This is a genomic window from Pseudomonas sp. GW823-FHT06B06 (assembly GCF_058795195.1).
This window is the reverse complement of record NZ_JBXAHO010000005.1, coordinates 1-55,585: the sequence shown is the minus strand read 5'-3', so window position 1 is coordinate 55,585 and position 55,585 is coordinate 1. Positions and strand designations below refer to the sequence as shown.

General features: G+C 58.9%; 55 protein-coding genes and 1 tRNA gene (1 of these 56 cut by a window edge). 35 read left to right on the top strand and 21 right to left on the bottom strand.

The genetic code is table 11. From position 1 onward, the window contains the following. Positions 1–105: the 5' portion of a DUF721 domain-containing protein gene (locus AC1Q8Q_RS06100; RefSeq protein ID WP_020797883.1), read on the bottom strand. It extends 351 nt beyond the left edge of the window; only the first 105 of its 456 coding nucleotides appear in the window; its start codon is at positions 103–105; its stop codon lies off the left edge, out of view. Between the two features lie 307 nt (positions 106–412). Here AC1Q8Q_RS06100 and secA point away from each other — a divergent pair, with 307 nt between their 5' ends. The 4 genes from secA to AC1Q8Q_RS06080 all read left to right on the top strand — a co-directional run bounded on the left by secA (position 413) and on the right by AC1Q8Q_RS06080 (position 6,207). After that, positions 413–3,148, top strand: a complete 2,736-nt coding sequence (gene secA / locus AC1Q8Q_RS06095; RefSeq protein ID WP_020797884.1) for a preprotein translocase subunit SecA — start codon at positions 413–415, stop codon at positions 3,146–3,148. 122 nt (positions 3,149–3,270) lie between these two features. Beyond that, the gene (argJ, locus tag AC1Q8Q_RS06090; RefSeq protein WP_020797885.1) at positions 3,271–4,488 is read left to right on the top strand and encodes a bifunctional glutamate N-acetyltransferase/amino-acid acetyltransferase ArgJ; all 1,218 of its coding nucleotides are present in this window, start codon (positions 3,271–3,273) and stop codon (positions 4,486–4,488) included. A gap of 145 nt (positions 4,489–4,633) precedes the next feature. Further along, positions 4,634–5,266 (top strand): glutathione S-transferase family protein, encoded by a 633-nt coding sequence (locus AC1Q8Q_RS06085; protein ID WP_033039752.1) that lies wholly within the window; start codon positions 4,634–4,636, stop codon positions 5,264–5,266. Next, positions 5,263–6,207, top strand: coding sequence for a Nudix family hydrolase (locus AC1Q8Q_RS06080; RefSeq protein WP_020797887.1), 945 nt, complete (start codon positions 5,263–5,265; stop codon positions 6,205–6,207). The genes AC1Q8Q_RS06085 and AC1Q8Q_RS06080 overlap by 4 nt, the downstream gene beginning before the upstream one ends. A gap of 64 nt (positions 6,208–6,271) precedes the next feature. Here the strand turns inward: AC1Q8Q_RS06080 and AC1Q8Q_RS06075 are convergent, their stop codons facing one another. The 3 genes from AC1Q8Q_RS06075 to AC1Q8Q_RS06065 are packed head-to-tail and all read right to left on the bottom strand — an operon-like array spanning position 6,272 to position 9,855. Further along, positions 6,272–6,853, bottom strand: coding sequence for a cob(I)yrinic acid a,c-diamide adenosyltransferase (locus tag AC1Q8Q_RS06075; protein WP_033039748.1), 582 nt, complete (start codon positions 6,851–6,853; stop codon positions 6,272–6,274). A gap of 2 nt (positions 6,854–6,855) precedes the next feature. Continuing rightward, positions 6,856–8,892 (bottom strand): sensor histidine kinase, encoded by a 2,037-nt coding sequence (locus AC1Q8Q_RS06070; RefSeq protein ID WP_492614888.1) that lies wholly within the window; start codon positions 8,890–8,892, stop codon positions 6,856–6,858. A gap of 45 nt (positions 8,893–8,937) precedes the next feature. Further along, a complete protein-coding gene (locus tag AC1Q8Q_RS06065; protein ID WP_492614887.1) occupies positions 8,938–9,855 on the bottom strand; it encodes a putative 2-dehydropantoate 2-reductase in 918 nt (305 codons plus the stop codon). Between the two features lie 142 nt (positions 9,856–9,997). Here AC1Q8Q_RS06065 and AC1Q8Q_RS06060 point away from each other — a divergent pair, with 142 nt between their 5' ends. Then, positions 9,998–10,483 carry a YajQ family cyclic di-GMP-binding protein gene (locus tag AC1Q8Q_RS06060; protein ID WP_007977344.1) on the top strand — a complete coding sequence of 162 codons (486 nt, stop codon included), beginning with the start codon at positions 9,998–10,000 and terminating at the stop codon, positions 10,481–10,483. Positions 10,484–10,624: 141 nt separating this feature from the next. Next, entirely contained in the window at positions 10,625–11,467 is an 843-nt protein-coding gene (locus AC1Q8Q_RS06055) for a mechanosensitive ion channel family protein (RefSeq protein WP_168758854.1), read from the top strand. 208 nt (positions 11,468–11,675) lie between these two features. Here the strand turns inward: AC1Q8Q_RS06055 and AC1Q8Q_RS06050 are convergent, their stop codons facing one another. Then, positions 11,676–13,004, bottom strand: a complete 1,329-nt coding sequence (locus tag AC1Q8Q_RS06050; RefSeq protein WP_168758853.1) for an OprD family porin — start codon at positions 13,002–13,004, stop codon at positions 11,676–11,678. 907 nt (positions 13,005–13,911) lie between these two features. Here AC1Q8Q_RS06050 and AC1Q8Q_RS06045 point away from each other — a divergent pair. Then, the gene (locus AC1Q8Q_RS06045) at positions 13,912–14,337 is read left to right on the top strand and encodes an HIT domain-containing protein (protein WP_020798466.1); all 426 of its coding nucleotides are present in this window, start codon (positions 13,912–13,914) and stop codon (positions 14,335–14,337) included. A 3-nt stretch (positions 14,338–14,340) separates the two neighbouring features. Then, positions 14,341–14,547 (top strand): SlyX family protein, encoded by a 207-nt coding sequence (locus AC1Q8Q_RS06040; protein WP_007977339.1) that lies wholly within the window; start codon positions 14,341–14,343, stop codon positions 14,545–14,547. 71 nt (positions 14,548–14,618) lie between these two features. Here the strand turns inward: AC1Q8Q_RS06040 and AC1Q8Q_RS06035 are convergent, their stop codons facing one another. Beyond that, entirely contained in the window at positions 14,619–15,221 is a 603-nt protein-coding gene (locus AC1Q8Q_RS06035) for a cold-shock protein (protein ID WP_020798465.1), read from the bottom strand. Between the two features lie 306 nt (positions 15,222–15,527). On the opposite strand from AC1Q8Q_RS06035, the gene AC1Q8Q_RS06030 reads away from it, so the two are divergent. The 19 genes from AC1Q8Q_RS06030 to nadA all read left to right on the top strand — a co-directional run bounded on the left by AC1Q8Q_RS06030 (position 15,528) and on the right by nadA (position 30,710). Next, complete coding sequence (locus tag AC1Q8Q_RS06030; RefSeq protein WP_020798464.1) at positions 15,528–15,998, top strand: Dps family protein; 471 nt, start codon at positions 15,528–15,530, stop codon at positions 15,996–15,998. Positions 15,999–16,254: 256 nt separating this feature from the next. Then, positions 16,255–16,593: a ribbon-helix-helix domain-containing protein gene (locus tag AC1Q8Q_RS06025; protein WP_020798463.1), complete on the top strand. Its 339-nt coding sequence runs from the start codon at positions 16,255–16,257 to the stop codon at positions 16,591–16,593. A gap of 136 nt (positions 16,594–16,729) precedes the next feature. After that, complete coding sequence (locus AC1Q8Q_RS06020) at positions 16,730–16,951, top strand: FmdB family zinc ribbon protein (RefSeq protein ID WP_007977333.1); 222 nt, start codon at positions 16,730–16,732, stop codon at positions 16,949–16,951. 109 nt (positions 16,952–17,060) lie between these two features. Next, on the top strand, positions 17,061–18,836 hold the full coding sequence (gene aspS, locus AC1Q8Q_RS06015) for an aspartate--tRNA ligase (RefSeq protein WP_020798462.1): 1,776 nt from the start codon (positions 17,061–17,063) through the stop codon (positions 18,834–18,836). A 128-nt stretch (positions 18,837–18,964) separates the two neighbouring features. After that, the gene (locus AC1Q8Q_RS06010) at positions 18,965–19,711 is read left to right on the top strand and encodes a YebC/PmpR family DNA-binding transcriptional regulator (protein ID WP_020798461.1); all 747 of its coding nucleotides are present in this window, start codon (positions 18,965–18,967) and stop codon (positions 19,709–19,711) included. 158 nt (positions 19,712–19,869) lie between these two features. Further along, on the top strand, positions 19,870–20,394 hold the full coding sequence (gene ruvC, locus AC1Q8Q_RS06005; RefSeq protein WP_020798460.1) for a crossover junction endodeoxyribonuclease RuvC: 525 nt from the start codon (positions 19,870–19,872) through the stop codon (positions 20,392–20,394). Positions 20,395–20,508: 114 nt separating this feature from the next. Beyond that, on the top strand, positions 20,509–21,117 hold the full coding sequence (gene ruvA / locus AC1Q8Q_RS06000; protein ID WP_020798459.1) for a Holliday junction branch migration protein RuvA: 609 nt from the start codon (positions 20,509–20,511) through the stop codon (positions 21,115–21,117). Further along, on the top strand, positions 21,118–22,179 hold the full coding sequence (ruvB, locus tag AC1Q8Q_RS05995; RefSeq protein ID WP_020798458.1) for a Holliday junction branch migration DNA helicase RuvB: 1,062 nt from the start codon (positions 21,118–21,120) through the stop codon (positions 22,177–22,179). It begins immediately after the preceding gene. Positions 22,180–22,306: 127 nt separating this feature from the next. Next, a complete protein-coding gene (ybgC, locus tag AC1Q8Q_RS05990) occupies positions 22,307–22,774 on the top strand; it encodes a tol-pal system-associated acyl-CoA thioesterase (RefSeq protein WP_492614886.1) in 468 nt (155 codons plus the stop codon). Next, on the top strand, positions 22,764–23,459 hold the full coding sequence (gene tolQ / locus AC1Q8Q_RS05985; RefSeq protein ID WP_007995636.1) for a protein TolQ: 696 nt from the start codon (positions 22,764–22,766) through the stop codon (positions 23,457–23,459). The genes ybgC and tolQ overlap by 11 nt, the downstream gene beginning before the upstream one ends. Positions 23,460–23,482: 23 nt before the next feature. Continuing rightward, positions 23,483–23,935: a protein TolR gene (gene tolR / locus AC1Q8Q_RS05980; RefSeq protein ID WP_162276380.1), complete on the top strand. Its 453-nt coding sequence runs from the start codon at positions 23,483–23,485 to the stop codon at positions 23,933–23,935. Then, a complete protein-coding gene (tolA, locus tag AC1Q8Q_RS05975) occupies positions 23,935–25,032 on the top strand; it encodes a cell envelope integrity protein TolA (protein ID WP_020798455.1) in 1,098 nt (365 codons plus the stop codon). Before tolR ends, tolA begins: the two co-directional genes overlap by 1 nt. A 17-nt stretch (positions 25,033–25,049) precedes the next feature. Then, positions 25,050–26,330, top strand: a complete 1,281-nt coding sequence (gene tolB / locus AC1Q8Q_RS05970; protein ID WP_173667181.1) for a Tol-Pal system beta propeller repeat protein TolB — start codon at positions 25,050–25,052, stop codon at positions 26,328–26,330. Positions 26,331–26,382: 52 nt separating this feature from the next. Beyond that, positions 26,383–26,880, top strand: a complete 498-nt coding sequence (gene pal, locus AC1Q8Q_RS05965; RefSeq protein ID WP_003178634.1) for a peptidoglycan-associated lipoprotein Pal — start codon at positions 26,383–26,385, stop codon at positions 26,878–26,880. Between the two features lie 6 nt (positions 26,881–26,886). Further along, positions 26,887–27,732, top strand: a complete 846-nt coding sequence (gene ybgF / locus AC1Q8Q_RS05960; RefSeq protein ID WP_033040435.1) for a tol-pal system protein YbgF — start codon at positions 26,887–26,889, stop codon at positions 27,730–27,732. A gap of 167 nt (positions 27,733–27,899) precedes the next feature. Further along, positions 27,900–28,547 carry a 7-carboxy-7-deazaguanine synthase QueE gene (gene queE, locus AC1Q8Q_RS05955; protein ID WP_020798452.1) on the top strand — a complete coding sequence of 216 codons (648 nt, stop codon included), beginning with the start codon at positions 27,900–27,902 and terminating at the stop codon, positions 28,545–28,547. 1 nt (position 28,548) lies between these two features. Beyond that, positions 28,549–29,241: a 7-cyano-7-deazaguanine synthase QueC gene (gene queC / locus AC1Q8Q_RS05950; protein WP_020798451.1), complete on the top strand. Its 693-nt coding sequence runs from the start codon at positions 28,549–28,551 to the stop codon at positions 29,239–29,241. 63 nt (positions 29,242–29,304) lie between these two features. Then, positions 29,305–29,380: transfer RNA gene (locus AC1Q8Q_RS05945), tRNA-Lys, on the top strand. A gap of 271 nt (positions 29,381–29,651) precedes the next feature. Beyond that, the gene (gene nadA, locus AC1Q8Q_RS05940) at positions 29,652–30,710 is read left to right on the top strand and encodes a quinolinate synthase NadA (protein WP_008054654.1); all 1,059 of its coding nucleotides are present in this window, start codon (positions 29,652–29,654) and stop codon (positions 30,708–30,710) included. Between the two features lie 135 nt (positions 30,711–30,845). On the opposite strand, the gene AC1Q8Q_RS05935 is transcribed toward nadA, so the two are convergent. From AC1Q8Q_RS05935 to arcD (AC1Q8Q_RS05880), 12 genes are all read right to left on the bottom strand, one after another. Beyond that, positions 30,846–31,334 (bottom strand): RDD family protein, encoded by a 489-nt coding sequence (locus AC1Q8Q_RS05935; RefSeq protein WP_020798450.1) that lies wholly within the window; start codon positions 31,332–31,334, stop codon positions 30,846–30,848. A gap of 94 nt (positions 31,335–31,428) precedes the next feature. Then, positions 31,429–31,641 (bottom strand): cold-shock protein, encoded by a 213-nt coding sequence (locus AC1Q8Q_RS05930; protein ID WP_007977299.1) that lies wholly within the window; start codon positions 31,639–31,641, stop codon positions 31,429–31,431. A gap of 403 nt (positions 31,642–32,044) precedes the next feature. Beyond that, a complete protein-coding gene (gene gcvT / locus AC1Q8Q_RS05925; protein WP_033041496.1) occupies positions 32,045–33,169 on the bottom strand; it encodes a glycine cleavage system aminomethyltransferase GcvT in 1,125 nt (374 codons plus the stop codon). A 36-nt stretch (positions 33,170–33,205) separates the two neighbouring features. Then, the gene (locus AC1Q8Q_RS05920) at positions 33,206–34,582 is read right to left on the bottom strand and encodes an L-serine ammonia-lyase (protein WP_020798448.1); all 1,377 of its coding nucleotides are present in this window, start codon (positions 34,580–34,582) and stop codon (positions 33,206–33,208) included. Between the two features lie 184 nt (positions 34,583–34,766). Beyond that, complete coding sequence (gene gcvP, locus AC1Q8Q_RS05915; RefSeq protein WP_454866263.1) at positions 34,767–37,616, bottom strand: aminomethyl-transferring glycine dehydrogenase; 2,850 nt, start codon at positions 37,614–37,616, stop codon at positions 34,767–34,769. 10 nt (positions 37,617–37,626) lie between these two features. Then, a complete protein-coding gene (gene gcvH, locus AC1Q8Q_RS05910) occupies positions 37,627–38,010 on the bottom strand; it encodes a glycine cleavage system protein GcvH (protein ID WP_083349676.1) in 384 nt (127 codons plus the stop codon). 415 nt (positions 38,011–38,425) lie between these two features. Next, positions 38,426–39,934 carry a transcriptional regulator GcsR gene (gene gcsR, locus AC1Q8Q_RS05905; protein ID WP_492614885.1) on the bottom strand — a complete coding sequence of 503 codons (1,509 nt, stop codon included), beginning with the start codon at positions 39,932–39,934 and terminating at the stop codon, positions 38,426–38,428. Positions 39,935–40,159: 225 nt separating this feature from the next. Beyond that, on the bottom strand, positions 40,160–40,522 hold the full coding sequence (locus AC1Q8Q_RS05900; RefSeq protein ID WP_492614884.1) for a DUF5064 family protein: 363 nt from the start codon (positions 40,520–40,522) through the stop codon (positions 40,160–40,162). Positions 40,523–40,534: 12 nt separating this feature from the next. Then, positions 40,535–41,464 (bottom strand): carbamate kinase, encoded by a 930-nt coding sequence (gene arcC, locus AC1Q8Q_RS05895; protein WP_110755287.1) that lies wholly within the window; start codon positions 41,462–41,464, stop codon positions 40,535–40,537. A 145-nt stretch (positions 41,465–41,609) separates the two neighbouring features. Next, positions 41,610–42,620 carry an ornithine carbamoyltransferase gene (locus AC1Q8Q_RS05890; protein WP_020800264.1) on the bottom strand — a complete coding sequence of 337 codons (1,011 nt, stop codon included), beginning with the start codon at positions 42,618–42,620 and terminating at the stop codon, positions 41,610–41,612. A gap of 69 nt (positions 42,621–42,689) precedes the next feature. After that, on the bottom strand, positions 42,690–43,946 hold the full coding sequence (gene arcA / locus AC1Q8Q_RS05885; RefSeq protein WP_020800265.1) for an arginine deiminase: 1,257 nt from the start codon (positions 43,944–43,946) through the stop codon (positions 42,690–42,692). Positions 43,947–43,979: 33 nt separating this feature from the next. Beyond that, the gene (arcD, locus tag AC1Q8Q_RS05880) at positions 43,980–45,407 is read right to left on the bottom strand and encodes an arginine-ornithine antiporter (RefSeq protein WP_168758850.1); all 1,428 of its coding nucleotides are present in this window, start codon (positions 45,405–45,407) and stop codon (positions 43,980–43,982) included. Positions 45,408–45,849: 442 nt separating this feature from the next. Here arcD (AC1Q8Q_RS05880) and arcD (AC1Q8Q_RS05875) point away from each other — a divergent pair, with 442 nt between their 5' ends. From arcD (AC1Q8Q_RS05875) to AC1Q8Q_RS05840, 8 genes are all read left to right on the top strand, one after another. Next, on the top strand, positions 45,850–47,277 hold the full coding sequence (gene arcD, locus AC1Q8Q_RS05875) for an arginine-ornithine antiporter (protein WP_168758849.1): 1,428 nt from the start codon (positions 45,850–45,852) through the stop codon (positions 47,275–47,277). After that, positions 47,274–48,137, top strand: a complete 864-nt coding sequence (locus AC1Q8Q_RS05870) for a DNA-3-methyladenine glycosylase family protein (protein WP_492614883.1) — start codon at positions 47,274–47,276, stop codon at positions 48,135–48,137. The genes arcD (AC1Q8Q_RS05875) and AC1Q8Q_RS05870 overlap by 4 nt, the downstream gene beginning before the upstream one ends. Before the next feature lie 169 nt (positions 48,138–48,306). After that, positions 48,307–48,549, top strand: coding sequence for a hypothetical protein (locus AC1Q8Q_RS05865; RefSeq protein WP_240963510.1), 243 nt, complete (start codon positions 48,307–48,309; stop codon positions 48,547–48,549). Between the two features lie 54 nt (positions 48,550–48,603). Continuing rightward, positions 48,604–48,792, top strand: coding sequence for a hypothetical protein (locus AC1Q8Q_RS05860; RefSeq protein ID WP_240963509.1), 189 nt, complete (start codon positions 48,604–48,606; stop codon positions 48,790–48,792). Positions 48,793–48,920: 128 nt separating this feature from the next. Beyond that, positions 48,921–50,333, top strand: coding sequence for a PAAR domain-containing protein (locus AC1Q8Q_RS05855; protein ID WP_492614918.1), 1,413 nt, complete (start codon positions 48,921–48,923; stop codon positions 50,331–50,333). Beyond that, on the top strand, positions 50,330–50,710 hold the full coding sequence (locus tag AC1Q8Q_RS05850; protein ID WP_042955789.1) for a hypothetical protein: 381 nt from the start codon (positions 50,330–50,332) through the stop codon (positions 50,708–50,710). Before AC1Q8Q_RS05855 ends, AC1Q8Q_RS05850 begins: the two co-directional genes overlap by 4 nt. Positions 50,711–50,874: 164 nt before the next feature. Then, positions 50,875–51,237, top strand: a complete 363-nt coding sequence (locus tag AC1Q8Q_RS05845; protein WP_020800273.1) for a hypothetical protein — start codon at positions 50,875–50,877, stop codon at positions 51,235–51,237. A gap of 36 nt (positions 51,238–51,273) precedes the next feature. After that, the gene (locus tag AC1Q8Q_RS05840; RefSeq protein WP_168758847.1) at positions 51,274–51,978 is read left to right on the top strand and encodes a DUF6933 domain-containing protein; all 705 of its coding nucleotides are present in this window, start codon (positions 51,274–51,276) and stop codon (positions 51,976–51,978) included. A gap of 60 nt (positions 51,979–52,038) precedes the next feature. Here the strand turns inward: AC1Q8Q_RS05840 and AC1Q8Q_RS05835 are convergent, their stop codons facing one another. The 3 genes from AC1Q8Q_RS05835 to AC1Q8Q_RS05825 all read right to left on the bottom strand — a co-directional run bounded on the left by AC1Q8Q_RS05835 (position 52,039) and on the right by AC1Q8Q_RS05825 (position 55,036). Further along, positions 52,039–52,752 (bottom strand): HNH endonuclease, encoded by a 714-nt coding sequence (locus tag AC1Q8Q_RS05835; RefSeq protein WP_020800275.1) that lies wholly within the window; start codon positions 52,750–52,752, stop codon positions 52,039–52,041. 229 nt (positions 52,753–52,981) lie between these two features. Further along, positions 52,982–54,229 carry a ribonucleotide-diphosphate reductase subunit beta gene (locus AC1Q8Q_RS05830; protein ID WP_150772443.1) on the bottom strand — a complete coding sequence of 416 codons (1,248 nt, stop codon included), beginning with the start codon at positions 54,227–54,229 and terminating at the stop codon, positions 52,982–52,984. A gap of 543 nt (positions 54,230–54,772) precedes the next feature. Continuing rightward, the gene (locus AC1Q8Q_RS05825; protein ID WP_008058016.1) at positions 54,773–55,036 is read right to left on the bottom strand and encodes a DUF2790 domain-containing protein; all 264 of its coding nucleotides are present in this window, start codon (positions 55,034–55,036) and stop codon (positions 54,773–54,775) included. Positions 55,037–55,585 lie beyond the last annotated feature (549 nt).

The window sequence follows — 55,585 nt, the reverse complement described above, 5'->3', positions numbered from 1 at the left end:
TTGCAAATGACCCAGGCGTTGAGCATGGCCTAGAATGGCCTTGAGCGGCTTGGCTTCGCGAAGCAGGACGGCGGGTGCTCTGGCCGTAAGAGGGCGAAATGCCATGATCAGACACCTGAAGTAACAGAGCCGCCATGGTAGCAGAAAGCACCGGATGCGCCCGCCCCATTGCTTTGCGCGCGCTTTACCCATTAAATCAACCAGTAACTTCTGCCGTGAATGGCTTGAAGTTCAGCGATTTGCCCTTATTTTAAATGAGCCCCGTCACAACGCTGTGCCAGCATCGTGGAGTAACGCCACTTTCCTCACCACCGTTTCCGGGTAGAATGCTCGTTCGCATGCGGCCATGAGGGCTGCTCGGGCGACTCACGGGGCCGCCCTCCATCCCTTTAGTGTGGAAGATCCTGCCGATATGTTTGCGCCTTTGTTAAAAAAACTTTTTGGAAGCAAGAACGAGCGTGAAGTCAAACGCATGCTCAAGACGGTGCAACTCGTCAATGCCTTCGAAGAGCGAATGGTGGCCCTTTCGGACGATCAATTGCGTGCCAAGACAGACGAGTTCAAGGCCCGCTTCGCCAAAGGGGAAACCCTCGACCAGCTTCTGCCGGAAGCCTTCGCGGTTGCCCGTGAAGCCGGCAAGCGCGTCATGGGTATGCGCCACTTCGATGTCCAGCTGATCGGTGGCATGACCTTGCATGAAGGCAAGATCGCCGAGATGCGTACCGGTGAAGGCAAGACCCTGGTGGCAACACTGGGTGTTTACCTCAACGCATTGTCCGGCAAGGGCGTGCACGTTGTGACGGTGAACGATTACCTGGCCCGTCGTGACGCCAACTGGATGCGCCCGCTCTACGAATTCCTCGGCTTGACGGTCGGCGTGGTCACGCCATTCCAGCCGCCGGAAGAGAAACGCCTGGCCTATGCCGCCGACATCACCTATGGCACCAACAACGAGTTTGGTTTCGACTACCTGCGCGACAACATGGCGTTCAGCATGGAAGAAAAATTCCAGCGCGAACTCAATTTTGCCGTGATCGACGAAGTCGACTCCATCCTCATCGACGAAGCCCGTACCCCGCTGATCATTTCCGGTCAGGCCGAGGACAGCTCCAAGCTGTATATCGAGATCAACAAACTGATCCCGCAGTTGGAGCTGCACGTCGAAGAAGTCGAAGGCGAAGTCACCAAGGCCGGTCACTACACCGTTGACGAGAAGACCCGCCAGGTCGAGCTCAACGAAGCCGGTCACCAGTTCGTCGAAGACGCGCTCACCCGCCTTGGCCTGCTGGCGGAAGGCGAGAGCCTGTATTCGGCGCACAACCTGGCCCTGCTGACCCACGTTTATGCCGGTCTGCGTGCGCACAAACTGTTCCATCGCAACGTTGAATACATCGTGCAGGACGGCCAGGTCGTACTGGTTGACGAACACACCGGTCGCACCATGCCCGGTCGCCGTCTGTCCGAAGGCCTGCACCAGGCCATCGAAGCCAAGGAAAACCTGAACATCCAGGCCGAAAGCCAGACGCTGGCCTCGACCACCTTCCAGAACTACTTCCGTCTGTACAACAAACTGTCCGGCATGACAGGTACGGCCGACACCGAGGCGTTCGAGTTCCATCAGATCTATGGCTTGCAGGTCATCGTCATTCCGACGAACAAGCCGCTGGCCCGTAAAGACTACAACGACCTGGTGTTCCTGACCGCCGACGAGAAATATGCGGCAATCGTCACTGACATCAAGGAAAGCATGGCCGCGGGCCGTCCGGTGCTGGTGGGTACTGCGACCATCGAAACCTCCGAGCGCATGTCCGACCTGCTCAACAAGGAAGGCATCGAGCACAAGGTCCTGAACGCCAAGTTCCACGAAAAAGAAGCCGAGATCATCGCCCAGGCCGGTCGCCCGGGTGCACTGACCATCGCCACCAACATGGCCGGTCGCGGTACCGACATCCTGTTGGGCGGCAACTGGGAAGTGGAAGTGGCCTCGCTGGAAAACCCGACGCCTGAGCAGATTGCCCAGATCAAGGCGGACTGGCAGAAACGTCACCAGCAAGTGCTCGAGTCGGGTGGTTTGCAGGTGATCGCGTCCGAGCGTCACGAATCGCGCCGTATCGACAACCAATTGCGTGGTCGTGCCGGTCGTCAGGGTGACGCCGGTTCCAGTCGTTTCTACCTGTCGCTGGAAGACAGCCTGATGCGCATCTTCGCCTCTGATCGGGTGAAGAACTTCATGAAGGCCCTGGGCATGCAGCCTGGCGAAGCGATTGAGCACCGCATGGTGACCAACGCCATCGAAAAGGCCCAGCGCAAGGTTGAAGGTCGCAACTTCGATATTCGCAAGCAACTGCTCGAGTTCGACGACGTCAACAACGAACAGCGTAAAGTGATCTATCACATGCGTAACACGTTGCTGGCTGCCGACAACATCGGTGAAACCATTGCTGACTTCCGCCAGGACGTACTCAACGCTACCGTCAGCGCGCACATTCCACCGCAATCGCTGCCAGAGCAGTGGGACGTGGCGGGTCTGGAAGCGGCCCTGGAAAGCGATTTCGGTGTGAAGCTGCCGATCCAGCAGTGGCTCGACGAAGACGATCACCTGTACGAGGAAACCCTGCGCGAGAAGCTGATGCAGGAGCTGATCGCCGCGTACAACGAGAAAGAAGACCAGGCGGGCGCGGAAGCGCTGCGCACCTTCGAGAAGCAAATCGTCCTGCGCGTGCTGGATGACCTGTGGAAAGACCACCTGTCGACCATGGATCACCTGCGTCACGGTATCCACTTGCGCGGTTATGCGCAGAAGAACCCGAAGCAAGAGTACAAGCGCGAGTCGTTCACGCTGTTCTCCGAGCTGCTGGATTCGATCAAGCGCGACTCGATCCGTGTGTTGTCACACGTTCAGGTGCGTCGCGAAGATCCGGCCGAGGAAGAGGCGCGCCTGCGCCAGGAAGCCGAGGCACTGGCGGCGCGCATGCAGTTCCTGCATGAAGAGGCTCCGAGCCTGGAGCAGCCGGAGCAGTTGGGTGAAGAGGTCGATGTGGCCCTCGCCACCGCCCCGGTTCGCAACGAGCAGAAGCTGGGCCGTAACGAACTGTGCTACTGCGGTTCGGGCAAGAAGTTCAAGCATTGCCACGGGCAGATCCAGTAACCCCCCGTTTCATACGCTGAAATACCCGCGCCGCGACCGGCTCATGCCGTCGCGGCGTTTTGCCATTTTTACCATCGCTTTTGCTGAAGCGGTGCAGACATCATTTATAAAGGAGCGCATTAATGGCTGTTGGTCTTGGTCCTTTGCCAACGTTGCACCCGGTTGCCGGTTTTGAACTCGGTATCGCCTCGGCCGGTATCAAGCGCCCGGGGCGCAAGGATGTTGTGGTCATGCGTTGTGCCGAAGGCTCGACGGTGGCGGGTGTATTCACCTTGAACGCCTTTTGCGCCGCCCCGGTGATCCTGGCCAAGCAGCGCGTGCAAGGTCCGGTGCGTTACCTGCTGACCAATACTGGCAATGCCAACGCCGGTACCGGTGAACCAGGTTTGGCCGCGGCCGAGCGCACCTGCGCCAAGCTGGCAGAGTTGACCGGCGTAGACGCCAGCCTGGTGCTGCCGTATTCCACTGGTGTGATCGGCGAGCCGCTGCCGGTCGAGAAAATCGAGGGCGCACTGCAAGCTGCCCTCGACGATCTGTCGGAGAACAACTGGGAAGCTGCCGCCACCGGCATCATGACCACCGATACCCTGCCAAAGGGTGCCAGCCGCCAGTTCCAGCACGACGGCGTGACCATCACCGTCACCGGTATCAGCAAGGGCGCGGGCATGATTCGCCCTAACATGGCGACCATGCTCGGCTATATCGCCACCGACGCCAAGGTTGCTCGCGATGTGCTGCAAAACCTGATGCTGGACGGCGCCAACAAGTCGTTCAACCGCATCACCATCGATGGCGACACCTCAACCAACGACTGCTGCATGCTGATCGCCACCGGTCAGGCGGCGTTGCCGGAAATCACCCGTGCCGAAGGCGAGTTGTTCGCCAAGCTCAAGCAGGCGGTATTTGAGGTGTGCATGGAAGTGGCCCAGGCGATCGTTCGCGACGGCGAAGGCGCGACCAAATTCGTTACCGTTGAAGTCAACGGCGGCGGCACTCACCAGGAATGCCTGGACGTTGGCTACACCGTGGCCCACTCGCCATTGATCAAGACTGCGCTGTTCGCTTCCGACCCGAACTGGGGCCGCATCCTCGCGGCTGTTGGTCGTGCCGGCGTGCCGAACCTGGACGTGAGCAAGATCGATGTGTTCCTCGGTGAAGTGTGCATCGCCAGCCGTGGCGCCCGCGCTGCGACCTACACCGAAGCCCAGGGCGCGGCGGTGATGCAGCAGGAAGAAATCACTATTCGTATCGAACTGGGTCGTGGTGATTGCAGCGAAACCATCTGGACCACCGACCTGTCCCACGAGTACGTGAAGATCAACGCCGAGTACCGTACTTAAGACCGAGTCGACCCCATCGCGGGCAAGCCCGCTCCCACAGGTTCCGTGGTACGGCGCGATCACTGTGGGAGCGGGCTTGCCCGCGATGACGGATGACCAGACGCTAAAGAATTTGGCCTGTCCACCTCATCAAAAGGTCCCGAACATGAGCCTCCACCTGATCATCGGCGACAAACTGCTTTCCTCCTGGTCCCTGCGTGGTGCCCTGGCCCTCGATCTGACCGGCGCCACCTATACCGAAGAATTGATCAAGCTGAACCAGCCGGACACCCGCGAACGTCTGCTCAAGCACTCGCCAACCGGCAAGGTCCCGTTGCTCAAGACCGAACACGGCACCATCGCCGACTCCCTGGCGATTGCCGAATACCTGGCGGAACAGTTTCCCGACGCGGGCCTGTGGCCCAAGGATATCGCCGCCCGTGCCCAGGCGCGTTCGGCGTGCGCGCAAATGCACAGTGGATTCTTCGCCATGCGCGGCAACATGCCATTCGACCTGAGTCATGACGCGCCGCTGTCGCCGGTTCCGGCGGATGTGCAGGCAGACATCGAGCGCATGTCGGCGTTGTGGGCTGAATGCCGCTCTGTCGCGACCGAGCCTGGGCCCTACCTGTTCGGTCGCATAAGCCTGGCCGACGTGTTTTTTGCACCCATTGCCGTGCGCCTGCGTACCTATCAGGTCAAGCTGTCGGCAGTCGACGAAGCCTATGTTGAAACCCTCTACCAATGGCCAGCGTTCAAGGCTTGGCAAAAGGCCGGCCTGGAGGAGATCAAGCGGTGAAACGAGTACACGTAGCAGCCGCCGTTATCCGTGATGGCAGCGGCAAGATCCTCATCGCCCGTCGTGCCGATACTCAGCACCAGGGCGGCCTGTGGGAGTTTCCCGGTGGCAAGGTCGAGGCCGACGAGTCGGTCGAAAGCGCCTTGGCCCGCGAGCTGCAGGAAGAGCTGGGTATCGTGGTCGGCGCGGCACGCCCGCTGATCAAGGTCCGGCACGATTACCCGGACAAGCAGGTGTTGCTGGATGTCTGGGAAGTCTCGGCGTTCACCGGTGAGCCTCACGGCGCCGAAGGTCAGCCACTGGCCTGGGTGACGGCGCGTGATCTGTCGGGTTACGAGTTCCCTGAGGCCAACCGGCCAATCGTGGCGGCCGCGCGCTTGCCCGAGCAATACCTGATCACGCCTGAAGACCTGGAAACCCCGGCCCTGTTGCGAGGGATCCAGAAAGCCATCGCGGGCGGCATCAAGCTGATCCAGTTGCGCGCACCAAACGGTTACGACCCGAAGTACCGCGATCTGGCTGTGGACGCCGTCGGGCTGTGTGCCGGCAAGGCGCAGCTGATGATCAAGGGGCCGTTCGAGTGGCTGGGAGATTTCCCCTCCGCCGGTTGGCACATCACGTCGGCACAGTTGCGCAAGTACGCGGCTGCCGGTCGTCCGTTGCCGGCATCGCGCTGGTTGGCGGCGTCTTGCCATAACGCTGAAGAGCTGGCGCTGGCCGAGGAGATGGGTGTGGACTTCGTGACCCTGTCGCCGGTGCAGCCGACCTTGACGCATCCGGGCGCTCTACCGCTTGGCTGGGAGCAGGCTTCGAGCTTGATCGAGGGTTTCAGCAGGCCGGTGTTTTTGCTGGGTGGGGTTGGCCCGGCGGAAGTCGAGAAAGCTTGGGCAGCAGGAGCGCAGGGCGTGGCGGGGATTCGGGCGTTCTGGCCTGAGACTTGATTCCCTGGTGTAGCCACTGACCCCTTCGCGAGCCTGCTCGCGAAGTCGGTCTGAAAGGCGACGGCTAAATCTCTGGTTTCACCGCCGGCTGCCACAAAATCTCGGCAACCCCCTGACGCCGGGCAATCAATCTTGCCACCACAAACAACAAATCCGACAGCCGATTGATATAAGCCAATCCCACCCCGCCCAAAGGCTCAACAGCATTCAAATGCTGGCAGCGGCGCTCCGCACTGCGGGCCAGGCTTCTGCACACATGAGCCTGGGCGATCAGCATCGACCCCCCCGGCAGAATGAAATTCTCCAGCGGCCCAAGCTCTGCATTCCACACATCGATCGCCGCTTCCAGGCGTTCGATTTCCGCGGCGTTCAGCGCCTGATACTCCGGCATGGCCAGTTCACCGCCGAGGTCAAACAACCGGTGCTGGCAGGGCGCCAATACCTCGATCACTTCCTTCAAGCCCGGATGCAGGGCAATTTCTGCCGCCAGTCCAGCCAGTAACACTCCGACCTGACTGTTGAGCGTATCTACCTCGCCAATAGCCTCGATCCGCGGGTGGTCCTTGGGCACACGGCGACCGTCGCCCAGGCCGGTTTCGCCTTTGTCGCCGGTGCGGGTGTAAATCTTCGACAAGCGAAAGCCCATGGTTACCTCGTTAACTGGTTGAGTTCTTGAGAGACGAGCGGGGTGCTCGCCAATGGCAGGCGCAGGGTAAAGCAGGTGCCTTGGCCAAGGGTCGATTGCACTTCCATCTGGCCCTTGTGGTTGTTGGTGATGATGAAATACGAGACCGACAGGCCAAGGCCGGTACCCTGACCGACTTCCTTGGTGGTGAAAAACGGTTCGAAGATGCGCTTGCGCACGCTTTCGCTCATGCCGATGCCGTTGTCTTCGACCTGGATCTCCGCCCACGGCGGATTCAGCTTGGTGCGCAGGATGATGCGCCCTGGTTCGCTGTCGTCTTCACGCTGGTGAATGGCTTGAGCGGCGTTTTTCAGCAGGTTGAGCAGCACCTGTTCCAGCTCGTTGGCGGTACCGGGCACCGGCCCCAGCGCCGGGTCGAACTGGCGAATGATCGCCTGGCCCTTGAAGTCGAAACCAATCGCCAGGTCGAAGTCGTTTCCGGCGATTTCCACCGCCTGGTCGATCAGCGCCGGCAGATCGCACGGGGCCATTTGGCGGGTACTGCGCCGACTGAAGCTAAGCATGTGCGTGACGATCTTCGCCGCCCGGGCGCCGGCCTGCTGGATGCCGTCGAGCAGTTGTGGCACTTCGCGTGCTTGCAGGTACTGGTTGACGGTCGACAGCTCGACACCGATCTGCTCGGCCTGTTCCAGGTTCTTGGGCAGTTCAGGGGACAGTCGGCGGCGGATATTCTGCACGTTGTGCAGGATCGCTCCGAGCGGGTTGTTGATTTCGTGGGCCATGCCGGCGGCGAGGCCACCGACGGAAAGCATTTTCTCTGACTGCACCATCATTTCTTCAAGGGACAGGCGCTGGGTAATGTCGTCGATGCGGATCACCACGCCGCGTCCGGCACCGCCCATCAACGGATAGAAGGTCAGGGCGTAGTGGCGGGGTTCATCGTCCTTGACCCAGGTCACGCGCTCGATCTTGGCCACCGTGTGTTGCTCGACGGTTTGCTTGAGCTGCGGCAGGAAGGGCTTGAGCGGTTCGAAGGCGAGGAAGATCGGCTGGTTCAAGGCTTCGTCCAGGCGTGTACCGGAAAGGGCGCTGGCTTCCTGGTTCCACTGCGTTACGTAAAGCTGTTCGTCGAGGGCGATCAGCGCCGATGGCATGGAGTCGATGATGCTGTTGAGGTAATTCTGGAAACCCGTGAGTTTTTTCTCGATCTTGCTCCGTACCTGGACTTCGAGTTCCAGCTTGCGATTGGTGTGGCGGGTTTCTTCGGCCAGTCCCTGGGCCTGGTCATACGCGGCCTGGGAGTCATCGCGGGCGCGTTTGAGTTGCTGTTCCCGGGCCTCGATCCGCGAGAGCATGGTGTTGAACGCCTCGGCCAGGCTGCCGATTTCATCGTGATTGCCCCGCGAGGCGCGCAAGGCGTAGTTCTCTTCCCGGGTCACTTGGCGGGAGAGCTCCTCCAGCTGATGAATCGGCCGAGTAATCAGGCGTTTGATCTGGCGCGCGATGACCAGCCACAGCAGCACGCTGAAAATCAGGATTCCCAGGCTGGCGGTCAGGGTCCCGGTATAGAACGCCATGGGCAGCTCACTGCTGGCCACCAGCAGCAAGTGGCCTGGTGCGGTACCGGGGCGAGGCAGGGTGATGACCTGGTTACTGCGAAACTCGGTGACTTGCCAGGATTCGATGTTCCGGTAATGCTTGGGCAGGCTCAGGTGATCGCCATGTTGCAACTGCGCCAGGCGCTCGCCCTTGCCGTCATACAGGGCTGCAGCGCGCAGTGGTGAATAGCTGTCGAGCTCATCGAGCAGGCGCTGGGCGCTTTGCGGCGATTGCAGTGCCTCAGATACCAGGCTCGGGTTGGAGACCAGTCGGCCGATGGTCTGCAGGGCCTGGGGCGCCATGCTTTCCTGGGAAATGTAGTAAGCGGCGCTGATAAAGGTCAGGTTCGCAACCAGCAGTACAGTGGTCAACAGCACCAACAGGGCGGCCAGCAGTTTCTGGCCGACAGGGAGGTTTTCAAGACGCTGGCGCAATGGCATCAGGTTTATCGCTGCAAGGGAACAAGTGGCCAGCGTAGCCGCTGCTCAGTCGCTGGGCAATCCAAGGCTGAGCAGGCGCGCGATCAACTTGGACTCAAGCTGATTGAGGTGCGGCAGGTTCAGTTGATGCCGCGCCGCGACTTTACAGGCATGGCCCAGCAGGTAACTGATTTCGGTGCGGCGCCGGTTGCTGACGTCCTGGTACATCGAGGAGTAGTTGGCAGCGGTCGCGTGGATCACCCGTTCAACCTCCTGTTGCAGGTTTTCGGCAGCTGCTGGCTGGCCGCACCGCTCAAGCAGCTCGATGAGTTCGCCGCACAGGGTGGCGACCTCACAACGGTGCTCCTGCAACCCGCCGTTGCGACAATCGTGCAGCACTGTCAACGGATTGATCGCGCAGTTGAGTGCCAGTTTGCGCCACAACCGGGTGAGAATCTCGGTGCTCCACTCATGGGGAATGCCCGCGGCGTCGAGGTCGTCCAGCCAGATCGGGGCGACGGGATGGCCGGCATCTCCCAGCCAGGTAAACCCGTGCCCGGCAAAGACTACACGCCAGTCACCGTCGCGAAAGGCGCCTTCCGTGCTTGACGCATAAATGCAGCGCGCCTGCGGGACTTGCGCCGCCACGGCGTCCTGGCTGCCCAGGCCGTTCTGCAGCAGGATCAGTTCGGCGCCAGGCGCCAGTCGGGGTGCCAGCTGTGCCACGGCCAGTTCCGCATCGTAGGCCTTGCAGGCGACCAGTAGTCGATTAATCGGCGCTAGGCTGTCGGCCGTTTCGGCGCTTACCGGGTATAGCTGTGCCTGGCCATGTTCCACCAGGGTCAAGCCGCCTGCCGCCTCGTACGCCCGTAGCCGGGCTGAGTCACGCAGTATCAGGCGCACCGGCACTGCGGCCCGAGCCAGGCGAGTGGCCCACAACGTGCCGAGGCTACCGGCGCCTAGTACATGCCAGGTGGTGGACATCAGCTTTTTGCTCTGTTTAAGGCGCGCATGGGTGGCTCGCAGTGAATGATCGGAAAGACCCGTTATAATCAGCGCGGATTTTAACCGCAAGCCAGGCGTGCTCCATCTAGATCGAGCGCGCCCTATTTATTGGAGAGATTACATGCCGTCGTTCGACGTGGTATCCGAACTGGACAAACACGAAGTCACCAACGCGGTCGAGAACGCCGTCAAGGAGCTCGATCGTCGCTATGACCTGAAAGGCAAAGGCAGCTTCGAGTTCAAGGAAAAGGACCTGACCGTCAACCTGACCGCTGAAGCGGATTTCCAGCTCGAAGCGATGATTGAGATCCTCAAGCTGGCCCTGGTCAAGCGCAAGATCGATGTGCAGTGCCTTGAGGTCAAGGATGCGTTTGCATCGGGCAAGCTGATGAAGCAGGAAGCTGTGCTCAAGGAAGGCATCGACAAGGAGCTGGCGAAGAAAATCGTCGCTCACGTCAAGGACGCCAAGCTGAAGGTGCAGGCCGCCATCCAGGGTGAGCAGGTGCGCATCACCGGCAAGAAGCGTGACGACCTGCAGGAAGCCATTGCAGTGCTGCGCGCCAAGGAATTCGGCATGCCGCTGCAGTTCAACAACTTCCGCGACTGACGTGCAAGGCGGGAACCTCCAGGCGTTTTCGGCGTCCGAGGCCCAAGCAACGGCAGAAACGATCGATCCGCACAGGATTTGGTCTTTCTGCCGCTTTATTTTTCGCGTGCCGGGTAGCCGGAAAAATGCAGGAGAAAGCAGATGGACTTAAATGCTGAAGTAGACAACCTGGTCAAGGTGTCCCAGTCCTGGATCCCGATGATCATGGAATATGGCAGCCGTGTGCTGCTGGCAGTGATTACCCTGGCGATCGGCTGGTGGTTGATCAACAAGGTCACGCACAAGCTCGGTGGCCTGATAGCCCTGCGTAACGCTGATCTTGCGCTGCAAGGCTTTATCAGCAGCCTGGCGAACATCATTCTGAAGATCCTGCTGGTCGTCAGCGTGGCGTCGATGATTGGTGTGGAAACCACTTCGTTCGTGGCGGCGATCGGTGCGGCTGGCCTGGCCATTGGCCTGGCGTTGCAGGGCAGCCTGGCGAACTTCGCTGGCGGCGTGCTGATCCTGCTTTTCCGTCCGTTCCGTATCGGTGACTGGATCGAAGCCCAAGGCGTAGCGGGTACCGTCGACAGCATCCAGATCTTCCACACCGTGCTGCGCACCGGCGATAACAAGACCATCATCGTGCCTAACGGCAATCTGTCGAACGGCATCATCACCAACACCAACCGTCAACCGACCCGCAAGGTGGTGTTTGATGTGGGTGTCGATTACGAAGCGGATTTGCAAAAGGCTCGTGAAGTCTTGCTGGAACTGGCCAAGGATCCGCGCGTGTTGGACGACCCGGCACCGCAAGCAGTCATTTCGACCCTGGGTGACAGTTCAATCACCGTTTCCCTGCGTGTCTGGGTGAAAACAGCGGATTACTGGGATGTGATGTTCATGTTTAACGAACAGTCCCGTGACCGATTGAAAACGGCGGGTATTGACATTCCATTTCCACAGCGTGTAGTTCGTGTGGTTCAGGAAGCGGCCGTACAGTAAGCCTGTTTTGTTAATGGATACATAAACCCGAGAGATTAATAGTCTCTCGGGTTTTTTTGTGACTATTGATCAGTTCATTGAAAAAAGTATTAACGTTATGCGCGGAAGTTGCTTGCTGTAGTGTTTGACATATGGCAGGCATAAAAAAACCGCCCACCTGAAAAGGTGGGCGGTTCTTGATCTACGCAGTTGCCTACTTACACCCTGATTACAGGATGCTCAGTGGGTACTCGATGATCAGGCGGGTGTCGTAGACGTCAGACGAGTAGCCGCTGTACGCGCCGTTCGAGCGGTAGTTGGCGAAACGTGCACGGAACGACAGGTCTTTTGCTGGACCTTCCTGTACGACGTACTTGGACTCCAGGTTCCACTCGTTTTCCTTACCTTCACCCAGACCGTTGGTCTTGATGTTGTCACCCATTACGTAACGGGTCATGAAGCTCAGGCCAGGAACGCCGTATTGCGCCATGTTCAGGTCGTAGCGAGCTTGGTAGGATTTCTCCTCGCGGCCCACGAAGTCGGAGATCTGAATGGAGTTGGATACGAAGATGGTGCTGTTGCCGTCAACGCCGTAGTAGTAAGCGTTGTCGCCGCTCGACTGCTGGTAGGCCAGGGTGAATTTGTGAGCGCCCAGGCTATAGGCAGCTGCCAGGGACCACAGGTTGTTGTCCACACCCAGGGTGCCGTCGCCGATTGCGTCAACCAGGTCGCCACGCTTGTCGCCCTTGGTTTTGTAACCGTTCAGGTCGAAGTTCAGCGACTGTTCGTCGTTGATCGGCACGGTCAGGTTCATGTTGACGTAGTACTTCTTGAAGTACTCTTCAGCATCCGACGCAGCCACGGCAGCGGTGAAGTTATCGGTGAAGGCGTAGCTGGCACCGAAGATGTTGATGCCGTCGCTCAGGCCCTTGGAGTGGAAACCGTCTTCATCTGGCAGGCCGCCGATGCTGTCACGGGCCATACCGGTTTGCTTGCTCAGCGCGGTGAAGCGACCAGCGCTTACTTCCAGGCCTTTGATTTCCTTGGAAGTGATCAGGGTACCGGTAGCCACTTCCGGCAGCATACGGCTGTCGTCAGTCGCGAACACTGGGCTGGCAACGAACTGCTGGCCGTATTTCAGGACGGTGTCGGACAGGCGCAGTTTCACTGCACCGCCCAGCTTGCCCTGGGATTTTTCCGGGTTGCCGTCGCTGTCGTTAGCGAACAGGCCGTTACCACGCTTGCCTGAACCGCCGTCCAGTTTCACTGCGCCCATGGCCATGGCGTCGAGGCCGAAACCAACAGTACCTTGAGTGAAGCCCGACTCGTAAGTGAGCAACTGGCTCAGACCGGAGTCCTGACGATAGCCGGCGGTGCCGCTCGATGGGTTGCTCGCGCCGTTCTTGTAGTCGCGGTTCATGTACTCAAAACGGGTTTTGAGTTTCAGGCTTTGGTCGCCGAAGAAACCCTTGGACTCGTCCTGGGACGACGCCACTGCGAACTGCGAGGTACCAGCTGCAACAGCCAGTGCGATCATGCTCCACTTCATCACGCGCATCGTGATTTGCTCCTTTGGTTTTTAGAAGAGTACTGCCGCTCCACCTGTTTTATTATCTGGGCGGCTCTTTCTTTTTGTGTCGGCGCAAACTTATATCACGCCGACAATGTTGGCGATACTTGCGCATCTATCCTTTCAGCTTCTTTACGACCCTGTCGTAAACGGCTAGCTAGATGTCGCAAATTTACAGCCCCGATGCAACCGGACTGACAACTTTAATGCTGTTTTTCTGGACTGGCGCATCGATAAAAAGAGTCCCTGGTGAAACGTTTGAATCTCCATCGGGCTACCCTGCCACTGTTTTTTTTTGGTCTTGAGGCTGGCCGCTTCCCGCGGTGCCTTATAGACGATGTGGGTATCAATGCAACAAGCGTGCACAAATCAGAACTCCATCGATGTTTTTTTCTGTCTGGTTGCTTGAAGCGGTAAAAACCTCATAAAACCGGGGGGCTCATGCTGCTTTATTTCAGGCTTGACGCAGGGGTGGGCATCGTGTTTGACCTCCATGTCTGGCCGCGTGACATGCAAAAGCGTTACCGGTTCACCCCGCCAGTGAGTAAATGGCGGATATGCGAAGCACTTAGCGTAGACGTACTGTGCGGTTTTGGTGCAAAAAATTTCAATGACTGTACTGAATTCAAACAGTCGGAGTTTTTAGGTGGTGTGGGCGGGTCGTAGCGTTCTGGTCATTTCCGCGTTTTTTGCAGCCCATTAGTTCTATATTGGTGCTTTTTCGCAGGAAATGTCTCATCTCGGGGCGCGCATGTACCATTTTTGGATCCTCGAACAGCGTGGGCGGTGGTTCGCTGCAAAGCTGGCAAGGTATCCTGCCGTCCAGTGGCTTGGCGTACGATCTCTCTGGATGGGCGCTAAGCTGAATAATGATGACCTGGCGGGAGTATGTGCAGTGTTCGCTTTAGATCCACGACTTCAACAAGACACACTACCGATTGGCGATTTCCCGCTTTGTCGGTTGCTGCTGTCCAATGATTCGAACTATCCCTGGTTCATCCTCGTGCCACGCAGGGACGATATCAGCGAGATATTTCAGTTAAGTGTCGCCGATCAGCAGCAGCTGTGGCAGGAAACGACCTCGTTGGCAGAATTGCTCAAGGACTCGTTTGATGCCGACAAGCTGAACGTCGCTGCCCTGGGCAACGTGGTCAGTCAGTTGCACATGCATGTGATCGTGCGCAAGCATGAAGACGCGGCCTGGCCGGCACCTATCTGGGGCAAGCACCCGGCCAAACCTTACAGTGCAGAGCAGGTCGAGGCGATTCGCGAACGGCTGCGTCTGGTGTTGACCGATGATTTCAAGTTTGAGGAGGGTTGAATCATGAGCCTCGAAGAGCGCGTCACCGACCTTGAAAGCCGCCTGGCGTTTCAGGATGACACCATCCAGGCATTGAATGATGTCCTGGTGGCGCAGCAGCGGGTTGTCGAGCGCCTGCAGCTGCAAATGGCCGCGCTCCTCAAGCGGCAAGAGGAAATGGTCGGCCAGTTCGAGTCTTTCGAAGAAGAAGCGCCACCGCCGCATTATTAAGTAGTAGCGCTGGAAGAAACGCAGGCATAAAAAAACCGCGAACTCGTTCGCGGTTTTTTTGTTGCCGTTGATCAGCGTCGCGGCAGGGCGGCGATGACGTCTTCGGCTTGCAGGCCTTTGTCACGATTCATGACGGAGAACTCGACGCGCTGGCCTTCGACCAGAACGCGATGGCCTTCACCGCGAATGGCCCGGAAGTGCACGAAAATATCATCGCCGGAGTCGCGGGAAATAAAGCCGAAGCCTTTGGATGTATTGAACCACTTGACGGTACCGGTATCGCGGTTGCTCATGTCATAGCTAGGCGAAGCGGCGGCCGGTGACGATTTGTAGAAGCTGATGGCCAGGTGCAGGGCAACAGCGATCAGGGCTGCAACCAGGCTGAACAGCACGGCAGGCTGACCGGCAATGACCGAAATCTCTGCGATCAGCGTCAGGGTTTGCAGGACGACAGCCAACACCAGCAGGGCGCTGACCAGATTCTGCAATTGATGGCGCGGGCCTTTGTTCCAGTAAGGGATAACTGGAGCAAGTGTCAGGTTGAGCAGGCCGAAAAAGGCCAGGTACAGCGCCTCGGGTTGTTGCAGGTAAGGCAGGGCTTCGGATCGCAGGCTAGGGAAGAAGGACAGCAGCAAGGCCGCTGCGCCTATCAGCAGGTGGACGATTTTCAACATTTTGATTAACTCACGTTAAGACAGCTCACAAGGAAGAGCTGATGGCGCACGGTTCGCTTCGGAATAAATAAGAGGCGTTGGACACGTGCCCGGTATCAGCCTATGCGTAGCACCCGAAAAAATAGGCACTGACGACACGCGGTCTATTTAACAGCAAAGCTGCAGGCTACTCAAATCAAGGAGTCCAGCGGTGCATCGCAGCCCTTGCTGTCGCCCGCCGAGGCTTGCGGGCTGCAGCCTGGCGACAGGCTTGCTAGAGTGGTCCTGCACCTGTTGGATGAACTTCATCACCTTTAGGGGAAAAACATGGCAATCGATATCGGTATCAGTGAAGAGGATCGCAAGTCCATCGTCGACGGACTTTCTCGTCTGCTGTCGGACACCTATGTGCTTTACCTGAAAACCCATAACTTCCATTGGAACGTCACCGGCCCGATGTTTCGCACCCTGCATTTGATGTTCGAGGAGCAATATAACGAGTTGGCCTTGGCGGTCGATTCGATTGCCGAGCGAATTCGCGCGCTCGGGTTCCCGGCCCCGGGCGCCTATTCCGTTTATGCGCGCTTGTCTTCCATCAAGGAGGAAGAGGGTGTGCCGGCTGCCGAAGACATGATCAGGCAACTGGTGGCGGGGCAGGAGGCTGTCACGCGCACCGCCCGAGGGATCTTCCCGTTGCTCGAAAAAGTCAGCGACGAGCCTACGGCTGACCTGCTGACCCAACGCATGCAGGTCCACGAGAAAACCGCGTGGATGCTGCGCGCACTCTTGGATCAATGATGCACTGGCGCGTGGATGGCATTGTTGTTCGCGCGCTCCTTTTCGTCAGAATGGCGCCCAGTTGCTTGAGCGAATCTTCGCTCGTTGCTGTAGGAAAAGTGCCTGACTAGGACGCACTCCCTCATCCGCCTTCCGTTGTTGGCTTATCCTACGCGGATGGTCATAAAGTCATCTGGCTATAACTTTGCCCTGGCGTTTTTATAAGCACTCACGTTGCTCTTATAGAAACCGCAAATGGCAAAGGAGTGTCAGCGATATGGAATATGAAGGCAGGAGAGCTGAGGGCCGGGGCGGGCAGACCAAGGATATAACGGTCGATCCATTTGTCAGTGAGTTCGATATGGGGTTGGCCCGGCCGTTGTCCCGATCGGTGCGATTGAATGGCTTTGCCACCTGTTTGCGGCTTGAGCAGGTGTATTGGGATATTTTAGCCGACATGGCCAGGGTCAATAGCTGTTCGGTCAGCGCGTTGCTGTCCCATGTCGATCGCCAAGTGCATTTGCGTCATGGCGGGGTGAGAAATTTCAGCGGGCTGGTGCGGGTGGTCTGTGTTGTCCACAGTCGCAAGGAGGGGCGTTGCCCGGTTCTGGCTTGAACCTGATGTATCAAAGGGCAGCGTGTCGATCTGTGCAGTCTTACGGCTGCACAGGCTGCATTTAATGGATATAATCCCGCTCTTTGCCGCAAAACCCAGCGTGCGCGGTAGCAATCTGATCGCCGAGACAACCCCCATGCCGATGTACGATTACCAATGTGCTTCCTGTGGTCATCAGTTGGAAGCCATTCAAAAGATCAGCGATGCACCGTTGGTCGACTGCCCTGCGTGCCAGGCGCCAGAGCTTAAGAAGATGCTGTCCATGCCAGGCTTCCGCCTCAGCGGCACAGGCTGGTACGAGACCGATTTCAAGACCGGTTCCAAGAAGAACCTGGCCGGCGGCGACAAAGCTGACTAGGTTTCAGGACCTGAGTTGAACCACACGCGCGAGCTCTTGCGTCATCCGCCAGCGGATCGGCGCAGGAGCTCCAAACGAATGTCGAATTACGAGAAGTGAAACCACTACCATGATGCGCAGCCATTATTGCGGCCAACTGAACGAAAGCCTGGACGGCCAGGAAATTACCCTTTGCGGATGGGTCCACCGTCGCCGTGACCACGGTGGGGTGATTTTCCTCGATATCCGTGATCGTGATGGTCTGGCCCAGGTGGTGTTCGATCCGGACCGCGCTGAAACCTTCGCCGCCGCCGATCGCGTGCGCAGCGAGTACGTCGTGAAGATCACCGGCAAGGTTCGCCTGCGTCCGGCCGGTGCCACCAACGCCAACATGGCGTCGGGCATGATCGAAGTCCTGGGCTATGAGCTGGAAGTGCTGAACGAGTCGGAAACCCCGCCGTTCCCGCTGAACGAGTTTTCCGACGTCGGCGAAGAAACCCGCCTGCGCTATCGCTTCCTGGATCTGCGTCGTCCTGAAATGGCCGAGAAGCTGCGCTTGCGTTCGCGCATGACCACCAGTATCCGTCGCTTCCTGGACGAGAACGGTTTCCTCGACGTCGAAACGCCGATCCTGACCCGCGCCACTCCTGAAGGCGCACGTGATTACCTGGTGCCAAGCCGTACCCACGCCGGTTCGTTCTTTGCCCTGCCGCAATCGCCACAGCTGTTCAAGCAGCTGCTGATGGTGGCTGGCTTCGATCGCTACTACCAGATCGCCAAGTGCTTCCGTGACGAAGACCTGCGTGCCGACCGTCAGCCGGAATTCACCCAGATCGACATCGAGACCAGTTTCCTCGATGAAAAAGAGATCATGGGCCTGACCGAACAAATGATCCGCAACCTGTTCAAGGAAGTGCTGGGTCTGGAATTCGGCGAGTTCCCGCACATGACGTTCGAAGAAGCCATGCGCCGCTACGGTTCCGACAAGCCAGACCTGCGTAACCCGCTGGAACTGGTGGACGTTGCCGACCAGCTCAAGGAAGTCGATTTCAAGGTGTTCAGCGGCCCGGCCAACGACCCTAAATGCCGCATCGCCGCTCTGCGCGTTCCAGGCGGGGCAAGCATGCCGCGCAAGCAGATCGACGACTACACCAAGTTTGTCGGTATCTACGGTGCCAAGGGCCTGGCGTACATCAAGGTCAACGAGCGCGCCAAAGGCGTCGAAGGCCTGCAATCGCCAATCGTGAAGAACATTCCCGAAGCCAACCTCAACGTGATCCTCGATCGCGTTGGTGCGGTCGATGGCGATATCGTGTTCTTCGGTGCCGATAAAGCCAAGATCGTCAGCGAAGCCCTGGGTGCCCTGCGTATCAAGCTCGGCCACGACCTGGAACTGCTGACCTGCAAGTGGGCGCCAATGTGGGTCGTCGACTTCCCGATGTTCGAAGAGAACGACGACGGCAGCTTCACCGCGTTGCACCACCCGTTCACCGCGCCGAAGTGCACCCCGGCAGAGCTGGAAGCCAACCCGGCTGGCGCCCTGTCCCGTGCCTACGACATGGTATTGAACGGTACCGAGCTCGGTGGCGGTTCGATCCGTATTCACCGCAAAGAGATGCAGCAGTCGGTCTTCCGTCTGCTGGGTATCAATGAAGCGGAACAGGAAGAGAAATTCGGCTTCCTGCTCGACGCCCTGAAGTACGGCGCGCCGCCGCACGGTGGCCTGGCCTTCGGCCTGGACCGCCTGGTGATGTTGATGACCGGTGCCCAGTCGATCCGTGAAGTGATCGCCTTCCCGAAAACCCAGAGCGCGGCGGACGTCATGACTCAGGCGCCGGGTCAGGTCGATGCCAAGGCATTGCGTGAACTGCACATTCGTCTGCGCGAAACGCCCAAGGCAGAGTAAGGTTCACCTGAAGGGCGCATCTGCGGATGCGCCCTTTCTGCATATGTAGAGCAATCCAAGATTTTTGTTTGCCGGCCGAAGCGATGCAGCGGGGCGGGCAATGTGTCAAAGAGAATTCGGAGCGAGTTATGGCAGGTCATTCCAAGTGGGCGAACATCAAGCACCGCAAAGAACGTCAGGATGCCAAGAGAGGCAAGATCTTCACCAAGTGGATTCGTGAGCTGACCGTCGCGGCCCGTCAGGGTGGTGGCGATCCGGGCTCCAACCCGCGCCTGCGCCTGGCGCTGGACAAGGCCCTTGGTGCGAACATGAGCCGCGACATCATTGATCGCGCCATTGCTCGTGGCGCTGGCGCGACCGAAGCCGACAACGTCGAAGAACTGACTTACGAAGGTTACGGTCCCGGCGGCGTGGCGGTGATGGTCGAATGCATGACGGACAACCGCAACCGGACCGCGGCGGCTGTTCGCCATGCGTTCAGCAAGTGCGGCGGCAACCTCGGCACTGACGGTTCTGTGGCCTATCTTTTCGAACGCAAGGGGCAAATCAGCTTTGCGCCAGGCGTCGATGAAGATGCCTTGACCGAAGCTGCGCTGGAAGCCGATGCCGATGACGTGGTCAGCAACGAAGACGGCTCTATCGATGTGTTCACCTCGTTCACCGGATTCTATGCGGTGCGCAACGCGCTGGAAGCGGCCGGATTCAAAGGTGATGACGCAGAAATCGTCATGTTGCCGACCACCAGTGCCGAACTGGATCTGGAAGGCGCAGAAAAAATCCTCAAGCTGATCGATATGCTCGAGGACCTGGATGACGTGCAGAACGTCTACTCCAATGCGGACATCCCGGAGTCGGTCGCCGCACAGCTCGGTTAACGGCGACTGCGATCCAGTGTGGGAGCGAGCCTGCTCGCGAAAGCGACTTCAAATTCAGCAACCATGCTGCCTGAAAGTCCGCATTCGCGAGCAGGCTCGCTCCCACATTTGTTCTGCGCAGTCTTTAATGGCGTGCTTTTACTTAACTCACAGGCGTTATGACTTTAATTCTTGGTATCGACCCCGGTTCGCGCATTACCGGTTATGGTGTGGTGCGCGATACCGGTCGTGGCTGTGAGTACGTGGCTTCCGGTTGCATCCGCACCGGCGCCGGCGAGTTGCACGAGCGCCTGCAGATCGTTTATCGCGGTGTACGGGAAATCATTCAGACCTACGGTCCGGTGACCATGGGCATCGAAAAGGTGTTCATGGCCCGCAACGCCGACTCCGCCCTGAAGCTGGGGCAGGCGCGTGGCGCGGCCATCGTGGCCGGCGCAGAAGAAAACCTGGAAATTGCCGAATACACGGCCACCCAGGTCAAGCAGGCTGTGGTCGGTACCGGCGCAGCCAACAAAGAGCAGGTGCAGATGATGGTCATGCACATGCTGAAGCTGACCAGTAAACCGCAAATCGACGCCTCCGACGCATTGGCCATTGCCATTTGCCATGCGCACACCCGCTCCAGCCTGTTGCCCCATGGCCTGGGCGCGGCACGCAGTCGTGGCGGGCGCTTGCGTCTCTGATAGCATCAGCAATCATTTTTCTGGAATGAGGGGCATGCGCCTGGGTTGTCGGCGCAAAACCCTTGTTCTGTCAGCCGCTGGCCCAGGGCTGGTCAACGCTCAAGGATCTGTAACGTGATTGGACGCTTGCGCGGCACACTGGCTGAAAAACAGCCGCCGCACCTGATTCTGGATGTAAACGGCCTGGGGTATGAGCTGGAAGTGCCCATGACCACGCTTTATCGCCTGCCGTCGGTCGGTGAGCCGCTGACGCTGCACACCCATCTGGTCGTGCGCGAAGACGCGCAGTTACTCTATGGCTTCGTCGGCAAGCGTGAGCGAGACTTTTTCCGCGAGTTGATCCGTCTCAATGGTGTAGGGCCGAAACTGGCCCTGGCCTTGATGTCGAGCCTGGAAGTCGACGAACTGGTGCGTTGCGTGCAGTCCCAGGATACCTCGGCGCTGACCAAGGTGCCGGGCGTGGGCAAGAAAACCGCCGAGCGCCTGCTGGTGGAGCTCAAGGATCGCTTCAAGGCCTGGGAAACCGTACCAGCCATGTTTGCCCTGGTGCCTAACCAGCCGGATGCCCCTGCGCCGGTCAATACCGCCGAAAACGACGCGGTCAGTGCGCTGATCTCCCTCGGTTACAAGCCGCAGGAAGCCAGCAAGGCGATTTCCGCCATCAAGGAGAAAGGCTTGAGCAGCGAAGACCTGATTCGTCGTGCCCTGAAGGGAATGATCTAAGTGATTGAAGCTGATCGTCTGATCGCTGCCACGGGTGCCCCCCGTGATCGCGAGGAAGTCCAGGACCGCGCGATACGTCCCGTCAGCCTGGCCGAATACATCGGCCAGCCGACCGTTCGCGAGCAAATGGAACTGTTCATCCAGGCCGCCCGAGGGCGTAGCGAGTCCCTTGACCACACCTTGATCTTCGGTCCGCCGGGCCTGGGCAAGACTACCCTGGCCAATATCATCGCCCAGGAAATGGGCGTGTCGATCAAGAGCACGTCGGGGCCGGTCCTCGAGCGTCCAGGCGACCTGGCAGCGTTGCTGACCAACCTTGAGCCACACGATGTGTTGTTCATCGATGAAATCCATCGTTTGTCGCCGATTGTCGAGGAGGTGCTGTACCCGGCGATGGAGGATTTCCAGCTCGATATCATGATCGGCGAGGGGCCTGCCGCGCGGTCGATCAAGCTTGATTTGCCGCCGTTCACGCTGGTCGGTGCGACCACGCGGGCGGGGATGCTGACCAACCCGCTGCGTGACCGTTTCGGCATCGTCCAGCGCCTGGAGTTCTACAGCAACGCCGACCTGTCGACGATTGTCAGCCGTTCGGCGAACATCCTTGGCTTGCCACTGGATCCGGAAGGCGCTTTTGAAATCGCGCGGCGTGCCCGCGGTACCCCGCGGATCGCCAACCGCTTGCTGCGCCGGGTGCGTGACTTCGCAGAAGTTCGTGCCAAGGGCCATATCACCAAGCCAATCGCCGACCTGGCCCTGAACCTGCTGGATGTCGACGAGCGTGGCTTCGATCACCAGGACCGGCGCCTGTTGCTGACCATGATCGAGAAGTTCGATGGCGGGCCGGTCGGGGTGGACAGCCTGGCCGCAGCCATCAGCGAAGAGCGCCACACCATTGAAGATGTGCTGGAGCCCTACCTGATCCAGCAGGGCTACATCATGCGTACCCCGCGGGGCAGGGTAGTGACGCGACATGCGTATCTGCACTTCGGCTTAAACATTCCGTCACGATTGGGCGAGATGCCCGTGGTAGACGAGTTTCCTGATGCCGTGGACGATTAATTAACATTGCGAGCTGATTTTTTCGGGCATTGTGTGGTCCCAGGACCGTACTTTTGCGCGAAAGCCGCAGAACATTGAAAAACAGTTGCCTGGCCGGATTGGCAACCCGAGGAGTAAGCACTAGAGTATGCGCGCGCAAAACGGGCTTGAGCCTTTCGCACATCGTTGTCGCGTTTATTACGAGGACACCGATGCGGGCGGCATCGTGTATTACGTCAATTACCTCAAGTTTATGGAACGGGCTCGAACCGAGCGACTGCGAGAGCTGGGCTTTGCCCAATCTTCGCTTGCCGGGGAGGACCTGTTGTTCGTCGTGCATTCCAGCGAAGCGCGCTATCACGCGCCGGCGCGACTGGACGACGAGCTGCTGGTAAGCGCTGAAGTAGTCGAATTGAACCGTGCCAGCCTGCGCTTCAAGCAGCAGGTCAGACGGGCCACCGATGATGTATTGCTCTGTGAAGGGCAGTTTCTGGTGGCCTGTGTGCGCACTGAAAGTTTAAAACCCCGGGCCATTCCCGAAGCTCTACGAGTGGCCTTTGCCGCCGTGAGCGGCGCGGGTACACACTCAAAGCAGGAGATAAAGCGTGGAAGCTAACGTCGTCGACCATTCCTCCATGTGGAGCCTGGTCAGCAATGCCAGTATCGTGGTGCAACTGGTAATGCTGACCCTGGTAGCCGCATCGGTGACCTCATGGATCATGATCTTTCAGCGCAGCAACCTGCTGCGTGCCGGTCGACGCGCCCTGGAGAGCTTCGAAGAGCGCTTCTGGTCGGGTATCGACCTGTCCAAACTCTACCGCCAGGCGGGTAGCAACCCGGACCCGGATTCCGGCGTCGAACAAATCTTCCGTGCTGGCTTCAAGGAATTCTCCCGTTTGCGCCAGCAGCCAGGCGTTGACCCGGAAGCGGTCATGGAAGGCGTGGCCCGTGCCATGCGCGTTGCCATTTCCCGCGAAGAAGAAAAGCTCGAGCAGAGCCTGCCGTTCCTCGCCACCGTCGGTTCCGTGAGCCCGTATATCGGTCTGTTCGGTACCGTCTGGGGCATCATGAACTCCTTCCGTGGCCTGGCGACTGCCCAGCAAGCCACCCTGGCCACCGTGGCGCCGGGTATCGCCGAAGCCCTGATCGCCACTGCGATCGGTCTGTTCGCCGCCATTCCAGCCGTTATCGCTTACAACCGTTTTGCTGCCCGCAGCGAAACCTTGCTGGGCCGTTACTACACCTTCGCCGACGAATTCCAGGCGATCCTGCACCGCAAAGTGCACACCAGCGAAGAATAAGCAGGTAATTCCCAATGGCTTTAATCGCTCGAGCTCGCAAAAAGCGCAAGCCGGTCGCCGAGATGAACGTGGTGCCCTACATCGACGTGATGTTGGTGCTGCTGGTCATCTTCATGGTGACCGCGCCAATGCTCAATCAGGGCGTGAAAGTTGATCTGCCCAAGGTTTCCAGCGAAGCCTTGCCGCAGGACAACAACACCCAGGTCCTGACCATTTCGATCAAGGCTGACAAGACCTACTACTGGAACCTTGGCAGCGAAGTCGATACAGAGAAGCAACAAGACCGCGCCATGACCCTGCCGCAGATGACTGACGCGGTGACCAAGATCATTCGCGTGGGCAACGAAGGCGGCAAGCGTACCCAGGTCTTCATTCGTGGCGACAAGAGCGTCGACTACGGGTCTGTCATGGGCGCGATGGGCGGGTTGCAGAAAGCCGGCGTCGGTAATGTTGGCTTGATTACCGAGGCGCCCTGATGCAGCAACAGCGAGAGCCGTCCGCCTCGGAAAGCTACTTCTGGCCTAGTGTCTGGGCGATTGGCTTGCACGTGCTGGTGTTCGGCATGCTGTTTGTCAGTTTTGCCTTCACTCCGGAGTTGCCGCCGGCCAAGCCGATTGTCCAGGCGACCCTGTACCAGTTGAAATCGAAAAGTCAGGCAACCACCCAGACCAATCAGAAGATTGCGGGTGAGGCGAAGAAATCCGCCGCGCGCCAGACCGAAGTCGAGCAGTTGGAGCAGAAGAAGGTCGAACAGGAAGCGGTGAAGGCTGCGGAACAAAAGAAAGAAGAAGCGGCTCAAAAGGCCGAGGAAGCCAAGAAGGCCGACGAGTCGAAGAAAGCTGAAGAGGCGAAGAAGGCTGACGAGGCCAAGAAGGCCGACGAAGCCAAGAAAGCCGATGAAGCGAAGAAGACCGCCGAAGCCAAGAAGGCAGAAGAGAAACAATTGGCTGATATAGCCAAGAAGAAAGCGGAAGAAGAAGCCAAGAAGGCTGCTGAAGAAGAGGCCAAGAAAGCGGCCGCTGAAGAAGCGAAGAAAAAGGTCGTCGAAGACGCGAAGAAGAAAGCCGCTGAAGACGCCAAGAAGAAAGCTGAAGCTGAAGAGGCGAAGAAGAAAGTCGCCGAAGAAGCGAAGAAGAAAGCTGCTGCCGATGCTGCGAAGAAGAAAGCGCAGGATGCGGCGCGTAAATCCGCCGAAGACAAGAAGGCCCAGGCCTTGGCAGATTTGCTTTCCGACACGCCTCAGCGTCAGCAGGCCTTGGCGGATGAGCAGGGCGACGAAGTCGCCGGCAGCTTCGATGATCTGATTCGATTGCGTGCAGCGGAAGGCTGGGCTCGTCCACCTTCGGCCCGCAAAGGCATGACGGTTCAGTTGCAAATCGGCATGTTGCCGGACGGTACGGTGACTTCGGTCAAGGTGCTCAAGTCCAGTGGCGACGGTCCGTTTGACGCTTCAGCCGTAGCGGCAGTGAAGAATATTGGACGTTTGACAGAAATGCAGGGAATGAAGCCGAGCGATTTTGCTCCGTATCGTTCATTCAAGATGACATTCACACCTGAGGATCTAGCCCCGTGAGAAACCTCCTTCGAGGAATGCTCGTCGTGATCTGCTGCATGGCAGGGATCGCGATGGCAGATGAGAAAAACATTCTGGTCACCAGCGGCAGCGATCGGGCTACTCCGATTGCAGTCGTGCCGTTCGGCAACCAGGGCGGCAGCGTGCTGCCGGACGACATGGCGGAAATCATCGGTAACGACCTGCGCAACTCGGGTTACTACTCGCCGATTCCAAAACAGAACATGATCAGCCAGCCAAGCCAGGCGAGCGAAATCATCTTCCGTGACTTCAAGGCGCTGGGCGCCCAGTACGTCATGGTCGGCAGCATTGCGCCAGCGGGCGGTCGCCTGCAGGTTCAATACGCCTTGTTCAACGTCGCCACCGAGCAACAAGTGCTCACCGGCAGCGTGTCGGGCAGCGTCGATCAGTTGCGCGACATGTCCCACTACATCGCCGACCAGTCGTTCGAAAAACTCACCGGCATCAAGGGTGCGTTCTCGACTCGCCTGCTGTACGTGACGGCCGAGCGCTTCTCCGAAAAGAACACCCGTTACACGCTGCAGCGTTCGGACTATGACGGTGCCCGTGCCGTGACCCTGCTGCAATCGCGTGAGCCGATCCTGTCGCCGCGTTTCGCTCCCGATGGCAAGCGTATCGCCTACGTCTCGTTCGAGCAGAAGCGTCCGCGCATTTTCATGCAGAACATCGACACCGGTCGCCGTGAGCAGATCACCAACTTCGAAGGCCTGAACGGCGCGCCAGCCTGGTCGCCGGATGGCAATCGCCTGGCATTCGTATTGTCCAAGGACGGTAACCCGGACATCTACGTGATGAACCTGGGCTCGCGCCAGATCAGTCGCGTTACCAACGGCCAGGGCATCAACACCGAACCGTTCTGGGGCAAGGATGGTTCGACCATCTACTTCACCTCTGACCGTGGCGGCAAACCGCAGATCTACAAGACCAGCGTGGGTGGCGGTGGTGCCGAGCGCGTGACTTTCGTCGGTAACTACAACGCCAACCCTAAGCTGTCGGCTGATGAAAAGACCTTGGTGATGATCCATCGTCAGGAAGGTTTCACCAATTTCAAGGTGGCGGCCCAGGATTTGCAACGCGGTAGCGTAAAAATCCTCACTGATAGCACTCTGGACGAGTCGCCCACTGTCGCGCCCAACGGCACCATGGTAATCTACGCCACCCGCCAGCAGGGCCGGGGAGTCTTGATGCTCGTGTCTATCAATGGACGCGTAAGGCTCCCGCTTCCTACCGCTCAAGGCGAAGTCAGAGAACCTTCCTGGTCCCCTTACCTGAACTGACGCGGCGCTATACGTTGTACTTAACACACTGGGGTTCATTAGGAGTTTCACGATGGAAATGCTGAAGTTTGGTAAATTTGCTGCGCTGGCACTGGCCATGGCTGTAGCTGTAGGTTGCTCGTCCAAAGGCGGCGACAATGCCGGTGAAGGCGCGGTAGATCCAAACGCTGGTTACGGCGCAAACACTGGTGCAGTTGACGGCTCCCTGAGCGAAGAAGCTGCACTGCGCGCTATCACCACTTTCTACTTCGAATACGACAGTTCGGACCTGAAGCCAGAAGCCATGCGCGCTCTGGACGTTCACGCCAAAGACCTGAAAGCAAACGGCGCTCGCGTTGTTCTGGAAGGCAACACCGACGAACGTGGTACTCGTGAGTACAACATGGCACTGGGCGAGCGTCGTGCGAAAGCCGTTCAGCGCTACCTGGTACTGCAAGGTGTTTCCCCAGCTCAGCTGGAACTGGTTTCCTACGGCGAAGAGCGTCCAGTTGCTACCGGCAACGACGAGCAGTCCTGGGCTCAAAACCGTCGCGTCGAACTGCGTAAGTAATTCGTCATGCGAACGTGCCGTCGTGCTGTAACTGTCCTGGCTCTCAGTCTCGCGCCGCTTGCGGCGTGGGCTGCGGTTCCTGTGGTCGAAAACGATTCCGGCTATAACAATAGCGGGACCAGTTATCCGCCTGCAGGTTACGGTACGAACGGCGCCTATGCCGGGGGAGGGGTTTCGGCCCCTGTCTCGGCACAGGGCGAGCTGTTCAACCAACTGCAATCAATGCAGCAACAGATCGAGCGCCAGCAAGGTGCGATCGAGGTTCTGCAAAATGATGTAGCGCGCATGAAGCAGGAAAGCCTGGAGCGATACCAGGATCTTGATCGGCGCATAGGAACCGGCGTTGCACCAGCCGCGACTCCTGAGAATTCTTCCACCGGTGGCGATTTGAATGCCCCTGGTGCAGCAGCTGGCGCAGCTGCAGGTGCGGGAGCGGCTGCCGCTCAAGCACCCGCCGCGGGTAGCGAGCCGGCAGATCCGGCGAAGGAAAAGCTCTATTACGACGCTGCCTTCGACCTGATCAAGGCCAAGGACTTCGACAAGGCCAGCCAGGCTTTTGCCGCTTTCCTGCGCAAGTACCCGAACAGCCAGTACGCAGGCAATGCCCAGTACTGGTTGGGCGAAGTGAACCTGGCCAAAGGCGATCTGCAAGGTGCGGGTCAGGCATTTGCCAAGGTTTCGCAGCTGTACCCCAAGCACGCCAAAGTGCCTGACTCGCTGTACAAGCTCGCTGATGTAGAACGCCGCCTGGGTCATCCCGACAAGGTAAAAGGCATTTTGCAACAAGTTGTGTCGCAGTACCCGGGCACTTCCGCCGCTCAGCTGGCCCAGCGTGACTTGCAAAAAATGTAATGGCTGCTTGACCCGTTTCGAAGAAACCCGCGCTTGTCGCGGGTTTTTTCGTTAGAATTCACGCCCATTTTCTGAAACACGCTTTTTGGGGCCTGCGCATTGCCGGGGTTCCTTGAAGTGCCTGACGGAGGCGGACAGCCTGTTTAGCTGTTACGCCCGTGGCGACTATGCAAGACACATTGAGAATTACCGAAGTTTTCTACTCGTTGCAGGGGGAAACGCGGACTGCTGGCCTGCCCACTGTTTTTGTGCGCCTGACCGGTTGCCCTCTGCGTTGCCAGTACTGCGACAGCGCCTACGCATTCACGGGTGGGACCCTTCGCACCCTTGACGATATCCTCGAGCAGGTAGCCGGCTTTCGGCCGCGTTACGTCTGTGTCACAGGTGGCGAGCCCCTGGCCCAGCCCAATGCCATTCCATTGCTCAAGCGCTTGTGCGATGCCGGTTACGAAGTGTCACTGGAAACCAGTGGCTCCATTGATATCTCGGCGGTAGATTCCCGGGTCAGTCGCGTTGTCGACCTGAAAACCCCGGGTTCGAAGGAAGCGCACCGCAATCGCTATGAAAACATCGAGCTGCTGACGCCCAACGATCAGGTGAAGTTTGTCATCTGCTCGCGTGAAGACTATGACTGGTCCGTGTCCAAGCTGATCCAGTACGGTCTGGACCAGCGTGCCGGTGAAGTCCTGTTCTCGCCAAGCCACCACGATCTCAATGCGCGAGACCTGGCGGACTGGGTGGTGGCGGACAACCTGCCAGTGCGTCTGCAATTGCAGCTGCACAAATATCTTTGGAATGACGAGCCGGGGCGCTGAAATGACTGAACCACTCAACACTGCCGAAAAACGCGCGGTCATCCTGTTGTCCGGTGGCCTGGACTCGGCAACCGTCGTGGCCATGGCGCGTGCCGAAGGCTATAGCTGCTACACCATGAGCTTCGACTACGGCCAGCGCTCTCACGCCGAACTGTACGCCGCCGAACGCGTTGCCCGCGACCTGGGTGTGGTCGAGCACAAGGTCATCGGCCTTAACCTGAACGGAATGGGCGGCTCGGCGCTGACCGACACCAGCATCGATATCCCGGAAGAGTTGGGCGAGGGCATTCCGGTGACTTACGTGCCTGCGCGTAACACGGTATTCCTGTCCCTGGCGTTGGGCTGGGCGGAAGTGCTCGGTGCGCGGGATATCTTCATCGGCGTCAACGCGGTGGATTACTCCGGTTACCCGGATTGCCGTCCCGAGTTCATCGAATCGTTCGAGCGCATGGCCAATCTGGCGACCAAGGCAGGCGTGGAAGGCAATGGCTTCCGGATTCAGGCGCCGCTGCAAAACCTCAGCAAGGCACAGATCGTCCAGGCAGGTGTGAAGCTTGGCGTGAACTACGGCCTGACCGTTTCCTGCTACCAGGCCGACGATAACGGCCGTGCCTGCGGCAAGTGCGACAGCTGCCGACTGCGCGCAGAAGGCTTTGCGGCAGCCGGAATCAGCGACCCAACACCTTATTTTTGAATTATTTTAAAATAGGTGTTGAATAGTCCTTAAAAATCAGTATTATACGCGCCACCACACAGCGGGTCGTTAGCTCAGTTGGTAGAGCAGTTGGCTTTTAACCAATTGGTCGTAGGTTCGAATCCCACACGACCCACCATTTTTGGCGGTTTAGAAAATCCGGAAGGCCCACGCAAGTGAGGATTTCCGGGTTTTTTTTTGCCTGCGATTTAACGCTCGCCTGTTCCTTTGCTGCACTGCAGGGCGCAGGTCAGAATCATCTTTTGCATCCTGCCGATATTCTGTAGCCTTGCGCAGCTTCAACGCTGTCCGTGCCTGATCAATACTCACTTTCCCGGCGGTACCCTGTTGGGTCCGGAGCCGGGTGTATACTCGACTTTCGCGCGAATGCGCCTGCAGGTCTTGCGAACATGACGCAGATTTCCGAACGCCTTCTGGTTCAAGCCCACCTCGACGCCAAGCAGCCCAAGCCGCTGACCGCCGATGAGGAAGCTTATTATCGTGCCGCCATCGCTGCCGAGCTCAAGGCTCAGGACGCGGTGCTGGTGGCGCACTTCTATTGCGATCCGGTGATTCAGGCCCTGGCCGAAGAGACCGGAGGCTGTGTTTCCGACTCGCTGGAGATGGCCCGCTTCGGCAACGCCCACCCGGCCAAGACGGTGGTGGTCGCCGGTGTGAAGTTCATGGGCGAGACAGCCAAGATCCTCAACCCCGAAAAACGCATCCTGATGCCGACCCTGGAAGCGACTTGCTCGCTGGACCTTGGTTGCCCCGTCGATGAGTTTTCCGCGTTCTGTGACCAGCACCCGGAGCGTACGGTGGTGGTCTACGCCAATACCTCGGCGGCGGTCAAAGCCCGCGCGGACTGGGTGGTGACTTCAAGCTGCGCGCTGGAAATCGTCGAAAGCCTGATGGATAACGGTGAAACCATCATCTGGGGGCCGGACAAGCACCTGGGTACTTACATCCAGCGTCAGACCGGTGCCGACATGCTGCTATGGGACGGTGCCTGCATCGTTCACGAAGAATTCAAGTCCAAGCAGCTCGAAGACATGAAGGCGCTGTATCCGGATGCAGCGATCCTGGTACACCCGGAGTCGCCGACCTCGGTGATCGAGCTGGCGGATGCCGTCGGGTCTACCAGCCAGTTGATCGCGGCGGCACAGAGCCTGCCCAACAAGACCCTGATCGTCGCTACCGATCGCGGTATCTTCTACAAGATGCAGCAGCTGTGCCCGGACAAGGTCTTTATCGAAGCGCCAACGGCCGGTAACGGCGCGGCATGCCGCAGTTGCGCGCATTGCCCCTGGATGGCGATGAATACCCTTGAGCGCACGCTCAAGAGCTTGAAGGAAGGGACGAACGAGATCTTTGTTGATCCGGCGTTGATTCCGCAGGCGATTCGGCCGCTCAAGCGCATGCTGGACTTTACCCAGGCGGCGCGGATGAAGCTGGCCGGCAACGCCTGAGGTCTCTCATTCAGTAAAAAAAACTTGTGGGAGCGAGCCTGCTCGCGAAGACGGTGTAACAGTCAAAGTTGATAGTGACTGACACACCGCTTTCGCGAGCAGGCTCGCTCCCACAGTGGTTTTCGTATGGCTGAATTATTTGTTCTTCTTCGGGACCCGCACCAGCTGGGTGTTGGAATACATGTCATGCCAGCTGCGCTTCTGCTTGTCGAACAGCGACCAGAAGAACCCCAGGCCTACGCACAGCAACGACGCGATCGCCACTACAAAGCGCAACAGCGCCTGCCACAGGCTGATGGATGAGCCATCGGCATTCTGTACCCGTACGCACCACACCTGCATCCCCAGGGTCTGGCCTGAATAGGTCCAGAACTTGGCGAAGAAGCCGAACAGCACGAACAGCAGCACTGTTGAAAGCAGTGGATCGCCGTCCAGCGCGCCAGCTTCGGTCAGGGTGCGCATTTTCTCTTCGCCGATGATCGCCATCTGGATCATCTTGTAGACGCCGCTGGTGACGATCAGCAGGGCGGTGCACAGCAGGAAATCATAGAACATTGCTGCCAGGCGACGACCCAGGCCGACGGCGGGAAAGTCGCCCTGGGGTTTGAGCAGGTGTTTCGACATGGCAGCCTCTGGGCGCAAAAGAAGCCATTTTACGGATTTACGCGCACAAAAAAGCCCCTGATGTCAGCATCAGGGGCTTTTTCGTTACAGAAGATTAAGCTTCTGCTTGTACTTCGTCAGCCTGCATGCCTTTCTGGCCCTGCACAGCGATGAAGGTCACTTTCTGGCCTTCTTTCAGGCTCTTGAAACCGTTGCCCTGGATGGCGCGGAAATGCACGAACAGATCCGGACCGCTTTCAGGTGTGATAAAACCAAAACCTTTTTCGTCGTTAAACCACTTGACGGTACCGCTCTGACGTTGGGACATTTCTTATTTCCTTTGACGCAAAAAATTAATGACAGTCTCTTTCTCATGAAAGAGTACTGGGGCTGGTTGCAGGAGAGTAAGAAGACGTCGAACGGGATGTAGCTAACTTGTAGGCTACTGCCCAGGTCACGATTCCAAGCGACCCATGCAAACACAGTGAACAAACTCTACGCCAACTTCGGGAGAAAAAACAAGCCCCTTTGGAGGCCCCGGATTTGCTCAGGTTGCTGACACCACTGACAACTAGCGCGGGCGTATGCGTTGACGGTGTTCAGATGTTTTCGATCGTTATAAGCAAAGTTCATAATCGAAGCTAAGAGCCAAACGATGCACTATTTTATGGCGGTTGCGTTACACATTAGTGCAGTGTAAGCACAACCGCGTTACTTATAGGAACAGTCAATCAACCGCGATAGTAGCGTTGTGGAACAAATGGCATTTTGCTTACAAGCAAAGGCACCTTTTTCCCACGAACGATTGCCCATACCGGCGTATCGATGGCGGTGTAGGCGCTGTCCAGGTAACCCATGGCCAAAGGGCCACCCAAGGTCGGTCCAAAGCCGCCGCTGCAGACGCTGCCGATGATCTCGCCTGCTTCGTTGACGATTTCAGCACCTTCGCGCACAGGTGTGCGTTCCTGCGGTAGCAGGCCAACGCGCTTACGGGTAACACCGGTTTGTTGTTGTGCGAACACACTTTCTGCGCCAGGGAAGCCACCGGCGCGCGCGCCATCGGCACGACGCGGCTTGGAGATGGCCCATAACAGGCTGGCTTCGATCGGGCTGGTGTCGGTGTTCATGTCATGGCCGTACAGGCACAGGCCGGCTTCCAGGCGCAGGGAGTCGCGTGCGCCGAGGCCGATGGCCGCTACTTCAGGCTCGGCCAGCAAGGCCCGGGCCAGGGCTTCGGCGTTGGCGGCCGGTACCGAGATTTCGAAACCGTCTTCACCGGTGTAACCCGAGCGGCTGACAAAGCAGTCGACGCCCAGCAGTTTCACGGGGGCGAACTGCATGAAGGTCATCTTTGCCACTTCTGGCGCCAGACGTGCCAGTACGGTCACCGCGGCAGGACCTTGCAGGGCGAGCAGGGCGCGTTCTTCGAACAGGGGCTCGATGGTGCACTGGTCACCGATGTGCTTGCGCAGGTGGGCCAGGTCCTGGTCCTTGCAGGCGGCGTTGACCACCAAAAACAGTTCGTCGTTACCCAGGTTGGCGACCATCAGGTCGTCAAGGATGCCACCGGTCTCGTTGGTGAACATCGCGTAGCGCTGCATGCCCACCGGCAAGTCGACGATGTCCACTGGCACCAGAGTTTCCAGTGCCTTGGCGGCATTGGCGCCGGTCAGGCGAATCTGGCCCATGTGCGAGACATCGAACAGGCCGGCCTGCTCGCGGGTGTGCTGGTGTTCTTTCATCACGCCCAGCGGGTACTGCACCGGCATGTCATAGCCGGCGAACGGCACCATGCGCGCGCCCAATTCGACGTGCAGGGCGTGCAACGGCGTTTTCAACAGTTGTTCGGTGGACATATTCAGCTCCTGGAGAAGTGTGAAGATGAGCGCGCATCAGCACTCGATAATGTTGACCGCCAAACCGCCACGGGCGGTTTCCTTGTATTTGCTTTTCATGTCGGCGCCGGTTTGGCGCATGGTGCGGATGACCTTGTCGAGGGACACGAAGTGCTGCCCATCGCCGCGCATGGCCATGCGCACGGCATTGATGGCCTTGACCGAGCCCATGGCGTTGCGCTCGATGCAAGGCACTTGCACCAGCCCGCCAATCGGGTCGCAGGTCAGCCCGAGGTTATGTTCCATGCCGATTTCCGCAGCGTTTTCCACTTGCTGCACGGTGCCGCCAAGCACCTCGCAAAGGGCTCCCGCCGCCATTGAACAGGCCACACCGACTTCGCCCTGGCAGCCGACTTCGGCGCCCGAGATCGAGGCATTTTCCTTGTACAGAATGCCAATGGCCGCGGCTGTCAGCAGAAAGCGCACCACCCCGTCATCGTTCGCGCCGGGGATGAAGCGCATGTAGTAATGCAGTACCGCCGGGATGATCCCGGCCGCGCCGTTGGTCGGAGCAGTTACCACGCGTCCGCCGTTGGCGTTTTCTTCGTTGACCGCCAGGGCGTACAAGTTGACCCAGTCCAGTACCGACAGCGGATCGCGCAGTGACGATTCGGGGTTCTTGCACAATTGCCGATGCAGCGCGGCTGCCCGGCGCTTGACCTTCAGGCCTCCGGGCAGGATGCCTTCGTTGCGGCAACCGGCGGCGACGCAGTCCTGCATCACTTGCCAGATCTTCAGCAGGCCGGCGCGGGTTTCCGCTTCCGGGCGCCAGGCGCTTTCGTTGGTCAGCATCACCTGGCTGATGGACAAGCCGTAGGTGGTGCAGTGACCCAGCAGGTCCTTGGCGCTTTTGAACGGGAAGGTCAGGGGGGTAGCGTCTTCGACGATACGGTCGGCGCCGGCAGCGTCTTCATCGACGACAAAACCACCGCCGACCGAATAGTACTCGCGGCTGCGGATTTGCAAACCCGCGGTGTCGAAGGCGCGAAAGATCATGCCGTTGGGGTGATAAGCCAAGGGCTTGCGAATCATCGCCAGGTGTTCTTTCTCATTGAACGCAATGCTGTGTTCGCCGAGCAGGTTCAAACGACCATTGCCGCGAATTTCGTGCAGGCGAGCGGCGACGGTTTCGGTATCCACGGTGTCCGGGTGTTCGCCTTCCAGGCCGAGCAACACAGCCTTGTCGCTGCCGTGGCCTTTACCGGTGGCGCCGAGTGAGCCGTACAGCTCGACTTTGACGCAAGCGGTCGCGGTGAGCAGCCCTTCACGGCGCAAACCTTCGGCGAAACGTGCGGCTGCGCGCATCGGGCCGACGGTGTGGGAGCTGGAGGGGCCAATGCCAATCTTGAACAGGTCGAACACGCTTAACGACATGGTTGTTCTCCGGTTTCTTGTTATAGGCGTTTCACGGGAGATGCTTTGTGTAGGAGCTGCCGCAGGCTGCGATCTTTTGATCTTGTTTTTTTCAAGATCAAGATCAAAAGATCGCAGCCTGCGGCAGCTCCTACAGGGGGTGTGGTGTGCTTGATAGGGGCGAGTAAACCCGCCCCCTGTTGGTTTAAGCGTAGCTTTCGATCGACGGGCAGGCGCAGACCAGGTTGCGATCGCCGAAGACGTTGTCGACACGACCGACCGGCGGCCAGTACTTGCCTTCGATCAGCGAGGCAACCGGATAAACCGCCTGCTCACGGCTATACGGATGCGACCACTCGCCGACCAACTCCGCCGCGGTGTGCGGGGCGTTTTTCAGTGGGTTGTCGTCCTTGTCCAGGGTGCCGTTTTCCACCGCGCGGATTTCTTCGCGGATGCGGATCATGGCGTCGCAGAAGCGGTCCAGTTCTTCCTTGGATTCGCTTTCGGTCGGCTCGATCATCAGGGTGCCGGCCACCGGGAAGGACATGGTCGGGGCATGGAAGCCGAAGTCGATCAGGCGCTTGGCCACGTCGTCGACGCTGATGCCGCTGCTGTCTTTCAGCGGGCGCAGGTCGAGGATGCATTCGTGCGCCACCAGGCCGTTGCTGCCGGTGTACAGCACCGGGTAGTGCTCTTCCAGGCGACGGGAGATGTAGTTGGCGTTGAGGATCGCCAGCTGCGAGGCGCGCTTGAGGCCGGCGCCGCCCATCATGCGGATGTACATCCAGGTGATCGGCAAAATGCTCGCGCTGCCGAACGGCGCGGCGCACACCGCGCCTTCCTTGCGCGCCATGTGCGCGTGGCCTGGCAGGAATGGCGCCAGGTGCGATTTCACACCAATCGGGCCGACGCCCGGGCCGCCACCGCCGTGGGGAATGCAGAAGGTCTTGTGCAGGTTCAGGTGCGAGACGTCGCCGCCGAACTTGCCCGGGGCGCAGAGGCCGACCATGGCGTTCATGTTGGCGCCGTCGATGTACACCTGGCCGCCGTGCTCGTGGATGATGCCGCAGATTTCGCGGATGCCTTCCTCGAACACGCCGTGGGTCGACGGGTAGGTGATCATCAGCGCGGCGAGGTGCTCGCGGTGCTCGATGGCCTTGGCGCGCAGGTCTTCGATGTCGACGTTGCCGCGGGCGTCGCAGGCGGTGACCACCACGCGCATGCCGGCCATCTGTGCGGTGGCCGGGTTGGTGCCGTGGGCCGAGGACGGGATCAGGCAGATGTCGCGACGGTCTTCGCCACGGCTCTGGTGGTAGGCGCGAATCGCCAGCAGGCCGGCGTATTCACCCTGGGAACCGGCGTTCGGCTGCAGCGAGATCGAGTCGTAGCCGGTGGCGGCGCAGAGCATCGCTTCCAGTTCATCGGTCAGTTGCTGGTAGCCGGCGCTTTGTGCGGCCGGGGCGAACGGGTGCAGGGCGCCGAATTCGGCCCAGGTCACCGGGATCATTTCGCTGGCGGCGTTGAGTTTCATGGTGCACGAACCCAGCGGGATCATGGTGCGGTCCAGCGCCAGGTCCTTGTCCGCCAGCTTGCGCAGGTAGCGCATCAGCTCGGTTTCCGAGTGGTAGCGGTTGAACACCGGGTGGCTGAGGATCGGCGACTGGCGCAGCAGCGCGGCCGGGAGGGTCGCTTGCGTGGCGGCGGCGAGGGCGGCGAAGTCCGGCAGGGCCTGGCCCGCGGCGAACAGCGCCCACAGGGTTTCGACGTCAGCCTGGGTGCTGGTTTCATCCAGGGACAGGCCCAGACGTTCAGCGTCGACCACGCGCAGGTTGATCTGCTGGGCGTGGGCCTGCTCGTGCAGTTTTGCGGTGTTGGCGCCGGTGTTCAGGGTCAGGGTGTCGAAGAAGTGTTCTTGCTCGACGTTCAGACCGATCGCTTTCAGGCCTTGGGCCAGGATCGCGGTCAACTGGTGCACACGCTGGGCGATCTGCGTCAGGCCCTGCGGACCGTGGTACACGGCGTACATGCTGGCGATGTTGGCCAGCAGCACCTGGGCGGTGCAGATGTTGGACGTGGCCTTCTCGCGGCGGATGTGCTGCTCGCGGGTCTGCATCGCCAGGCGCAGGGCCGGCTTGCCGAAACGGTCCACCGAGACGCCGACCAGACGGCCGGGCATGTCGCGCTTGAACGCATCCTTGGTGGAGAAGTACGCCGCGTGCGGGCCACCGAAGCCCAGCGGCACGCCGAAGCGCTGCGCGCTGCCAATGGCCACGTCGGCACCGAATTCGCCCGGCGGGGTCAGCAGGGTCAGGGCCAGCAGGTCGGCGGCCACCGCCACCAGGGCGTTGGCGGCGTGCAGGCGCTCGGTCAGTTCGCGGTAGTCGAACACGTCACCGTTGCTCGCCGGGTACTGCAGCAGGGCCCCGAAGAACGGCGACACGTCGCTCAGTTCGCGCTCGTCACCGACCACCACCTCGATGCCCAGCGGTTCGGCACGGGTGCGCAGCACGTCGAGGGTCTGCGGGTGGCAATGCACGGAGGCGAAGAACTGGTGGCTGCCCTTGTTCTTGCTCAGGCGCTTGCAGAAGGTCATGGCTTCGGCGGCGGCGGTGGCTTCGTCGAGCAGGGAGGCGTTGGCGATCGGCAGGCCGGTGAGGTCGCTGATCAGGGTCTGGAAGTTCAGCAGGGCTTCAAGGCGACCCTGGGAAATTTCCGGCTGGTAGGGGGTGTAGGCGGTGTACCAGGCCGGGTTTTCCAGGAGGTTGCGCAGGATCGGCGACGGCGTGTGGGTGCCGTAGTAGCCCTGGCCGATGAAGGTCTTGAACAGCTGGTTCTTGCCGGCGATGCCTTTGATCATCGCCAGGGCGTCGGCTTCGCTCAGGCCGTCTTCCAGGCCGAGCACGCTGGTGCCCTTGATGCTGTCGGGAATGACGCTGGCGCTCAGGGCTTCGAGGGAGTCGAAGCCGAGGGTGTTGAGCATGGCCTGCTCGTCACCGGCGCGGGGGCCGATGTGGCGGGCGATGAATTCATTGGCGGTGCTGAGATTGATAGTCATGGCAGGCTCCTCAGGCTTCGGCTTGGGCTTTGATCAGGCGGTCGTAAGCGTCCTGATCCAGCAGTTGGCCGACAGCGGTAGCGTCAGCGGGCTGGAAACGGAAGAACCAGCCTTCGCCCAGCGGATCTTCGTTGACCAGCTCAGGGCTGGCGTCCAGCGCCGGGTTCACTTCCAGCACTTCTCCGTCCAGTGGCATGTACACGCCGCTGGCGGCTTTTACCGATTCCACGGTGGCGGCTTCAGCGCCTTTGTCGTAGGACTGCAACTCTGGCAGTTGTACGAAAACCACGTCGCCCAGAGCGTTCTGCGCGAAAGCGGTGATGCCGACTGTGACAGTGCCGTCAGCTTCGGTGCGCAGCCATTCGTGATCTTCAGTAAAACGCAACTCGCTCATGGAAACTCCTAAGGGGGGCCAGACTCGTCTGGTGGACGCGATTGAATGCTTGGGCAATGCCCTGGTTTATGGGGGCTTACTAAGCAAAAAGGCGGCCAATGTTGTTTTATTGTTATAAATCAACAAGTTAAGATTATATTGGGTCAAGCTGAGTTCGCAGGCTGTAGCGAAATCGCTACGGCCGCAGCAGGAGAAAAAAGCTGAAGTGGATCAAAGCCTTGCGCAGGGCTGGTTGCAGAGAGGTGTAGCGAAATCGTTCCGCTGTAGCGCTTTCAGTACAGGTGAAGGTCGCTTTTGAATCGATCGTTCCCACGCTCTGCGTGGGAATGCCTCTTGTGACGCTCTGCGTCACGCTTTGGGACGCAGAGCGTCCCGGGCTGCATTCCCACGCGGAGCGTGGGAACGATCAACATTGCTACGGCTTGTTGGGAATCCCGTACTTGCGCAATCGATGAGCGATGGCGGTATGAGACGTTTGCAGGCGGCTGGCCAGTTGGCGGGTCGAGGGGTAGCTGACGTAGAGTTTTTCCAGCAGGTTTTTCTCGAATTCATCCATGGCCTGCTCCAGGCTGTCGATATCCTGATCGCTCTGGCGTGCCACCGAGGTGCCAGCGATGTCGAGGTCGCCAATGTCCACCAGGCTGCTTTCACAAATGGCCGCTGCACGGAAAATCACGTTTTGCAGTTGCCGCACGTTGCCCGGCCAGCGGTTGCCGAGCAGCGCCGGGTAAGTGCCCGGCGCCAGGCGACAGACCGGGCGCTGGATCTGTGCGCAAGCCTGCTGCATGAAATAGCGGGCCAGGAGCAGGATGTCCTGGCCGCGTTCGCGCAGGGGCGGAACTTCGACATTGAGTACGTTGAGGCGGTAAAACAGGTCTTCGCGGAACAAGCCTTCGCTGACCATTTTCTCCAGGTCGCGGTGGGTCGCGCTGAGGATTCGCACGTTGACCTTGACCTCGCGATCGCCACCCACCCGACGGAAGCTGCCATCGTTGAGGAATCGCAGCAGCTTGGCCTGCAAGTACGGTGACATTTCGCCGATTTCGTCGAGAAACACCGTGCCCTGGTTGGCCAGTTCCATCAGCCCCGGCTTGCCGCCCCGTTGTGCCCCGGTAAAGGCGCCGGGGGCGTAGCCGAACAGTTCGCTTTCGGCGAGGTTCTCCGGCAGTGCCGCGCAATTCAATGCCAGGAACGGTGCGTTGTGGCGGGCGCTGATGGCATGGCAAGCACGCGCCACCAGTTCTTTGCCGGTGCCGGTTTCGCCCTGGATCAACAGCGGCGCATCGAGTGCCGCCACCCGCTGCGCGCGAACCTTGAGCGTGCGAATGACCGGCGATTCGCCCAGCAACGCATCGAAGCCTTCAGCGTGATCATGGTGCAATGCCGACAGGCGCTCACCGATGCGATTGGGTTGATACAGGGTCAACAGGGCGCCAGCGTCGGTGATCGGCGTGGCGTCGAGCAACAAGGTCTGGCCGTTGACGGTGATCTCTCGCAACGGCAGGCGAAATCCGTGTTCGAGTAACGCATCGAGCAGCGCCGGGTCGGCAAACAGGTCGGCGACACTTTCTCCGGCCGGCTCGCGACCGTACAGGGCAATCAACGCCGGGTTGGCCAGCAACACCTTGCCGGCGCTGTCCAGCGCCAGCACCGGGTCGGTCATCGCCGCGAGCAGCGCATCGAGCTGCAGGTGCCGACGCTGGCCGGGAAGAATGTCGACTACGGTCATCGCCTGCACGCCCCGCACGCTCAGCAATGCATCGCGCAACTCTTCGAGCACTTCGGGGCTCAGGGTCGGCGCGTCGATGTAGACGTTGGGTGGAACCATTTCCACCGCATCCAGGTTGAGGTTACGTCCACCGAGCAAGGCCAGGACTTCCTGGGTGATGCCGACGCGATCGATGAAGCTGACGTGGATGCGCATGGTGCGGTTTCGGGTTCTGGGGTGCGAAGGGTGGCAAGTATGCCTTGGGGCGGGCTAATGGTGAAATCCTGCGTGGAGTTCAATGCCGGGGGTTAGACCCTTGTGGGAGCGAGCCTGCTCGCGAAGGCGTCGTGTCAGTCAACGAGGATGGCGACTGACACAGCGCTTTCGCGAGCAGGCCCGCTCCCACAGTGGTTTGGGTTGAGCACAGAACGTGTGTTCGGGTTACTCGAAGTGTTCGGGGTTTACCGGATCACCGGATTTCATATTCAACTGCTGCCGGATGTCTTCGAACATCAAGTCGTAGTGCTTGTGGATCGAGCCGATCTGGCTGTGTGCCTTCGGAATCCCGTACTTCTCGGCAATTCTCGTCACATCCCTGGCGAAGTTGTAGGCCTCCTCCTTGGGCAGGAAGAAGGGCTCTGACATGTCCTTGCCTTGAATGTTGCCATGCATGGTGAACAGGATGCCTTTTTCACCTTTGTCATTGGTGCTGACTTCATAGTCGAGGTGCACGTTGTAACTGACATCGTCCGGTGTCAGCGCATGACGCTCGATGTGCAAGTGACCTGGCTGAAACTGTGCCATGGGCGTCTCTCCTTACAAGTAAGTAATGCCAGGTGTCGCTGTGCTGATGCGTGTGCCAGCCTTGCCCTGGACGATCGCCTCGATGTCCGCCAGAGAGCCGATCACCGCGACTTTTCCAGTATGGCGTGCGAACTCGCAGGCTGCCTGCACCTTCGGTCCCATGGAGCCAGCGGCGAAGCCGAGCTTTTCCATTTCGTCGGGGTGCGCCTGGGCGATGGCTTTCTGCGTCGGTTTACCGAAATCGATAAAGGCGGCGTTGACGTCGGTGGCGATCACCAACAGATCGGCTTCCAGCTGTTCGGCCAACAGCGCCGAGCACAGGTCTTTGTCGATCACAGCTTCCACGCCCTCAAGTTTGCCGGGTGCGGTGTACATGGTGGGGATGCCGCCACCGCCGGCACAGATCACGATGCTGCCTTTTTCCAGCAGCCATTTGATCGGGCGGATTTCGAAGATACGCTTGGGTTTGGGGCTGGCGACCACGCGGCGGAATTTGTCGCCGTCGGGGGCGATGGCCCAGCCTTTTTCGGCAGCCAGTTTTTCTGCCTCGGCCTTGGCGTACACCGGGCCGATGGGTTTGCTGGGTTTCTGGAAGGCCGGGTCGTTGGCATCGACTTCGACCTGGGTCAGCAAGGTGGCGAAGGGCACCTCGAAGTCCAGCAGGTTGCCCAGCTCCTGTTCGATGATGTAGCCGATCATGCCCTCGGTTTCGGCGCCGAGGACGTCCAGCGGGTAAGGCGACACCGAGGTGTAGGCGGCCGCTTGCAGCGATAGCAGGCCGACTTGCGGGCCATTGCCGTGGGCGATGACCAGTTGGTTGCCGGGATGGATCTTGGCGATCTGCTCGGTGGCGATCCGGATATTGGCGCGCTGGTTGTCCGCGGTCATGGGTTCACCCCGGCGGAGCAGGGCGTTACCGCCCAGAGCAACGACGATACGCATGGTGCATGTCCTTTCAGTTTGATCGTTCCCACGGTCCCCGTGGGAATGCATCCCGTGACGCTCCGCGTCACATCGGACGCGGAGCGTCCGTGGCGGCATTCCCACGCAGAGCGTGGGAACGATCGGATGGAGGGGGCTTCAGTCCTTACAGATCCGCCAGTGTCGACACCAGAATCGCCTTGATCGTGTGCATGCGGTTCTCCGCTTGCTCGAAAGCGATGCAGGCCGGCGACTCGAACACGTCATCGGTCACTTCGATGCCGTTCTTCAGGTGCGGGTACTGCTCGGCAATCTGTTTGCCGACTTTGGTGTCGCTGTTGTGGAAGGCCGGCAGGCAGTGCATGAACTTGGTGCGCGGGTTGCCGGTGGCTTTCATCAGCTCGGCATTCACCTGATACGGCAGCAATTGCTGGATGCGTTCGGCCCAGGCTTCAACCGGCTCGCCCATAGAGACCCAGACGTCGGTGTGGATGAAGTCCACGCCCTTGACCGCCGCTTTCGGGTCTTCGGTGAGAGTGATGCGCGCGCCGCTTTCCTCTCCGTATTTTTTGCAGCGTGCCACCAGGTCGTCCGCCGGCCACAGGGCTTTCGGCGCGCAGATGCGCACGTCCATGCCCAGCTTGGCGCCGATCAGCAGCAGCGAGTTGCCCATGTTGTTACGCGCATCCCCAAGGTAGGCATAGCTGATTTCGTGGATCGGCTTGTCGGCGTGTTCACGCATGGTCAGCACGTCGGCGATCATTTGTGTCGGGTGATATTCATCGGTCAGGCCGTTGAATACAGGCACGCCGGCAAACTTGGCCAGCTCCTCGACGATTTCCTGTTTGAAGCCACGGTACTCGATGGCGTCATACATGCGCCCGAGCACGCGGGCGGTGTCCTTCATGCTTTCCTTGTGGCCGATCTGCGAGGAGTTCGGGTCGATGTAGGTGACATTGGCACCCTGGTCATAGGCGGCGACTTCGAACGCACAGCGGGTGCGGGTCGAGGTTTTTTCGAAGATCAGCGCGATGTTGTTGCCCTTGAGGTGTTGCTGTTCGGTGCCGGTGTATTTGGCCCGTTTCAGGTCGCGGGACAGGTCGAGCAGGTAGCGCAATTCGCGAGGGGTGTGGTGTTCCAGGCTCAGCAGATTGCGGTTATGGATATTGAACGCCATTTTGGATCTCCTAAGGTGTCGGTTATCCCGTTGGCCCGCGCTCGGTCAGTGCGGGCCAAGGCTGATAGGTTAGTAGTCGATCGGATCGCGGATGATCGGGCAGGTCATGCAATGGCCGCCGCCGCGACCGCGTCCCAGTTCGCCTGCGCTGATGGTGATGACTTCCACACCGGCCTTGCGCAGCAGGGTGTTGGTGTAGGTGTTGCGGTCGTAGCCGATGACCACACCGGGCTCCACGGCGACCACGTTGTTGCCGTCGTCCCATTGCTCGCGTTCGGCGGCGAAACTGTTGCCGCCGGTTTCGACGACGCGCAGGGCCTTGAGGTTGAGTGCCTTGGCCACGGTGTCGAGGAAGTTGGTTTCTTCGCGGCGGATATCGATGCCGCCCGGCTTGCTCTCATCGGGTCGCAGGGTGAAGGCGACAATCTGGTTCACCACTTCCGGGAAGATGGTCACCACATCGCGGTCGCAGAAGCTGAACACGGTGTCCAGGTGCATCGCCGCGCGGGATTTAGGTAGGCCGGCGACGATGACTTTTTCCACGGCCTTGTGCTTGAACAGACTGACCGCCAGTTGGCCGATGGCTTGGCGGGACGAGCGTTCGCCCATGCCGATCAGGACCACGCCGTTGCCGATCGGCATCACATCGCCGCCTTCCAGCGTGGAACTGCCATGGTCCTTGTCCGGGTCGCCGTACCAGATCTGGAATTCAGCGTTGGTGAATTGCGGATGGAATTTGTAGATGGCGGTGGTCAGCAGGGTTTCCTGGCGACGTGCCGGCCAGTACATCGGGTTGAGCGTGACGCCACCGTAGATCCAGCACGTGGTATCGCGGGTGAACTGGGTGTTGGGGAGCGGCGGCAGGATGAAGCTGGAGTGGCCGAGGAATTCGCGGAACATCTGAATGGTCTTGCCGCCAAAACTGTCCGGCAGGTCATCGGCCGAGACACCACCGATCAGGAACTCGGCGATCTTGCGCGGTTCCAGGCTGCGCAGCCACGAGCCGGTTTCATTGATCAGGCCCAGGCCCACCGAATCGGCGGTGATCTTGCGCTCGAGAATCCAGTCCAGCGCTTCGGGGATGGCGACGATGTCGGTCAGCAGGTTGTGCATCTCCAGTACATCGACATTTCGTTCACGCATTTTGGTGACGAAATCGAAATGGTCGCGCTTGGCCTGTGCCACCCACAGCACATCATCGAACAGCAATTCGTCGCAGTTGTTCGGGGTCAGGCGCTGATGGGCGAGCCCTGGGGAGCAAACCATGACTTTGCGCAGTTTGCCGGCTTCGGAATGGACGCCGTACTTAACTTTTTCCGTGGTCATTTCAGTGAACCTCCAGATGGCAAATCAGTCGTGTTACAGGGTCAGGAAGCCGTCGTAGAGACCGTAGGCCGCCACCAGGGCGCCGACGACCACCGCGGCGAAAATCAGCTTCTCGACGTTGGTGAAAACCGGTTTCTTGAGTTCCAGCTTGGCCTTGGCGAACAGGATCACGCCGGGTGCATAGAGCAGGGCCGAGAGCAGCAGGTATTTCATGCCACCGGCGTACAGCAGCCAGACCGCATAGATCAGGGCCACGGCACCAATGAACAGATCCTTCTGACGCTCGCCCGCCGCGCCTTCGTAGGTTTCGCCGCGCACCGCCAACAACAGGGCGTACGCCGCCGACCACAGGTAAGGCACCAGGATCATCGAAGTGGCGAGGTAGATCAGCGACAGGTAGGTGCTGGCCGAAAACAACGTGATGACCAGGAATATCTGGACCATGGCATTGGTCAGCCACAGGGCGTTGACCGGTACCTGGTTGGCGTTTTCCTTGCGCAGGAACGCCGGCATGGTGTGGTCCTTGGCGGCGGCGAACATGATCTCCGCGCACAGCAGTACCCACGACAGCAGTGCTCCGAGCAACGAGATGATCAGGCCGACGCTGATCAGCACCGCCCCCCACGGACCGACCACGTGTTCCAGCACGGCGGCCATCGACGGGTTCTGCAGCTTGGCCAGCTCCGGTTGGGTCAGGATGCCCAGCGACAGCACGTTCACCAGTACCAGGATCAGCAGCACAGTGATAAACCCGATCACCGTGGCCTTACCCACATCACTGCGTTTTTCCGCCCGGGCCGAGAAAATGCTCGCGCCCTCGATGCCGATGAACACCCACACGGTGACCAGCATCATGTTGCGCACCTGGTTCATCACGCTGCCAAGGTCCGGATTCTTCAGGCCCCAGATGTCGGCGGTGAAGATCTCCAGCTTGAAGGCGAAAATCGTAATCAGCACAAACAGTATCAGCGGTACGATCTTGGCGATCGTGGTCACCAGGTTGATGAATGCCGCTTCCTTGATTCCCCGCAGTACCAGCCAATGCACGGCCCACAGCAACACGGACGCACCGACCACGGCGGCGACGGTATTGCCCTCGCCGAACACCGGGAAGAAGTAACCCAGGGTGCTGAATAACAGGACGAAGTAACCAACGTTGCCCAGCCAGGCACTGATCCAGTAACCCCAGGCCGAAGAGAAACCCATGTAGTCGCCGAAACCGGCCTTGGCGTAGGCGTAGACCCCGCCATCCAGGTCGGGCTTGCGATTGGCCAGGGTCTGGAAGACAAAGGCCAGGGTGAGCATGCCCACTGCGGTGATCGCCCAGCCAATCAGAATGGCGCCGACATCGGCACTGGCCGCCATGTTTTGCGGCAGGGAAAAGATGCCGCCACCAATCATCGAGCCGACGACCAGGGCAATCAGCGCGCCGAGTTTCAGTTTTCCGGGAGTTTCAGACATTGCATGACTCCATTGCAGGAGAAGAGAGGCAACAGACTAGGTCCGACCGCCATTGAGTGGACTGACTCAGATCAGTGCAGGTCGACATTCCATTGTGAATAACCAAAAGATCGCTCATACAAAGCTAATGCCTGTAATGCTTGTCCCAGAGGCTTCGTTGAATTTTTGTTGAAACTTTTTCGCATTCCTTGCGCCTTATGAAGCTAGCCCTTTTTTGCCAATCCGCAAATTTTCGCGAAGAGTTCTCAGAACGGAATTGGCTTATCAACAAAGTTGTATAAAGCAAAAAAATATATCGATGCCTATTGGGTTTTATCTGGCACTTGGATGGGCGTTTGTTGGCGTTATCCAATAAACGTCATTACGCTTCATCCATTTAGTTAACGCAGGTTATGTGACGATCTTGCGGCAATGGCCGCCCCTGGCAACTGGAGACGCCGCCATGTCGCAATCGACGCAAAAGCTTCGCCTGAGCGCACTGATCGCCCTGGTCGTCGGATCGATGATTGGCGGCGGGATCTTTTCCCTGCCGCAGAACATGGCGGCCAAGGCCGATGCGGGGGCGATCCTGATCGGCTGGGCCATCACCGCCGTGGGCATGCTGACCCTGGCCTTCGTGTTCCAGACCCTGGCCAATCGCAAGCCGGAACTGGACTCGGGGGTGTACGCCTACGCCAAGGCCGGTTTCGGCGACTACATGGGATTCTCGTCGGCCTGGGGTTACTGGATCAGTGCCTGGCTGGGCAACGTCGGCTATTTCGTGCTGCTGTTCAGCACCCTGGGGTTTTTCTTTCCGGTGTTCGGCGAAGGCAACACCCCGACCGCCATCGCCTGTGCGTCTTTGCTGCTGTGGACGGTGCATTTCATAGTGATGCGCGGGATCAAGGAAGCCGCTTTCATCAACCTGTTGACGACCGTGGCCAAGATCGTGCCGCTGATCATGTTCATCGTGATCGCCGCCGTGGCGTTCAAGGCGGATATCTTCACCCGGGACATCTGGGGCCGCAGCAACCCGAGTTTCGGTAGCGTGATGGACCAGGTGCGCAACATGATGCTCGTCACCGTGTTCGTGTTCATCGGCATCGAGGGGGCCAGTGTCTACTCGGCGCGGGCGGAGAAACGTTCGGATGTGGGCCGGGCCACGGTCATCGGTTTTGTCGGGGTGTTGGCACTACTGGTATTGGTCAACGTGCTGTCGCTGGGGATCCTCAGTCAGCCGGAACTGGCCACCTTGCAGAACCCGTCGTTGGCCTCGGTGCTGGAGCATATCGTCGGCCCGTGGGGCGCGTTGCTGATAAGCATCGGCCTGGGGATCTCACTGCTGGGCGCGTTGCTGTCCTGGGCGTTGCTGTGTGCAGAGATCCTGTTCGCCACGGCCAAGGACAAGACCATGCCGGCATTCCTGACCAAGGAAAACGCCAACCATGTGCCGGTCAATGCGCTGTGGCTGACCAACGTGATGATTCAGCTGTTTCTGCTGATCACCCTGTTTTCCGCCGGCACCTACACCAGCCTGATCTACCTCGCTTCATCGATGATCCTGGTGCCCTATCTGTGGTCGGCGGCTTATGCGGTGCTGCTGAGCGGGCGCGGTGAAACCTATGAGCACGCCTCTGCCGAACGCACCAAGGACCTGCTGATCGGCGGCATCGCCCTGAGCTATGCCGTGTGGTTGCTGTATGCCGGCGGCGTGAAGTACCTGCTGCTCTCGGCCTTGCTCTATGCGCCCGGCGTGATCCTGTTCGCCAAGGCCAGGCATGAACAGGGCAAACCGCTGTTCACCACCCTCGAGAAGGGCATATTTACCTGTGTCATCAGCGCTGCCGGACTGGCGGCGTATGCGCTGTACAGCGGAGTGCTCAGCCTGTGAAGTTACTGCTGGCGTTCCAGGCGCCCTACGACTGGCCCGCGATGGTGGGGTTCCTGTCGGCGCGGGCGATCACTGGAATGGAAGAAGTGGTCGGCGACGTCTACTCACGCAGCATCGGCTTGAACGGGGTCCACGGCACGCTCGCTGTCGGGCCTGCGACGGCGGACTCACTGGAACTGACGTTGGACTTTCCCGATGCCAACGCAGTGCCCGAGATCGTCGCCAGGCTGCGGCGGATGTTTGATCTGGATGCCGACCTGATCAGCATTCATCGGCACCTGTCTGTTGATCCTCTGCTGGCACCGCTGATCGCAGAGCGCCCAGGACTGCGCGTGCCGGGGACGTGGGATGGTTTGGAACTGGCGATTCGTGCGGTGTTGGGGCAGCAGATTACCGTCGGCGCGGCTATCAAGCTGGCGGGAAAACTGGTGGCGCAATACGGCGTGCCCTTGAGCTCGCCGCGCGGTGGCCTGACCCATGTGTTTCCCGAAGCGGCGGTGCTGGCGGCGGCGGACCTTGCGACATTGGGGATGCCGAAAAGCCGAGGCCGTACGTTGTCGGGCGTGGCCCAGGCGGTGATCGATGATCCCCTGTTGTTTGAACCCGGTCGGCACGGCGGGGTGGCGCGGTTGCTGGCGTTGTACGGCATCGGCGACTGGACGGCGCAGTACATTGCGTTGCGGCAGTTGCGGGAAATGGATGGGTTGCCGAATGGGGATGTGGGGTTGATCAATGCGTTGGCGGCATTGGAGGGTGGGGCGGTGACGGCTCGGCAGTTGTTGGAGAGGGCTGAGGGATGGCGGCCGTATCGGGGGTATGCGGCGCAGTTGTTGTGGAGTTCGTTGAGTCGGCCGGACTGAGGGTTGATTCATCCACGTGGCCTCCATGGACAGACCCTTTTGTAGGAAAAGGATTGTTTCTTTTGGAGAAACTTCTGAATCGTCTTTTTGACCCTGCCGTGAGGCTCGCAACGCTGTTAGCGTCCGCTGCATTATTTCTGAACACCCTTCCAAGGATAAGGAGTTTGAAATGAATGCACCCTTTCAGTTCTTGTGTGGCAATGCTGTTTCCCCAGAATACCTCCGCAGCCTGGACACCCCGCACTTCACTGAGCAGCACATTGCGCGATTCGATGAGGAAACCCAGGCGACTGTTCGCGAACAGCAGGCATACCTTGACGCTCATCCCGCCATCGCCATCTTCCGCTTTGCCACCGAGGGCAGCCATACCCGTAACGGCGGAGTGATCCAGCAAGGGACCGGACTGCAGTAGTTCAAGCTGGAAAATGGACAGTCGGTGCGTGGAGCGCGCAAAGGCGACTACGTCATGTATGTCGATGGCAGTACGGCGCAGATCATCACAGGCGCCGGGCAGGTTCACAATGATGTGGCGTTGGTCGGCAGCTTGCTCAGCAATGGCGACGAGATCATCAATACGCCGCAGGACGGCTTGGTGTTTGTTGCGCGCGAAAGGGAGTCGATGGTTAAGGATTTTCTTCCATCTATCGCGGACTGAGCGATCAAGTCTGGCGCTGCCCAAGGCTGTCTCAGTTCGGCGTTGCTTGAATGCTGACGCAACTGACGGTCGCAACCCCTCGTCGTAAACCTTCTGGACTCGACCGGAAGTCATGGAGAAGAAATTCAATGAGAGAAGGACATTTCATCGGTTTGAATGACCGAACCACCTGTGGCGGCACAGTTCTCGATGGTGACACCCGGATCATGATGTATGGCGTTGCCCATGCCTGTGATGGTGATCGAGTCACCTGTGGAAAGGACAGGAAGACGTATCGGATCGTCGGTGGCATCTCGTATATGACCAGTCTTGGAAGGCCCATGGCTGGCACGCTGGATAGCTACAGCAATTGCCCTTGTAAGGCCAGTCTTATCCCCACGGTACTCACGGCAACTTACACGAAAGCGGACGCTTCACCGCCGGTGTCCAGAAGAGCGGCTGAGCCAACTGCTTCAACTGCCAGCACCCAGCCAGCAGTGCCACGTCAATCCGGTTTCGCTCCTTCCAGTCATCCGGCACCAGCAACATTCAACAAAGCAGACCTACCGGAACCCGGCTTCTACGTTGTCCCCAACAGCATGACCCGCGAACAACTGGAAGCCACGCTTTTCCCCTCGCGCCAACACGCGACCATGAGCAAGTTCAAGGCGCTCAACCCTGATCGAAGCGACCTCAAAGCCGGTTCGATGATCGTGCTAAGCGATCCGAGCAACACTTCCTGCACCTACCAGGAAGCCCAGCTGATGCAAACCGCTCAACAGGTCAAGGCAGCCCTCGATCCCCTGACGCCAGCAGAAGCGGAGTTCATGTATCGCCACGGCGCCGAAATTGCCAGTTTTACCGGCGATACTTCGACCGTTCTCGGCGTCAGCGCAGCGGTAATGGAGAAGCACCTGATCCGCCTGCGCGACACCCTCCAGGGCATAGAGCGCCTGCATCAGGAAACCTATCGCCAGCATGGCAACCTGAGATCGAAGCCGTTTGTTGCCGAGCGCCAGCGTCTGCTCGCCCAGCTGGATGCCCACCTGCTGAACTCCACGCGCCTTCGTGGTGTGACCACCTTGGGTGATCACCCCAAATTGAAGACCGCCCTCGGCATTTCCAGTCGTAGCCTGGTGCACCACTGGGACAAGGCTGGGGCGCCGGGGCAGATTCCGGGTTATGCGACCCATGTGAATGCGGTCAGTCGGGCTGCCAAGTACATGAGCACCGGTGGTTACATCGGCATTGGTATTGGCGGGGTTTCTTCGCTGCTGGCTATTCAGGAAGTTTGTGCTGGGGATTCTGGTACGGCTTGTGAGAAGGTTAGATTTACTGAGGGTGGAAAATTCATCGGGTCCACCGTTGGTGGCATTGTGGGTGCAGAGTTAGGCAAATATGCCAGTGCGCCTGTCTGCCTGGCGCTTGGATACACTACAGGCATTGGGGGCGTTGTCTGCATTGCGACCTTGATAGGTGGTGGGGCATGGCTGGGTACGACCCGTGGTGGTGATGGAGGAGAGTTTTTAGGCGAAAAAATATACGAAGGCTCAACGCCATGATCGACATGTGGCCAACCTGGGTTTCCATAACTGTTGTTGGGGGACCATTCCTACTGGGGGTTGTGGGTATCGCGTACTCCCTATATTTAGGCCGTCATCTGGATGTGATGATGGGGGCCCTGAAGAACAGTCGCTATATCGCGATCTGGGGGCCGGGCCTGAGGACTCAGGGATGGTTTGGGTGCCTTATGCTGGTAGCAAAAATCGCCGGGATGGTAATGATGCCAAACGCATCAATCCGCAGTGGTGAACTGGACCCCGAGGATATTAAAAACTTCCCTCCTCATCTGAAGCGTCTACTAAAAATAAAAGCTGTCATGTTGGTTGGTAGTGGTGTTTGGCTGTTGATTGGATCTTTGCTGGTGAAATTCAGGTAAGAGGGCAGGCCATAACCGTCCCGCACACAAAAAATCTGACAATCTCGATTTTGGCGGTGTCGGGGCGAATTCCAGCCCCTGCGACTCAATGACCTGAATGCGACAGGATTTTTCGGCAAGAATGCGTTTTACTTCGTCAAAGATCCTTCGCAGAGGTAATGCTCATGCCCATCATCGAAAGCGACTGGAAGAAGTTCAAGGAACTGCGCAAGCTGGCGCTCGATCGTTTCTGCCAGGGTGTGTTGGCCGATGCCAAGACCATCACTGAGCATGGTGCGCTTTCGGCTCAAGCCAGGTATGGGATGCTTTATCGGCTGATGCGCGACCGGGATAAAGACATCGTCCGGACTTTCGATCCTTACAGTCGCTCTAGCGCACTGATGGCTTTGAGAATGATGGTCAGACACGACTTGCTGACCGATGCAGAGCTGTCGGTCCTCAGCGAAGCGGCGCGGGAAGAGATTGCTGACGTGGTTCGCCAGCCCTATGAGATTGAATGGGCAGATGAGATAGTGCAGCAGGACTGACAACCGCTATCACCCGCCTTCTACCAGAGAACCAGGATGTTGATCTTCAATTGCACCGAAGCCGCCAGCAACTTTTTCAGTCGTGTGCACAAAGGCAAGAAAATCTCCCCGGTGGGTAAACCACCATCGCCCATTATTGAGGACGATGCGCCTGATGCGTCAGCCGAACAGTGGCTGGTCCACGCGATTACCGTTCAACGCAAGCACGTGCTGTTCGTCATCCATGTGCAAACCCGGTACTGCATGATTTTCGCGCACGCGAAAAAAGCCGATTTGGAAGGCTTTGTCGATCGTTTTGCCGAGCGTTGGATAAACGGCCTGGTCCGCCATGCGGGCCAGCACGACATCCTTCAATGGGTCGATGACGAGCCGATGATGGAGCGTTTCCAGGAGAGTTGCCGCGAGCAGGTGTTTTACAAACGCGGCCATCGCGGAGCGCAAAAACACCTCAATGAGATTTCCTGGGTATTCGAGGATTGCGCCGCCGAATGGGGCACGTTGCCCCCGGATGAATTCGCGGCTGGCCGCTTCGACAGTGATATGAATGACACCCTGAGAGGGAGTAAAGGCCACAAGGACTATTACCACCCTGATGAGGAAATGATCGTTCATTGGCTACGCCGCTACGCTGGCCTTGACGAGTCTCGCATTCAAGCCGCCCGTGAGCGGCGCATGGAGGTGAAGCGGGAGATATGGGCGCTGGAGGATCGACTTCGGCAAGCGCTCGAGCCATTGCAGTAATGCAGACATGGACGGAGGGTTGATCCTTGCATCGGCAAGTTACCTCGCTACAGAGTTCGATTACTCGGGAATCAGCCGTGTGACCTTCTTGTAAAGCGAAGCGGTGAATTCCTCACTGTCGCTCGAATGATGACAACGACGATGGCAGTTCGGGCAGAGTGCTACGGCGTTGGTGACTTGATCCGAGCCTTTTTCGGCGAGGGGCTTAACGTGGTGGACTTCCAGATAAGGCAACCCAAGTTTTTGAAACGGAGCAGGTTCGCCACAGCCATCGCAATGACCTTCGGCTTCATTTCGCACCCACGCTCGCACCTCGGGATCACGCACATAGACTGTGCCAGAGCTTGCTGCTCGTTTCGGTTTTTTAATACCTTTTGGCGGCTCCTTGATCTTTTGCTTTTGAAGCGCAGCAGCACGTCGCTCTAGCGTTTGTTCATCAGCTGTCGGAGCGGTGGGGTCGCCGGGCTGAACGCCTCGTTCGGTGAGCGCTGCCCGAATTAACTGCTCAACATTCGAACCAACGTTCTTGGCAGGCTTATACCCCTTGATGAATTCTCGATCCATCTTCATCAGTACCGTAGAGATGTTCTGCATCCGGAATTCGACGGAGCCTTTGGTGCGGGTGGGTAAGGCCGCTTCGCGTAGAGCAAGATTTTCTACAGTCTTCACGAATTTCTGACCGCTTAGCTCTAGCGCGAGCATTTTTAGATAGGCATCCACCGCGGCCCTGATCTCTGAAACGCTCCAGTCGCTGTCTTTTATCGTTTCGCTCATAGAATCGCCGAGAGTTGAAAACCCTCGGACGATACTGAGTGGCCACTACGGCTGTCTACGAATTTTCCTACAAGAAATAGCGGCGTTTCTTACAGAAGATCCTACCGGCGCATTATCTAGCCCATCGAATGGAGTTTTCCTAATCCATAAAAAAGCCCCCGAACAAGTCGAGGGCTTTCAGATGTTCGATTTGCCGATTCAAGTCGTCAAATCGTGGCTAGCTTGGAAATCAATCCCAGCTAAGCGCCCCACCAGTCTGATACTCAATAACTCGAGTCTCAAAGAAATTCTTCTCTTTCTTCAAGTCCATGATCTCGCTCATCCAAGGGAACGGGTTAGTCGTCCCTGGGTATTCTTCCTTCAGACCGATCTGCGACAGGCGACGGTTAGCGATGAACTTGAGGTAGTCCTCCATCATCGCCGCGTTCATGCCTAGCACGCCGCGAGGCATGGTGTCGCGGGCGTATTCGATTTCCAGTTGGGTGCCTTGCAGGATCATCTGCGAAGCTTCTTCCTTCATTTCGGCGTCCCACAGGTGTGGGTTTTCGATTTTGATCTGGTTGATCACGTCGATGCCGAAGTTCAGGTGCATGGATTCGTCGCGCAGGATGTACTGGAACTGCTCGGCGACGCCGGTCATTTTGTTGCGGCGGCCCATGGAGAGGATCTGGGTGAAGCCGCAGTAGAAGAAGATGCCTTCCAGGACGCAGTAGTAGGCGATCAGGTTGCGCAGCAGCTCTTTGTCGGTTTCGACGGTGCCGGTTTCGAACTTCGGATCGGAGATCGAACGGGTGTATTTCAGGCCCCAGGTGGCTTTTTTCGCGACCGATGGGATCTCGTGGTACATGTTGAAGATTTCGCCTTCATCCATGGCCAGCGATTCGATGCAGTACTGGTAGGCGTGGGTGTGGATCGCCTCTTCGAAGGCCTGGCGCAGGATGTACTGGCGGCATTCCGGGTTGGTGATCAGGCGGTACACGGCCAGGACCAGGTTGTTGGCAACCAGGGAGTCTGCGGTGGAGAAGAAGCCGAGGTTACGCATCACGATGCGGCGCTCGTCGTCGGTCAGGCCTTCTGGGTTTTTCCAGAGGGCGATGTCGGCGGTCATGTTGACTTCTTGCGGCATCCAGTGGTTTGCGCAGCCGTCCAGGTACTTCTGCCAGGCCCAGTCGTACTTGAAGGGTACGAGCTGGTTGAGGTCGGCACGGCAGTTGATCATGCGCTTTTCATCGACAGCGACACGGGCGGAGGCGCCTTCGAGTTCGGCGAGGCCTTCGGCGACGTCGAGGGAATCCAGGGCAGCCTTGGCGCGGGCGACGGCAGCGGAGTCCGCAGCGGTCACGGCGCGAGCTTCCAGGGCGGCGGCACCGCCGGCGCTGTCGAGACGGTCCATGTTGGCTTCGGTGGCGTGGCCGGCGTTGGCGCTCTTGGCTACAACTTCCGTGTCTTCTTTGTCGAATTCGTCCCAGCTCAGCATGACGTGTCGTCTCCTGCGTGAGGGCCAGTGTGCCCGTGTGAAAATGGATGGGTTGGTTTTTTCACACGGCGGTGCTGGCCGCGTTGGATATCGTTTTTTGCAGCGGTGCTACGCAGGCAAATAAACATAATTTTGTACGGGGTTCCGAGAGCCACTGATGGGCGCAAATCAGCATCGAATGCCGTTGCGGGGCTTCAGACTGGCTATTCATCCCTGTAAGGGGATATTGCAGGCCCGTTTATGGCCGCATTATATGGAAATTTTCACGGTCGTGGTGGGGCGAATCCGCGCATGGCACGGTCGAGAGGGCGGGTTTTTCGGTCGGAGCGAGGGTTTACAGGGCTTTGGCGGGTGAAGATTTTTTTTCGTGAAAATGGCGAGGTATCGGTTTTGTTCAAAAAGTAAGCAGAAAATGGCCTTTTTCACTACATCTTGTGTTTGTGGGCGTTTTTTGACCAGTCCAGACACAACTGAGCCCGACGTTAGCCGGGCTGGAATCGACCTTCAGCACGCGGCTGAGTGGGCCGGATTCGGCGCAGTCAATCAGCCGCTGGAGCAGCCGTTACCCATGACGCTGTAACGCAGGATATGGCGCTGGCCCTTGGAGTCGTCATATTCCATTTTCATCGGGACAACTTCGCATACATTGGGAACTTCGCTCATTGAAATAACTTTGGCGATGTCCAGGTGCATCGAGTAAGTGTAATCCTCGATGGCCGGTTGTTGCTGCGCGACATCAGTCTGGGCCTCGTCTGCCATGGCGGTTGCGCACAGACTGCTGAGGGCCAGTACCAATAAAGCTTTCATTTAATATTTACCTTTCTAAGGGCGAAGGGGGTCACGCAACCTTTTTGAGGTTGCGTGTGGAACTGCACTACTTGGATTTGGGTTAACTGCCTTCGTGGGGGCTGTAACTCGGTTAACTCAGTTTGCCGGGTTGGCGGAGCGAATTTTAGGCGCGGGGGTGGGATTCATATAGGCATGGTTTTGATAAACACCTTTGACGGATTTTGTAACAATCTCTGGATAGCCTTTGATAATGCGTGTTGTCTGGTGCCCCGCGGTGTTCTCGGGTTTTTCGCGAGCGGGCTCGCTCCTACAGGGGGTCCAGGTACACCCGTAACAGTCAGGTCTGCTTTAAGGCCGCCTCGGTTTGGCTTTTGATCTGGGTGCTCCGTTAACCACGATGGCCGAACGCAGGCATTGCGCAGTGGGGAAACCGGCAGGACGCCGGTTTAGCCGAGCTGGGCCAGGGAGGGCCCATCGCGGCGACCCACGGAGCAATGCCTTCGTTCTGGCATGCCGAGCCTAAGCGAGGCACCGAGTGGTGGGGCAAAGCCTTTTGCTTCCTTTTTG

What these genes read in the sequence shown, in the direction of transcription:
- AC1Q8Q_RS05900 (WP_492614884.1), bottom strand. Translation starts at nt 40,522, where the DNA reads ATGGCACAGTTTCAGCCAGGTCACTTGCACATCGAGCGTCATGCGCTG.
- arcD (WP_168758850.1), bottom strand. Translation starts at nt 45,407, where the DNA reads ATGTCTGAAACTCCCGGAAAACTGAAACTCGGCGCGCTGATTGCCCTG.
- AC1Q8Q_RS05855 (WP_492614918.1), top strand. Translation starts at nt 48,921, where the DNA reads ATGAGAGAAGGACATTTCATCGGTTTGAATGACCGAACCACCTGTGGC.
- queE (WP_020798452.1), top strand. Translation starts at nt 27,900, where the DNA reads ATGCAAGACACATTGAGAATTACCGAAGTTTTCTACTCGTTGCAGGGG.
- AC1Q8Q_RS05860 (WP_240963509.1), top strand. Translation starts at nt 48,604, where the DNA reads ATGTATGTCGATGGCAGTACGGCGCAGATCATCACAGGCGCCGGGCAG.
- AC1Q8Q_RS06075 (WP_033039748.1), bottom strand. Translation starts at nt 6,853, where the DNA reads ATGGGCTTTCGCTTGTCGAAGATTTACACCCGCACCGGCGACAAAGGC.
- AC1Q8Q_RS06030 (WP_020798464.1), top strand. Translation starts at nt 15,528, where the DNA reads ATGGCAATCGATATCGGTATCAGTGAAGAGGATCGCAAGTCCATCGTC.
- AC1Q8Q_RS05840 (WP_168758847.1), top strand. Translation starts at nt 51,274, where the DNA reads ATGTTGATCTTCAATTGCACCGAAGCCGCCAGCAACTTTTTCAGTCGT.
- AC1Q8Q_RS05920 (WP_020798448.1), bottom strand. Translation starts at nt 34,582, where the DNA reads ATGTCGTTAAGCGTGTTCGACCTGTTCAAGATTGGCATTGGCCCCTCC.
- AC1Q8Q_RS05890 (WP_020800264.1), bottom strand. Translation starts at nt 42,620, where the DNA reads ATGGCGTTCAATATCCATAACCGCAATCTGCTGAGCCTGGAACACCAC.
- AC1Q8Q_RS05825 (WP_008058016.1), bottom strand. Translation starts at nt 55,036, where the DNA reads ATGAAAGCTTTATTGGTACTGGCCCTCAGCAGTCTGTGCGCAACCGCC.
- aspS (WP_020798462.1), top strand. Translation starts at nt 17,061, where the DNA reads ATGATGCGCAGCCATTATTGCGGCCAACTGAACGAAAGCCTGGACGGC.
- AC1Q8Q_RS06060 (WP_007977344.1), top strand. Translation starts at nt 9,998, where the DNA reads ATGCCGTCGTTCGACGTGGTATCCGAACTGGACAAACACGAAGTCACC.
- gcvT (WP_033041496.1), bottom strand. Translation starts at nt 33,169, where the DNA reads ATGTCCACCGAACAACTGTTGAAAACGCCGTTGCACGCCCTGCACGTC.
- pal (WP_003178634.1), top strand. Translation starts at nt 26,383, where the DNA reads ATGGAAATGCTGAAGTTTGGTAAATTTGCTGCGCTGGCACTGGCCATG.
- argJ (WP_020797885.1), top strand. Translation starts at nt 3,271, where the DNA reads ATGGCTGTTGGTCTTGGTCCTTTGCCAACGTTGCACCCGGTTGCCGGT.
- AC1Q8Q_RS05845 (WP_020800273.1), top strand. Translation starts at nt 50,875, where the DNA reads ATGCCCATCATCGAAAGCGACTGGAAGAAGTTCAAGGAACTGCGCAAG.
- gcsR (WP_492614885.1), bottom strand. Translation starts at nt 39,934, where the DNA reads ATGCGCATCCACGTCAGCTTCATCGATCGCGTCGGCATCACCCAGGAA.
- arcA (WP_020800265.1), bottom strand. Translation starts at nt 43,946, where the DNA reads ATGACCACGGAAAAAGTTAAGTACGGCGTCCATTCCGAAGCCGGCAAA.
- AC1Q8Q_RS06070 (WP_492614888.1), bottom strand. Translation starts at nt 8,892, where the DNA reads ATGCCATTGCGCCAGCGTCTTGAAAACCTCCCTGTCGGCCAGAAACTG.
- arcD (WP_168758849.1), top strand. Translation starts at nt 45,850, where the DNA reads ATGTCGCAATCGACGCAAAAGCTTCGCCTGAGCGCACTGATCGCCCTG.
- AC1Q8Q_RS06040 (WP_007977339.1), top strand. Translation starts at nt 14,341, where the DNA reads ATGAGCCTCGAAGAGCGCGTCACCGACCTTGAAAGCCGCCTGGCGTTT.
- AC1Q8Q_RS05865 (WP_240963510.1), top strand. Translation starts at nt 48,307, where the DNA reads ATGAATGCACCCTTTCAGTTCTTGTGTGGCAATGCTGTTTCCCCAGAA.
- gcvH (WP_083349676.1), bottom strand. Translation starts at nt 38,010, where the DNA reads ATGAGCGAGTTGCGTTTTACTGAAGATCACGAATGGCTGCGCACCGAA.
- queC (WP_020798451.1), top strand. Translation starts at nt 28,549, where the DNA reads ATGACTGAACCACTCAACACTGCCGAAAAACGCGCGGTCATCCTGTTG.
- ruvC (WP_020798460.1), top strand. Translation starts at nt 19,870, where the DNA reads ATGACTTTAATTCTTGGTATCGACCCCGGTTCGCGCATTACCGGTTAT.
- AC1Q8Q_RS06010 (WP_020798461.1), top strand. Translation starts at nt 18,965, where the DNA reads ATGGCAGGTCATTCCAAGTGGGCGAACATCAAGCACCGCAAAGAACGT.
- AC1Q8Q_RS05935 (WP_020798450.1), bottom strand. Translation starts at nt 31,334, where the DNA reads ATGTCGAAACACCTGCTCAAACCCCAGGGCGACTTTCCCGCCGTCGGC.
- ybgC (WP_492614886.1), top strand. Translation starts at nt 22,307, where the DNA reads ATGCGCGCGCAAAACGGGCTTGAGCCTTTCGCACATCGTTGTCGCGTT.
- AC1Q8Q_RS05830 (WP_150772443.1), bottom strand. Translation starts at nt 54,229, where the DNA reads ATGCTGAGCTGGGACGAATTCGACAAAGAAGACACGGAAGTTGTAGCC.
- AC1Q8Q_RS06055 (WP_168758854.1), top strand. Translation starts at nt 10,625, where the DNA reads ATGGACTTAAATGCTGAAGTAGACAACCTGGTCAAGGTGTCCCAGTCC.
- secA (WP_020797884.1), top strand. Translation starts at nt 413, where the DNA reads ATGTTTGCGCCTTTGTTAAAAAAACTTTTTGGAAGCAAGAACGAGCGT.
- AC1Q8Q_RS06085 (WP_033039752.1), top strand. Translation starts at nt 4,634, where the DNA reads ATGAGCCTCCACCTGATCATCGGCGACAAACTGCTTTCCTCCTGGTCC.
- gcvP (WP_454866263.1), bottom strand. Translation starts at nt 37,616, where the DNA reads ATGACTATCAATCTCAGCACCGCCAATGAATTCATCGCCCGCCACATC.
- AC1Q8Q_RS06035 (WP_020798465.1), bottom strand. Translation starts at nt 15,221, where the DNA reads ATGTTGAAAATCGTCCACCTGCTGATAGGCGCAGCGGCCTTGCTGCTG.
- AC1Q8Q_RS05835 (WP_020800275.1), bottom strand. Translation starts at nt 52,752, where the DNA reads ATGAGCGAAACGATAAAAGACAGCGACTGGAGCGTTTCAGAGATCAGG.
- AC1Q8Q_RS06025 (WP_020798463.1), top strand. Translation starts at nt 16,255, where the DNA reads ATGGAATATGAAGGCAGGAGAGCTGAGGGCCGGGGCGGGCAGACCAAG.
- ybgF (WP_033040435.1), top strand. Translation starts at nt 26,887, where the DNA reads ATGCGAACGTGCCGTCGTGCTGTAACTGTCCTGGCTCTCAGTCTCGCG.
- arcC (WP_110755287.1), bottom strand. Translation starts at nt 41,464, where the DNA reads ATGCGTATCGTCGTTGCTCTGGGCGGTAACGCCCTGCTCCGCCGGGGT.
- AC1Q8Q_RS06050 (WP_168758853.1), bottom strand. Translation starts at nt 13,004, where the DNA reads ATGCGCGTGATGAAGTGGAGCATGATCGCACTGGCTGTTGCAGCTGGT.
- tolA (WP_020798455.1), top strand. Translation starts at nt 23,935, where the DNA reads ATGCAGCAACAGCGAGAGCCGTCCGCCTCGGAAAGCTACTTCTGGCCT.
- AC1Q8Q_RS05930 (WP_007977299.1), bottom strand. Translation starts at nt 31,641, where the DNA reads ATGTCCCAACGTCAGAGCGGTACCGTCAAGTGGTTTAACGACGAAAAA.
- AC1Q8Q_RS06020 (WP_007977333.1), top strand. Translation starts at nt 16,730, where the DNA reads ATGCCGATGTACGATTACCAATGTGCTTCCTGTGGTCATCAGTTGGAA.
- AC1Q8Q_RS06065 (WP_492614887.1), bottom strand. Translation starts at nt 9,855, where the DNA reads ATGTCCACCACCTGGCATGTACTAGGCGCCGGTAGCCTCGGCACGTTG.
- nadA (WP_008054654.1), top strand. Translation starts at nt 29,652, where the DNA reads ATGACGCAGATTTCCGAACGCCTTCTGGTTCAAGCCCACCTCGACGCC.
- AC1Q8Q_RS05850 (WP_042955789.1), top strand. Translation starts at nt 50,330, where the DNA reads ATGATCGACATGTGGCCAACCTGGGTTTCCATAACTGTTGTTGGGGGA.
- tolB (WP_173667181.1), top strand. Translation starts at nt 25,050, where the DNA reads ATGCTCGTCGTGATCTGCTGCATGGCAGGGATCGCGATGGCAGATGAG.